General features: G+C 71.6%; 58 protein-coding genes (3 of these 58 running past the window's edge). 26 read left to right on the top strand and 32 right to left on the bottom strand.

The features are described 5' to 3' along the window. Positions 1–482, top strand: partial view of a gamma-glutamyltransferase family protein gene (locus FFG40_RS04440; protein WP_138802378.1) — the 3' portion only. It extends 1,399 nt beyond the left edge of the window; the window shows 482 of its 1,881 coding nt (coding positions 1,400–1,881); the start codon falls outside the window, past its left edge; its stop codon occupies positions 480–482. 180 nt (positions 483–662) lie between these two features. On the opposite strand, the gene FFG40_RS04435 is transcribed toward FFG40_RS04440, so the two are convergent. Next, positions 663–1,706: an NAD(P)-dependent alcohol dehydrogenase gene (locus tag FFG40_RS04435; protein WP_071245854.1), complete on the bottom strand. Its 1,044-nt coding sequence runs from the start codon at positions 1,704–1,706 to the stop codon at positions 663–665. Between the two features lie 22 nt (positions 1,707–1,728). Further along, complete coding sequence (locus FFG40_RS04430) at positions 1,729–2,343, bottom strand: DUF805 domain-containing protein (RefSeq protein WP_138802377.1); 615 nt, start codon at positions 2,341–2,343, stop codon at positions 1,729–1,731. Positions 2,344–2,466: 123 nt separating this feature from the next. On the opposite strand from FFG40_RS04430, the gene FFG40_RS04425 reads away from it, so the two are divergent. The 3 genes from FFG40_RS04425 to FFG40_RS04415 all read left to right on the top strand — a co-directional run bounded on the left by FFG40_RS04425 (position 2,467) and on the right by FFG40_RS04415 (position 4,834). Then, complete coding sequence (locus FFG40_RS04425) at positions 2,467–2,907, top strand: OsmC family peroxiredoxin (protein ID WP_138802376.1); 441 nt, start codon at positions 2,467–2,469, stop codon at positions 2,905–2,907. A 96-nt stretch (positions 2,908–3,003) separates the two neighbouring features. Beyond that, complete coding sequence (locus tag FFG40_RS04420; RefSeq protein WP_138802375.1) at positions 3,004–3,258, top strand: hypothetical protein; 255 nt, start codon at positions 3,004–3,006, stop codon at positions 3,256–3,258. A gap of 58 nt (positions 3,259–3,316) precedes the next feature. Beyond that, positions 3,317–4,834, top strand: a complete 1,518-nt coding sequence (locus tag FFG40_RS04415; RefSeq protein ID WP_138802374.1) for a threonine/serine exporter ThrE family protein — start codon at positions 3,317–3,319, stop codon at positions 4,832–4,834. Positions 4,835–4,913: 79 nt separating this feature from the next. Here the strand turns inward: FFG40_RS04415 and FFG40_RS04410 are convergent, their stop codons facing one another. Beyond that, entirely contained in the window at positions 4,914–5,108 is a 195-nt protein-coding gene (locus FFG40_RS04410) for a DUF2795 domain-containing protein (RefSeq protein WP_027467172.1), read from the bottom strand. Between the two features lie 91 nt (positions 5,109–5,199). Beyond that, positions 5,200–5,883 (bottom strand): TetR/AcrR family transcriptional regulator, encoded by a 684-nt coding sequence (locus tag FFG40_RS04405; RefSeq protein WP_027467173.1) that lies wholly within the window; start codon positions 5,881–5,883, stop codon positions 5,200–5,202. 169 nt (positions 5,884–6,052) lie between these two features. Here FFG40_RS04405 and FFG40_RS04400 point away from each other — a divergent pair, with 169 nt between their 5' ends. Further along, a complete protein-coding gene (locus tag FFG40_RS04400) occupies positions 6,053–6,370 on the top strand; it encodes a hypothetical protein (RefSeq protein ID WP_138802373.1) in 318 nt (105 codons plus the stop codon). A 150-nt stretch (positions 6,371–6,520) separates the two neighbouring features. Here FFG40_RS04400 and FFG40_RS04395 read toward each other — a convergent pair whose 3' ends face one another. After that, positions 6,521–7,447 carry an SDR family oxidoreductase gene (locus FFG40_RS04395; protein WP_027467175.1) on the bottom strand — a complete coding sequence of 309 codons (927 nt, stop codon included), beginning with the start codon at positions 7,445–7,447 and terminating at the stop codon, positions 6,521–6,523. Between the two features lie 199 nt (positions 7,448–7,646). On the opposite strand from FFG40_RS04395, the gene FFG40_RS04390 reads away from it, so the two are divergent. Continuing rightward, a complete protein-coding gene (locus FFG40_RS04390; protein WP_138802372.1) occupies positions 7,647–8,396 on the top strand; it encodes a hypothetical protein in 750 nt (249 codons plus the stop codon). 84 nt (positions 8,397–8,480) lie between these two features. Here the strand turns inward: FFG40_RS04390 and FFG40_RS04385 are convergent, their stop codons facing one another. The 4 genes from FFG40_RS04385 to FFG40_RS04370 all read right to left on the bottom strand — a co-directional run bounded on the left by FFG40_RS04385 (position 8,481) and on the right by FFG40_RS04370 (position 13,727). Next, positions 8,481–9,263, bottom strand: coding sequence for an endonuclease/exonuclease/phosphatase family protein (locus FFG40_RS04385; RefSeq protein ID WP_138802371.1), 783 nt, complete (start codon positions 9,261–9,263; stop codon positions 8,481–8,483). Positions 9,264–9,301: 38 nt separating this feature from the next. Further along, positions 9,302–10,804, bottom strand: a complete 1,503-nt coding sequence (locus tag FFG40_RS04380; protein WP_138802370.1) for an LCP family protein — start codon at positions 10,802–10,804, stop codon at positions 9,302–9,304. A 145-nt stretch (positions 10,805–10,949) separates the two neighbouring features. Beyond that, positions 10,950–11,600: a GntR family transcriptional regulator gene (locus FFG40_RS04375; RefSeq protein WP_138802369.1), complete on the bottom strand. Its 651-nt coding sequence runs from the start codon at positions 11,598–11,600 to the stop codon at positions 10,950–10,952. A gap of 12 nt (positions 11,601–11,612) precedes the next feature. Continuing rightward, entirely contained in the window at positions 11,613–13,727 is a 2,115-nt protein-coding gene (locus tag FFG40_RS04370; RefSeq protein WP_138802368.1) for an efflux RND transporter permease subunit, read from the bottom strand. Positions 13,728–13,804: 77 nt separating this feature from the next. Between FFG40_RS04370 and FFG40_RS04365 the strand changes: the two genes are divergently transcribed. Further along, on the top strand, positions 13,805–14,212 hold the full coding sequence (locus FFG40_RS04365) for a MarR family winged helix-turn-helix transcriptional regulator (RefSeq protein ID WP_138802367.1): 408 nt from the start codon (positions 13,805–13,807) through the stop codon (positions 14,210–14,212). 76 nt (positions 14,213–14,288) lie between these two features. After that, positions 14,289–15,332, top strand: coding sequence for an LCP family protein (locus tag FFG40_RS04360; protein WP_138802366.1), 1,044 nt, complete (start codon positions 14,289–14,291; stop codon positions 15,330–15,332). An 82-nt stretch (positions 15,333–15,414) separates the two neighbouring features. On the opposite strand, the gene FFG40_RS17360 is transcribed toward FFG40_RS04360, so the two are convergent. From FFG40_RS17360 to FFG40_RS04330, 6 genes are all read right to left on the bottom strand, one after another. Continuing rightward, positions 15,415–16,110 (bottom strand): transglycosylase family protein, encoded by a 696-nt coding sequence (locus FFG40_RS17360; protein WP_138802365.1) that lies wholly within the window; start codon positions 16,108–16,110, stop codon positions 15,415–15,417. 302 nt (positions 16,111–16,412) lie between these two features. Continuing rightward, positions 16,413–17,564 (bottom strand): 23S rRNA (uracil(747)-C(5))-methyltransferase RlmC, encoded by a 1,152-nt coding sequence (rlmC, locus tag FFG40_RS04350; protein WP_138802364.1) that lies wholly within the window; start codon positions 17,562–17,564, stop codon positions 16,413–16,415. A 7-nt stretch (positions 17,565–17,571) separates the two neighbouring features. Next, on the bottom strand, positions 17,572–18,438 hold the full coding sequence (locus FFG40_RS04345; protein WP_395876589.1) for an SMP-30/gluconolactonase/LRE family protein: 867 nt from the start codon (positions 18,436–18,438) through the stop codon (positions 17,572–17,574). Between the two features lie 40 nt (positions 18,439–18,478). Beyond that, positions 18,479–19,099, bottom strand: coding sequence for a DedA family protein (locus FFG40_RS04340; RefSeq protein WP_027467187.1), 621 nt, complete (start codon positions 19,097–19,099; stop codon positions 18,479–18,481). A 66-nt stretch (positions 19,100–19,165) separates the two neighbouring features. Then, on the bottom strand, positions 19,166–19,825 hold the full coding sequence (locus tag FFG40_RS04335; protein WP_138802363.1) for a FadR/GntR family transcriptional regulator: 660 nt from the start codon (positions 19,823–19,825) through the stop codon (positions 19,166–19,168). Continuing rightward, the gene (locus tag FFG40_RS04330) at positions 19,822–20,544 is read right to left on the bottom strand and encodes an SDR family oxidoreductase (RefSeq protein ID WP_260678787.1); all 723 of its coding nucleotides are present in this window, start codon (positions 20,542–20,544) and stop codon (positions 19,822–19,824) included. Before FFG40_RS04330 ends, FFG40_RS04335 begins: the two co-directional genes overlap by 4 nt. Positions 20,545–20,589: 45 nt before the next feature. On the opposite strand from FFG40_RS04330, the gene FFG40_RS04325 reads away from it, so the two are divergent. From FFG40_RS04325 to mnhG, 7 genes are all read left to right on the top strand, one after another. After that, positions 20,590–21,342, top strand: coding sequence for an SDR family NAD(P)-dependent oxidoreductase (locus FFG40_RS04325; RefSeq protein ID WP_138802362.1), 753 nt, complete (start codon positions 20,590–20,592; stop codon positions 21,340–21,342). A 101-nt stretch (positions 21,343–21,443) separates the two neighbouring features. Further along, entirely contained in the window at positions 21,444–24,356 is a 2,913-nt protein-coding gene (locus tag FFG40_RS04320) for a Na+/H+ antiporter subunit A (RefSeq protein ID WP_138802361.1), read from the top strand. Further along, entirely contained in the window at positions 24,353–24,763 is a 411-nt protein-coding gene (locus FFG40_RS04315) for a Na(+)/H(+) antiporter subunit C (protein WP_138802360.1), read from the top strand. Before FFG40_RS04320 ends, FFG40_RS04315 begins: the two co-directional genes overlap by 4 nt. Next, complete coding sequence (locus tag FFG40_RS04310) at positions 24,760–26,451, top strand: Na+/H+ antiporter subunit D (protein WP_027467192.1); 1,692 nt, start codon at positions 24,760–24,762, stop codon at positions 26,449–26,451. The genes FFG40_RS04315 and FFG40_RS04310 overlap by 4 nt, the downstream gene beginning before the upstream one ends. After that, positions 26,448–27,029 carry a Na+/H+ antiporter subunit E gene (locus FFG40_RS04305; protein WP_138802359.1) on the top strand — a complete coding sequence of 194 codons (582 nt, stop codon included), beginning with the start codon at positions 26,448–26,450 and terminating at the stop codon, positions 27,027–27,029. Before FFG40_RS04310 ends, FFG40_RS04305 begins: the two co-directional genes overlap by 4 nt. Continuing rightward, positions 27,026–27,364: a sodium:proton antiporter gene (locus FFG40_RS04300; RefSeq protein WP_138802358.1), complete on the top strand. Its 339-nt coding sequence runs from the start codon at positions 27,026–27,028 to the stop codon at positions 27,362–27,364. Before FFG40_RS04305 ends, FFG40_RS04300 begins: the two co-directional genes overlap by 4 nt. After that, positions 27,361–27,717 (top strand): monovalent cation/H(+) antiporter subunit G, encoded by a 357-nt coding sequence (gene mnhG, locus FFG40_RS04295; protein WP_138802357.1) that lies wholly within the window; start codon positions 27,361–27,363, stop codon positions 27,715–27,717. Before FFG40_RS04300 ends, mnhG begins: the two co-directional genes overlap by 4 nt. A gap of 77 nt (positions 27,718–27,794) precedes the next feature. On the opposite strand, the gene FFG40_RS04290 is transcribed toward mnhG, so the two are convergent. Further along, positions 27,795–29,057 (bottom strand): MFS transporter, encoded by a 1,263-nt coding sequence (locus FFG40_RS04290; protein ID WP_138802356.1) that lies wholly within the window; start codon positions 29,055–29,057, stop codon positions 27,795–27,797. A gap of 559 nt (positions 29,058–29,616) precedes the next feature. Beyond that, on the bottom strand, positions 29,617–30,660 hold the full coding sequence (gene mgrA / locus FFG40_RS04285) for an L-glyceraldehyde 3-phosphate reductase (RefSeq protein ID WP_138802355.1): 1,044 nt from the start codon (positions 30,658–30,660) through the stop codon (positions 29,617–29,619). 90 nt (positions 30,661–30,750) lie between these two features. On the opposite strand from mgrA, the gene FFG40_RS04280 reads away from it, so the two are divergent. Genes FFG40_RS04280 through soxR form a run of 3 tightly spaced genes read left to right on the top strand, consistent with a single transcriptional unit; the run spans position 30,751 to position 32,778 of the window. Beyond that, complete coding sequence (locus tag FFG40_RS04280; protein ID WP_196783353.1) at positions 30,751–31,206, top strand: iron chaperone; 456 nt, start codon at positions 30,751–30,753, stop codon at positions 31,204–31,206. Between the two features lie 2 nt (positions 31,207–31,208). Next, complete coding sequence (locus FFG40_RS04275) at positions 31,209–32,252, top strand: YdcF family protein (protein WP_035809656.1); 1,044 nt, start codon at positions 31,209–31,211, stop codon at positions 32,250–32,252. A 10-nt stretch (positions 32,253–32,262) separates the two neighbouring features. Next, positions 32,263–32,778 (top strand): redox-sensitive transcriptional activator SoxR, encoded by a 516-nt coding sequence (soxR, locus tag FFG40_RS04270; protein ID WP_138802354.1) that lies wholly within the window; start codon positions 32,263–32,265, stop codon positions 32,776–32,778. Here the strand turns inward: soxR and FFG40_RS04265 are convergent. Further along, a complete protein-coding gene (locus tag FFG40_RS04265; RefSeq protein WP_216852147.1) occupies positions 32,775–33,215 on the bottom strand; it encodes a MarR family winged helix-turn-helix transcriptional regulator in 441 nt (146 codons plus the stop codon). The genes soxR and FFG40_RS04265 overlap by 4 nt on opposite strands. 46 nt (positions 33,216–33,261) lie before the next feature. Here FFG40_RS04265 and FFG40_RS04260 point away from each other — a divergent pair, with 46 nt between their 5' ends. Continuing rightward, positions 33,262–34,506 carry a multidrug effflux MFS transporter gene (locus tag FFG40_RS04260; protein ID WP_111032645.1) on the top strand — a complete coding sequence of 415 codons (1,245 nt, stop codon included), beginning with the start codon at positions 33,262–33,264 and terminating at the stop codon, positions 34,504–34,506. Positions 34,507–34,612: 106 nt separating this feature from the next. Here FFG40_RS04260 and FFG40_RS04255 read toward each other — a convergent pair whose 3' ends face one another. After that, entirely contained in the window at positions 34,613–35,320 is a 708-nt protein-coding gene (locus FFG40_RS04255; protein WP_071404807.1) for a phosphatase PAP2 family protein, read from the bottom strand. A 98-nt stretch (positions 35,321–35,418) separates the two neighbouring features. On the opposite strand from FFG40_RS04255, the gene poxB reads away from it, so the two are divergent. Then, a complete protein-coding gene (poxB, locus tag FFG40_RS04250) occupies positions 35,419–37,143 on the top strand; it encodes a ubiquinone-dependent pyruvate dehydrogenase (protein WP_027467199.1) in 1,725 nt (574 codons plus the stop codon). Positions 37,144–37,209: 66 nt separating this feature from the next. Here the strand turns inward: poxB and FFG40_RS04245 are convergent, their stop codons facing one another. Next, entirely contained in the window at positions 37,210–37,893 is a 684-nt protein-coding gene (locus FFG40_RS04245; RefSeq protein ID WP_138802352.1) for an SDR family NAD(P)-dependent oxidoreductase, read from the bottom strand. A gap of 101 nt (positions 37,894–37,994) precedes the next feature. Here FFG40_RS04245 and FFG40_RS04240 point away from each other — a divergent pair, with 101 nt between their 5' ends. From FFG40_RS04240 to FFG40_RS04230, 3 genes are all read left to right on the top strand, one after another. Then, positions 37,995–38,837, top strand: coding sequence for a helix-turn-helix transcriptional regulator (locus FFG40_RS04240; RefSeq protein WP_138802351.1), 843 nt, complete (start codon positions 37,995–37,997; stop codon positions 38,835–38,837). Positions 38,838–39,140: 303 nt separating this feature from the next. Continuing rightward, positions 39,141–39,938 carry an L-threonylcarbamoyladenylate synthase gene (locus FFG40_RS04235; RefSeq protein WP_221935154.1) on the top strand — a complete coding sequence of 266 codons (798 nt, stop codon included), beginning with the start codon at positions 39,141–39,143 and terminating at the stop codon, positions 39,936–39,938. A gap of 20 nt (positions 39,939–39,958) precedes the next feature. After that, positions 39,959–40,459, top strand: a complete 501-nt coding sequence (locus tag FFG40_RS04230; protein ID WP_260678786.1) for a hypothetical protein — start codon at positions 39,959–39,961, stop codon at positions 40,457–40,459. 60 nt (positions 40,460–40,519) lie between these two features. On the opposite strand, the gene FFG40_RS04225 is transcribed toward FFG40_RS04230, so the two are convergent. The 5 genes from FFG40_RS04225 to FFG40_RS04205 all read right to left on the bottom strand — a co-directional run bounded on the left by FFG40_RS04225 (position 40,520) and on the right by FFG40_RS04205 (position 44,134). Continuing rightward, complete coding sequence (locus FFG40_RS04225; protein WP_138802350.1) at positions 40,520–40,939, bottom strand: Rid family hydrolase; 420 nt, start codon at positions 40,937–40,939, stop codon at positions 40,520–40,522. Between the two features lie 43 nt (positions 40,940–40,982). Next, positions 40,983–41,651 carry a hypothetical protein gene (locus tag FFG40_RS04220; protein ID WP_138802349.1) on the bottom strand — a complete coding sequence of 223 codons (669 nt, stop codon included), beginning with the start codon at positions 41,649–41,651 and terminating at the stop codon, positions 40,983–40,985. Positions 41,652–42,049: 398 nt separating this feature from the next. After that, a complete protein-coding gene (locus FFG40_RS04215; RefSeq protein WP_185974084.1) occupies positions 42,050–42,349 on the bottom strand; it encodes a Dabb family protein in 300 nt (99 codons plus the stop codon). Positions 42,350–42,369: 20 nt separating this feature from the next. Continuing rightward, entirely contained in the window at positions 42,370–43,257 is an 888-nt protein-coding gene (locus FFG40_RS04210) for an SDR family oxidoreductase (RefSeq protein WP_027467207.1), read from the bottom strand. A gap of 145 nt (positions 43,258–43,402) precedes the next feature. Then, entirely contained in the window at positions 43,403–44,134 is a 732-nt protein-coding gene (locus FFG40_RS04205; RefSeq protein ID WP_111028671.1) for a trypsin-like serine protease, read from the bottom strand. Between the two features lie 198 nt (positions 44,135–44,332). Here FFG40_RS04205 and FFG40_RS04200 point away from each other — a divergent pair, with 198 nt between their 5' ends. After that, positions 44,333–45,046, top strand: coding sequence for a GAF and ANTAR domain-containing protein (locus FFG40_RS04200; protein WP_138802347.1), 714 nt, complete (start codon positions 44,333–44,335; stop codon positions 45,044–45,046). On the opposite strand, the gene FFG40_RS04195 is transcribed toward FFG40_RS04200, so the two are convergent. Continuing rightward, the gene (locus FFG40_RS04195; protein ID WP_138802346.1) at positions 45,043–45,978 is read right to left on the bottom strand and encodes a diacylglycerol kinase family protein; all 936 of its coding nucleotides are present in this window, start codon (positions 45,976–45,978) and stop codon (positions 45,043–45,045) included. The two genes, FFG40_RS04200 and FFG40_RS04195, sit on opposite strands and share 4 nt — an antisense overlap. A gap of 57 nt (positions 45,979–46,035) precedes the next feature. Then, positions 46,036–47,187 (bottom strand): acyl-CoA desaturase, encoded by a 1,152-nt coding sequence (locus FFG40_RS04190; protein WP_138802345.1) that lies wholly within the window; start codon positions 47,185–47,187, stop codon positions 46,036–46,038. Positions 47,188–47,351: 164 nt separating this feature from the next. On the opposite strand from FFG40_RS04190, the gene FFG40_RS04185 reads away from it, so the two are divergent. Then, on the top strand, positions 47,352–48,089 hold the full coding sequence (locus tag FFG40_RS04185; RefSeq protein WP_138802344.1) for a GAF and ANTAR domain-containing protein: 738 nt from the start codon (positions 47,352–47,354) through the stop codon (positions 48,087–48,089). A gap of 193 nt (positions 48,090–48,282) precedes the next feature. Here the strand turns inward: FFG40_RS04185 and FFG40_RS04180 are convergent, their stop codons facing one another. The 3 genes from FFG40_RS04180 to FFG40_RS04170 form a co-directional block, all read right to left on the bottom strand. After that, the gene (locus tag FFG40_RS04180) at positions 48,283–49,491 is read right to left on the bottom strand and encodes an ice-binding family protein (protein ID WP_185974082.1); all 1,209 of its coding nucleotides are present in this window, start codon (positions 49,489–49,491) and stop codon (positions 48,283–48,285) included. Positions 49,492–49,867: 376 nt separating this feature from the next. Further along, positions 49,868–52,003 carry an Ig-like domain repeat protein gene (locus tag FFG40_RS04175; protein WP_185974081.1) on the bottom strand — a complete coding sequence of 712 codons (2,136 nt, stop codon included), beginning with the start codon at positions 52,001–52,003 and terminating at the stop codon, positions 49,868–49,870. 138 nt (positions 52,004–52,141) lie between these two features. Next, positions 52,142–53,428, bottom strand: coding sequence for a HupE/UreJ family protein (locus FFG40_RS04170; RefSeq protein ID WP_185974080.1), 1,287 nt, complete (start codon positions 53,426–53,428; stop codon positions 52,142–52,144). A gap of 122 nt (positions 53,429–53,550) precedes the next feature. Between FFG40_RS04170 and FFG40_RS04165 the strand changes: the two genes are divergently transcribed. Continuing rightward, positions 53,551–54,267, top strand: a complete 717-nt coding sequence (locus FFG40_RS04165; protein WP_138802342.1) for a hypothetical protein — start codon at positions 53,551–53,553, stop codon at positions 54,265–54,267. Positions 54,268–54,283: 16 nt separating this feature from the next. On the opposite strand, the gene FFG40_RS04160 is transcribed toward FFG40_RS04165, so the two are convergent. Further along, a protein-coding gene (locus FFG40_RS04160; RefSeq protein ID WP_138802341.1) for an ROK family protein crosses the window boundary here: on the bottom strand, positions 54,284–55,204 show its 3' portion. 3 nt of this gene lie beyond the right edge of the window; the window shows 921 of its 924 coding nt (coding positions 4–924); the start codon falls outside the window, past its right edge; the stop codon is at positions 54,284–54,286. Continuing rightward, position 55,204, bottom strand: a 1-nt sliver of a protein-coding gene (locus tag FFG40_RS04155; RefSeq protein WP_138802340.1) for an ABC transporter ATP-binding protein. Its footprint extends 1,685 nt past the window's final position; only 1 of the gene's 1,686 nt is visible here; its start codon lies beyond the right edge, outside the window; the stop codon is cut by the window's right edge — 1 of its three bases falls inside, at position 55,204. Before FFG40_RS04155 ends, FFG40_RS04160 begins: the two co-directional genes overlap by 4 nt.

Here is a 55,204-nt window from a genome sequence, read left to right as displayed (position 1 = left end):
GGTTCTGCCTCGGCACCCGCTTGCAGATGACCTGGCTCGAACCGGGCACGGCCTCGACCCTGCGGCCCGGCCAGCGCCCCCGCACCACGCTGACACCGACCCTGGTGCTCCGCGACGGACAGCCGGTCGCCGCGCTCGGTTCCCCCGGCGGTGACCAGCAGGACCAGTGGCAGCTGCTGTTCCTGCTGCGGTGGATCGTCGGCGGGTACTCCCCGCAGCAGGCCATCGACGCCCCGGCGCTGCACACCACGTCGTTCCCGGGGTCGTTCTGGCCGCGCACGTGGGAGCCCGCGGGCCTGGTCGTCGAGGATCGCCTGGGTGACGAGGTCATCGCGGCACTCGAGGCCCGCGGGCACGTCGTGACCCGCGGCGGTGACTGGAGCCTGGGGCGGCTGTCGTGCGTCACCCGCGACCCGGACACCGGGATCCTCGGTGCCGCCGCGAACCCGCGGGGTGCGCAGGGCTACGCCGCGGGACGCTGACCGACGCCCGTTCCTTCCCAGAACACCCGCACTTGAAAGTGGAATCGGGCGTACCTGGTCAGAACTCCCGACCAGGTACGCCCGATTCCGCCAGGTACACCGATTCCTCCGGGTACGCCCGATTCGACCAGGTACGCCCGATTCGACCAGGTACGCCCGATTCCACCAGGTACGCCCGCCTCAGAGCGTCGGGACGACCACCGCGCGGCCCGAGAGTTCCCCGGCCTCGAGCTTCCGGTACGCCTCGAGCGCGTCGGACAGCGCGTACCGCTCGACGTCGGGGACGATCTGGCCGGCGCGGTACATCGCGACGACCTCGTGCAGGTCCTCGATCGTGCCCCAGTAGGTGTTCGTGATCGTCGACTCGTACGGCGTCGCGAAGAAGTTCCACTCGGTGGTACCGCCGGCGATCCCGACGACGGTGAACCGCCCGCCGACCGCCATCGACGCCTGCGCGACCTTGATCGTGGGGGTGGCACCGACGAAGTCGAAGGCCGCGTCGACGCCGCGTCCGCCGGTGATCTCGCGGATGCGCTCGGCCTGGTCCGGGCCGCCGGGGACGGTGATCGCGCCCCGGGCGGCGGCGCGGTCCATCGCGTCCTGCTTCATGTCGGTCGCGATGACCGTGGCGCCGGTGAGCGCCGTCAGGATCTGCACGGCGATCTGCCCGAGGCCACCGAGCCCGACGACGAGCGCGAAGCGACCGCCACCGGCCAGGTTCGGCAGGGAGTTCTTGATCGCGTGGTACGGCGTGAGCGCGGCGTCACTGAGCGGTGCGGCGGCGATCGGGTCGGCGTCACCGAGCGGCACGAGGTTCCGCGCCGGGACGCTGACGTACTCCGCCATGCCGCCGTCACGCCCAAGACCGATCCCCATGTACGGGTTCGTCGCCGCGTTCTCGCAGTAGGTGTCCTGCCCCTTCGAGCAGTACGAGCAGTGCCCGCAGCCGACCGGCCCGTAGACCAGGTAGGCGTCGCCCTCGGCGAAGCCGGTGACCCCGTCGCCGACGGCCTCGACCCAGCCGGAGTTCTCGTGGCCGAGCACGAACGCGGGCGCCTGGGCTCCCGGCTGTCCCTGCTGGAACTCCCGGTACACGGCGACGTCCGAGTGGCAGGCACCGGCGCCGGCCACCTTGAGCAGGACCTCACCGGGCCCGGGTGCGGGCTTCGGGACCTCGGTCAGGGACGGGAAGGTCTGGTACTGCTCGAACACGACGGCGCGCATGGGGTTCTCCTTTGATCGCCCTTCACGCTACACCTGTCGTAGAGGACGACATGTGTCGTCCAGTCGCCTCGAGACCACGCCGTCCGGCGAACAGTCCGCGGTCGAACCGTGCTCCACCTGGACGCGACGACCGCGCCACCATGACGCCGAGCACGACCGCACCGAGCGGCCCGGTGAACACGAGGAGCAGGATCCACAGGCCACTGTGGTCCCGGTCGTGCAGTCGCCGCACGAGCAGCGACCACCGGGGCACGATGGTTACGATCGTCGGGACGAGGATCGCCAGGTCCCACGCGTCCGGCCAGACGTCCCGCCCACCGCTGCCCCAGCCGAACCACGCCCCCTGCCCGCGGTCGACCAGGTGGAACGAGACCCGCGGTGACGGGAGTGCTCCGAACGGGTCGACGTACAGTTCCCACCGCCCTCCGGTCCCGTGCGTGCCGACGACCCAGAGTGCGGCCCCGGCCAGCGCGAGCTCGAGCGCGATCACCCACCAGAACTCCGAACGACTCGCCCGCCCGTGGAACCGCCACCCCTGGGTCCAGAACCGGAGCCAGGCGACCACCGGGTTCGTCACGTCGGCCGGACCCTGCTCGAGCACGGCCCCGCGGAAACCCGTCACGCTGCTGTCCCCCATGTGCCAGATCGTAGGGCAGACCTGCGTCTTCGCCGTGAGCCCGTTGCGAGAACGATCGTTCTCCGATTGACTCAGGAGCGGTGGTCCCGTTCGGGGCCGCTCCCCCACACGAAAGGAGCGGGCATGCCCACTCGCACCGCACGCACCGCCTGGAACGGCGGCCTCGAGGACGGTTCCGGCCAGGTCGAACTCTCGAGCTCGAAGGTCGGCACGTACGACGTCTCGTTCCCGAAGCGCACCGCCGAGGACGCCTCGGGCACCACGAGCCCCGAGGAGCTCATCGCCGCCGCACACTCGGCCTGCTACGCCATGCAGTTCTCCGCGGTCCTCGGCGAGGCCGGCGGCACGGTCGAGGCCCTCGACGTCAAGGCCGACGTCTCGCTCGGCCCGGACCCGGCCGGCGGCTTCCGACTCACCGGCATCGTCCTGACCGTCAGCGGTGAGGTCTCCGGCATCGACGAGGCGGCCTTCCTCAAGGCCGCCGAGGACGCCAAGGCGACCTGCCCCGTGAGCAAGGCGCTGACCGGCGTCGAGATCACGCTGCACGCGACCTTCGAGCAGTAGGCGCGGAACGCAGGAACCGTCACCACCTGACGGACGGGAGGCCCGTGGCGACACCGCCACGGGCCTCCCGTCCGTCGTCCACCTACGCTGATTGCCGTGCCCCGATTCCTCGCCACCCCGACCCTCGTCGCCCTCTGGCTCGGCCTGCTGGCCGTCGTCGTCGGGATCGTGTTCGTCCTGACGGCTCCGCCGTCGTCCTTCGGGTGGTTCGCGTACGCCCCGCTGTCCGACTACGCGTTCGTCGCCAACGGCCGACCGTGGCAGCTGACGGCCGGACCGGTCCTCGTGCTGGTGGGCGCGGTCGTCGCGGCCTTCGCCCTCGGTCGTCTGAGCACGCGCCGCCGGGGCTGATCCGAACGCGTCCAGCGGACGTCCGGACTCGGCCGCCGTCGACTGGCACCATGGCGTGATGGCCGAGCAGCACCCCCCGGGCCCGCACAAGCCGGGCCGCCCGCCCCGGCCACGCCGCCGCAGTCTCGCGCAGCACGACCTGCGCGACGCACGGGCCCGCCTGCGCGGGACGATCTACGAGCACGTCGAGCCCGACGCCAAGGGGCGTGACCAGTACACGGCGACCCAGATCGTCGACTTCTGCCTCGACCTGGCCGAGGTCATGCTCGCCTCCGGTGCCGACACCCGCAGCGTCGAGACGGCCGTCGTCGCGGTCTCGACGAAGTGGAACCTCGCACCGCTCGACCTCGACTTCTCCGGCAGCTCGGTGACGATCCAGTACGCCCCGGCCGACGTCCCGCCGCTCGTCAAGGTCCGGACCGTGCGCTCGGACGGCTCCGACCTCGACAAGCTCGCGCGGGCGAACCAGATCGTCGACGACCTGATCCACGACGACCGTGACATGACCTCGGCGGTGAACGCCCTGGTCGCCGTGCTGCGACTCCCGCCACGGTGGCCGATGTGGCTGTCCGACGTCGGCCTGTCGATCCTCGGCATCTCGATCGCCGTGCAGGCAGGCGGCGGGTGGCGTGCCGGACTCGGGGCGTTCGTGCTGATGCTCGGGATCATCGTCTCCGGACGCTGGCTGACCGACCGGGGGTACCCGCAGTTCTTCGTGTCCGGGGCGCAGGGCGCGGTGGCGTCGGCGATCGGCACGCTGGCCATCTGGGCCGGCGTGCTCAACGCGAACGGCGCCGCGACGATGGTGGCGGCGCTCGTGGTGCTCCTGCTGCCGCACCCGTCCCTGGTGACCTGGGCGCAGGACGCCATCTCGGGGTTCCGGGCGATGGCCGTGGCCCGGGCGTTCTACATCGGGCTGGTCATCGCGGCGATCGTGGTCGGGGTGCCGGCCGGGATCGCGATGACGCACTGGCTGCAGATCGAGGTCGACCCGTCCGGCATCGTGACGCAGACCCTGCCGCTCTGGGCGTCGCTGTCGCTGACCGTGGTGTCGGCGGGCGCGAACTGCTTCGTGCAGCAGGCGAGCGCCCGGGTGATCCCCGTCGCGGTGGTGTTCTCGGTCGCCGCCGGTGCCGCGCTGTGGGCACTGCGCCAGGCCGGGCTGCCGCTGCTCGGGGCGACGTTCCTGGCGGCGGTGCTGCTCGGGGTGCTCTCGACCTACGCGGCCGTCCGGATGCGCACGGCCGTGGCGGCGATCGCGGTACCGGCGTTCTGCGGGGCGCTGCTGCCCGGTGTCGCCGTGTCGAACGCCCTGCTGAACTTCATGTCCGGGTCGTCGAGCGCCGCGCTCGACTTCGTGGCGGCGGTGTCCGTGGCACTCGGGATCGGCGCGGGCCTGGTGCTCGGCGGGCTCTTCGCGACACCCGGTGCCCGTCGAGCGCTCCGCCGGACGCGTCGGGTCGTCGTGCACTCGGTCCACAACGACACCACGGCACTCCGCGTCATCCGTGACAGCGGCTACGACCCCGGCGACGGGTCGGTGCCGCGCGGGTCGCGCTCCGGCGGCACGTCGTGAGCTGCGCTTCGTGAGCAGCAGCGGTCGGGTGCAGTGCACGCACCCGACAGCTGCTGCTCACCGAGTGGGCGTGCCGCGCTCAGCCGGCGTCGGACACCGCGCTCGACACTGCGGTCGGGGCGTCGTACTCGCCGTCCGGGATCGCGCGGAGCGCCTCGAGGACGTCGTCCGGGGCGCCCTCCTGCTCGGCCGTCGAGACCACGTCGTCCTTGGACGCCGGGTAGTCGATGCCGCTCAGGTACTTCTGGACCTGGATGGGGTTCGGTGCTGCCATGTCGGTTCCTTCCGTCAGGTTGCACCTCCCGGAGTACCCGCGGGGCGCTGCACGACGGCGCGGGGAACGCGCTCCGCGGACGAACCGCCGGTCAGATCTCCCAGCTGCCCGAGTCGTCGTCGTCCCACATCGCCAGACGGCGGGCGGCCTGCGGCTCGTACCGCTCCATCCAGCCGCGCTCGAGCCGGGCGACCGCGCGGTCGAACGCCGCCACCAGGTCGAGCTCGGCGCGCAGCAGGGCCTGCAGCTGCAGCCCCTCGTACAGGGCGATGAGCTGCTCGGCGCCGCGGCGGGGGTCCATCGTGTGCGGGGCACGGCCGATGGCGACGTCGTGTTCCAGGCCGCGCTTGATCTGGGCGAAGAAGAGCTGGTACCGCGACCGCAGGTAGGTCGCCATCGGGTGCGCCGGGTTGCCCGCGACGGACAGCAGGGCGACGAGCAGGCGCATCAGGGCCGGGTCCTCGGCGTTCGAGGCGACGATGGCGCGGAGCAGGTCCACGGTCGAGCCGTCACCGACCTCGTGCGTGACCTCGTCCATCCGGGCGCCGTTCCATCGGTCGAGCGCGGCGAGGACCAGGCCGTCCCACGACGGGAAGTGCTGCTCCAGCTCGGCGACGCTGATGCCCATCCGCTCGGCGACCTGCACGGGCCGGGCTTCGTGGAAGGGGACGTCCCGGAGCAGGTCGACGGTGGCACCCACGATCGTGATCCGCAGGTGCAGCGTGGCCGCGGCGGCCGCGGCGGCCTGCGTGTCGGCGCTGGTGTGTTCGAGCATCGTGCCCTCCGTCGTCCCCGGACGTCCTGTCCGCGTCACCCCGGGTCCGGGGCACCTCCATCCAAACGCAGAACGGGGGACACCAGAATCCCCGGTACGGGTGTCGGCACAAGGGGGGACAGACCGCGACGTCGAGCCGGTTCGCGGCCGTCCGTGCGACCATGCGGGCATGACCCCGAACGACCCCACTGCCCAGGGACTCGCGACCATGGCCTCCACCGGCTTCGAGTTCGGCGGCGATCCCGACCAGGTGGCGCACGACGTCCGGGCCATGTGGGAACAGCTCGGACGTCCCGCAGGTGCGTTCGAGGCGGCGGCGCGAGCCATCGCCGTGCTGCCCCAGCGCCCCGAGGTGCCGATCGCCGACCAGGCCCGCCGTCGCGCGTTCGAGCGGGCGATCGGCATCAACCCCGTCGAGGTCGAGCTGGCCGCCGCGATGTCGGCACGCGAGCTCCTCGAGCGGATGGCTCGCTCCGTCAGCTGCTGACGCCACGACCCGGATCCGGAGCGGACCCGCCGACGTGACCAGGAGCAGTCGACGCGACCAGGAGCCGTCGACCCGACCACACGGACGACGGGAGGCGCGGTACCCGCCGGCACCGCGCCTCCCGTCAGGTCCCCGTCAGGAACAGGCGCCCTACGGCGTCGGCATCCCGCCGTCGACGTGGAGCGTCTCGCCCACGACGTACGACGACTCCCCGCTCGCCAGGAACACGTAGGCCGGCGCGAGCTCGGCCGGCTGCCCCCAGCGACCCAGGTAGGTCTGCTCGCCCGCGCTCGGCAGCGCCTCCGGCGGCTGGCCGCCGGCCGGCTGCAGCGGCGTCCAGATCGGGCCGGGGGCGACCGCGTTGACGCGGATCCCCTTCGGCGCCAGCTGCGCCGCCAGACCCTTCGCCAGGTTGTTCACGGTCGCCTTCGTGGCCGCGTAGTGCACCAGGTGCGGCGACGGGGCGTACGCCTGGATCGACGTCGTGTTGATGATCGTGGAGCCGGGCTGCAGGTGCGGCACGGCGGCCTTCGTGATCCGGAACGTCGCGTAGGCGTTCGTCTTGAAGGTCTCGTCGAACTCCTCGTCGGAGATCTTGGTGATGTCGTCGACGTTCTGCTGCTTGCCGGCGTTGTTCACCAGGATGTCGAGGCCACCGAGCTGCTCGACCGCGTCGGCCACGAGCTGCTCGCAGACCTCGAGCGAGGTGATGTCGCCCGGCAGCGCGACGGCCTTGCGTCCGGCGGCCTCGATGAGCCCGACGATGCGGTCGGCGTCCTCCTGCTCCTCGGGCAGGTACGAGATCGCGACGTCCGCGCCCTCGCGGGCGTAGGCGATGGCCACGGCGGCACCGATGCCGGAGTCGCCACCGGTGACGAGCGCCTTGCGTCCGGTCAGACGACCCGAGCCGCGGTAGGTGTCCTCACCGTGGTCTGCGGGGACGTTCTGCGCCATCTCCGCGTCGGTGCCGGCACCCTCGAGGTACTGCTCGTCGGGCTTCTTGTCGGCGTACATCTTCGTGGGGTCCTGCATCACGTACTGGTCAGGCCCGGTCTGGTCGTTCTGCTGGTCCGTCATGTCGCCGACGGTACGCAGGGGGTCGCTGCGGGCCGTCCAGGAGGCTGTCCCCCGTTGCGCAGAGCGGCCTGCGCCCGCCGGCCGCACCGCTCCAGGGCCGGCAGGTGCGTGATCCTCGTTTGTCACGGTCCGGTGACGGGCAGGCTCCGATTCGGTAACACCTGTCGTTCTGTCCCGGTCGAGGCCCTACCGTCGAACGGTGACTCCTCGGACCCTGCTGGCGCTCGGCGCCGCCGTGCTGGCCTTCTCGGCCGGTGCGCTCACGTTCGACGGCACCACCGGGCTCGGGGCGGACTTCGCCGTGGCCGCCGAGACCTCGCACGACGCCGCTCCGGTGCACGTGACGAAGGCGGAACTCCGCCGGGTGGACTCGATCGAGCTCGACGCCGAGGCCCTGGTGCTCCGGAACGGCGACGACACCGTGGTGAAGTCCTCGATGCGCGACTCCGGACTCACCGTGAGTGTGCTGAACCGCCTGCTCGGCACCCCCTCGCGCACACAGACGGCCGAGGGCGACGGCGGGGCGTGCTTCCCCGCCAGCACCACCTACACCTGGGGCGGCGCCCTCCGCGTCGCAGCCCTGGCGACCGACGCGGCGGCCGGCAACGCGGTCGAGATCCGGGTGCTGCGCGACTCGGTCCGCAGCGTGCTCGGCAAGCGGATCGAGCTGACCGGCCCGGGCGGTGTCCGGGTGGGCGACGACATCGCGGACGAGATCGCCGACGCCCCCCGCTCGGAGCGGGTCTCCTTCGGCTCGGACGACTCGCGCGCCTGGCAGCTCCTGCTCCGCGAGGGCTGGGCCGACCGGCACGACGACGAGAACGACGACGACGAGTCGAGCAAGCACTTCGACGACGTCGGCACCAACGGGGTCTCCGCCCTGACGAACGAGACGACCGTCACGGTGCTCGGTTCACCGATGCCCGTCCACGCGCAGCGGAGCTGCTGACAGCGAGCAGAGCGCGGAGCTGCTGACAGCGAGCAGAGCGCGGAGCTGCTGACAGCGAGCAGAGCGCGGAGCTGCTGAGGCGACTCAGGTCCGCAGCGTCGCGATCACCGGGAAGTGGTCGCTGGCGAACCAGGTCTCGGGGCCGTCGTGGTCGATCACGACGCGGTCCACGGCGCAGACGTCTCGGGTCAGCACCCAGTCGATCCGCTCGCCCGAGTCGACCGGCGGCTGCCAGTCGTTGAACGTGGCGGTGCGGTCGGCGGGGTCCCCCGCGGCGAGCCAGGCGTCGGCGAACCCGGCCTCGGCGAACACCCGCGAGGCCGTCCCGCTGCCCGCGGGTTCGTTGCAGTCGCCCGCGAACACGACCGGGCCGGTGGCGCTCGCGAGTCGTTCGGCGATGAGGGCGGCGCTCCGACCGCGCACCTCGTCGCCGTGCGGGCCGGGCTCGTGGTCCAGGTGCGTGGTGAGCAGGGTGAACGCGGGCCCTTCGGCGTCGAGGAACCGGGCGTGGTTCGCGATCCGCGGGTACAGGCTGCCCCAGGTGTTCGAGACGGGTTCGTCCGGGGTGTCCGACAGCCAGAACGACCCCTCGTCGGACGGACGGAACCGGTCGCGGCGGTAGAAGACGGCCGCGTGTTCCCCGGCGTCGCCGCCCTCGCGCCCCTGCCCGACGTCGGCGTGGTCGGGCAGCCCGGCACGCAGGTCGTCCATCTGGTGTGCGAAGGCCTCCTGCACGCACAGCAGGTCGGGGTCGTGTCGGCGGATGAGGTCGAGCACGACCGGCAGGCGGGCCGGCCAGTCGTGCGCGGGGTCCGGGTTCTTGATGTTGTAGGTCATCAGGACGATCGGGCGTGCGGCGCTGGTCACACCGAGAACCTACCGACCGGTTGCCCGGCGGGTTCCCATCAGTAGATGCAGGTGCTGTCGTTGCCGTAGTTGTGCACGTCGGTCGACTTGGGCGACGGTTCCTTCGCGGGCTGCTTCGTCGGCTTCGAGTCCGTGCTCGAACCGCCGGTCGACGGCGTCGATGCCCCGGCGCTCGGCTCGGTCGCGATCGGCTTCACGGTCGCGCCGTCGGTGCCGAGCACCAGCGTGACACCGGTGACCGCAGTGGTCCGGACGGCGACGGCACCGGGCACTGCGGACGCGACGGCCTTCGCCTGCGACTCCTGGCCGGCGGGGTACTGCACCTGGGTGGTCTTCGTGGTCGCGGAGGAGCCAGGCGGGGCGACCTGGAACCCACGGGCGGTCAGGACCTGCCCCGCAGCCGCCGCGGCGCCCTGGACCTCGCTGCCGTTCAGGACGGTGACCGAGGTGTTCGCGGGCTGGGCTCGGCCGGCCTTCGTGTACGCCTCGGGTTCGCCGACCAGGCCCTGCACGAAGGCGGGCAGACCGACGGTGTCGACCTCGACGATCGACAGGGCGGAGCCGTTCGCGTAGATGGTCGGCGTGCCGAGCGTCGGGATCGTGGCGGACTGGATGTTGCCGGGCCGGAGGTTGCGCATCTGCGACGCCAAGGACACCAGGTCGGTGTCGGTCTGGATCGAGTCACCGATGGCGCCGAGGATGTTGTTCATCTTCACCGGGTTGAGCAGCGTGCCCGCCGACAGGACCTTCCGGGCCTCCTGCGACAGGAAGTACTGCTGCCGCACGTTGCGGTCGAGGTCGCCGTTCGGCAGGCCGTGGCGCTGTCGCACGAAGGACAGTGCCTCCTTCGCGTTGAGCGAGGACTTGCCCGCCGGCAGGTTCACGCCGGAGTACGGGTCGTTGGTGGCCTGCTTCAGGCAGACCTGGACCGGTCCGAGTTCCTTGACCACCTGGTAGAAGCCGAGCAGCGAGACGCGGACGTAGTGGTCGATCTGCAGGCCGCTCAGGTTCTCGATGGTCTTGATGAGCATCTTCGCACCGCCGGTGTCCCCACCGCCGTTGAGCGTGCCGTAGTAGAAGGCGCTGTTGAGCTTGCCCTTGCCGACGTCCGGGATGTCGACGTACGAGTCGCGGGGGAACGAGATCATCGTCGCCTGGGTGCCGTCTGCGTTGATGTGCAGCACGATCATCGTGTCGGTGTTCGTCGCACCGCCGTCGTCCTCGGTGCTGAGTTCGGCGAGCTGCTCCGGGGTCGCGTTGTCCGGGCGGTGGTCGTCGCCGACGAGCAGGATGTTCTGCGCCTTGCCGTCGACGTCGTCCTTCTGGCTCTTCGTGCCGGCGATCGCGTCGATGTGCGTGACGCCGCTCTGCAGGCGGTTGAACGCGAAGGCCGCGTAGCCGCCGCTCAGCAGGAGGGCCATGGTGAGCACTCCCGCGACCGCCGGGAACACGACGCCCGCGCGTCGCTTCTGGCGCCCGTGGCGCGGCGTCGCGGCACCGCGGCGTGCGGGCTCGGTCGTCTGCTCGGGTTCGTTGCTCACCGGGAAACCATAACCGCCGCGCGGGGAACGGACATGGGATGCGCCTGGAAGGTCGCCCCGTACTCGCCGTCACCCCGGGCGGACGGGAGGCCCGTGGCGGCGTCGCCACGGGCCTCCCGTCCGTCTCCTGGTCGCGCTCGTCGCGCTAGTCGCGCGACGGGAGGAGGTGGATCGCCTCCATGGCGAGCTCGGCAGCGATGGGGTCCTTCGCGACGACGGCGTCCTTGAGCTTCGTCAGCTCGGGCAGGATCACGTCGGCCGGCAGGAGCTCGGCGAGCTCCGGCACGCGGAGCTTGAACGAGAGCCCGTCGGTCGTCGAGTTGCAGAGCTGCACGAGCGACGGGTTGCCGCACGCGTCGGCCCACATGGCGTAGATGCCGGCGCCCTCACGCGCGACCTTGTCCTGCTCGTCGGCGCTCACCCGTGCGTGCACGTCGTCGAGCATCTTCACGATCTTCTTGCGCTGCGCGTCCGTGAACCGGGGCACCGCGAGCCGCACGACGCCGCCGTAGATCACGCCGAGGGTGCGGTACGCGTCGAGGAGTTCTTCCTTCGTCGGCGCCGCGACCCGGGTGTAGCGGTTCGGCGCCATCTCGATGAGTCCGGCCCGGGCGAGTTCGGCGAGGGCCTCGCGGATGGGCGTCCGGGAGACACCGAGCCAGGCGATCAGGTCGTCGTCGTTGAGGCGTTCCCCGGGCTCGAGCGTGCCGTCCATGATGGCGTCTCGGATCTTGTCCTGCACCGTGTCACGGAGGAGCTTGCGCTCGGCAGCGGGCTGCGTCGAGGGAACTGGCATGGGTCCAGCGTGTCACATGTCAGGGCGCGTGCGCGAGAGGCGCGACGGCCACCAGGCCCGGTGCCCGAGGTCGTAGGCCAGCGCCGGCACGAGCAGTGAGCGGACCACGATCGTGTCGAGCAGGACGCCGAACGCGACGACGAACGCGATCTGCACGAGGAACAGGATCGGGATCACGCCGAGGGCGGCGAACGTGGCGGCGAGCACGACGCCCGCCGACGTGATCACCCCGCCGGTCACCCCGAGTCCGCGCAGGACACCCTCACGTGGACCGTGCCGCAGCGCCTCCTCACGCACCCGTGTCATGAGGAAGATGTTGTAGTCGACGCCGAGTGCCACCAGGAACACGAACGAGTACAGCGGCACGCTCGGGTCCGCGCCCGGGAAGTGGAACACGTGGTCGAAGACGAGCGCTCCGACACCGAGGGCCGCCGCGAAGGACACGATCACGCTGCCGATCAGGACGAGCGGCGCAACGATGCTGCGGAGCAGGAGCATCAGGATCAGCAGGATGACCACGAGCACCACGGGGATGATGAGCGTGCGGTCGCGGATCCCGGTGTCGTTCGTGTCGACCGCCGTCGCGGTGACGCCACCGACGATCGCTCCAGGGTCGACGCGTTCGACGGCGGTGCGGAGGTCGCGGACGGTCTGCTCGGCGGCGTCCGAGTCGGCGGCGTCGGACAGCGTCGCCTCGAGCAGGACGTCACCGCGGGAGACGGTCGGCGTGCTGCTGCTGGCGGCGTCCCCGGTCACCGGGACGGTACCGACGGGGCTGTCCTTCGCTGCGGCGACCACACCGTCGACCCCGTCCACCGCGGTGATCGCGTCGACGAGCTGGCCGAGGTCGCGCTCCGCGCCGATGACCTGCGCGGGACTGCCGGAACCGCCCGGGAAGTGGTCGGCCAGCACGTCCTGACCGTCACGGGCCTCGGACGACCCGATGATCAGGTCGCTCTGCGGCACCCCGTCCGCCTTGAGTCCGAACAGGCCGGCACCCATCGCGAGCAGGCCGACCGTGCAGACGATCCACACCACCCGGGACCGACGGGCGACGAGCCGACCGACGCGCGCCCAGATGCCGCGGGCGCCCGGACCGGTGAGCTCGGGGTGGGCGCTGCCGAACGCGGGACGCAGCGGCCAGAACGCCGCGCGGCGGAACGCGAGCAGCAGCGCGGGCAGGAGTGTCAGGGCGGCGAGCAGGCTGAACGCGATGCCGATGGCCGCGACCGGGCCGAGCGCCTTGTTCGAGTTGAGGTCCGAGAGCAGCAGGCAGAGCACCCCGACGATCACCGTGCCGCCCGAGGCCAGGATCGGCTCGAGGCTCCCCCGCAGAGCGGCCTTCGTCGCGTCCCAACCGGTGCGGTGGTCGCGCAGCGCCTCGCGGAAGCGCGAGGTGTACAGGAGCGCGTAGTCCGTCGCCGCACCGATCACGAGGATCGACAGGATCCCCTGCACCTGCCCGTTGACCGTCACGATGTCGGCCTTGGCGAGCCACCAGACCACGAGGATCGAGGCGCACAGGGCGAAGGTGGCGGTCCCGAGCACGAGGACGGGCAGCAGGGGTGATCGGTAGACGATGATCAGGATCACGAACACCGCGGCGAGCGCCACCCCGAGCAGCAGTCCGTCGATGCCGGCGAAGGCTTCGGTCAGGTCCGCGGTGAACCCGGCGGGACCGGTGACGTAGCCGCTCACACCGGACGGGAGCGCGTCGTCGACGTCGGCGCGGATGGCCTCGACCGCGTCCCCGGCCTCGGCGTCCTGCGTGAGTGTGGCGACGATCTCGACCGCGTCGCCATCCTCGCTCGGGATCACCGGGCTGACGGCGTCGACGTCGTCGCGGTCGGACAGCGTCGTGGCGAGTGCCTTCGCGTCGGCGAGGTCGGTCGACGTCAGGCCGCCGTCGCGCTCGAGGACGATGATCGCGGGCGCCCCCGACTCGTCGCGGAACTCGGAGGATCGCTCCTGCACCTTCGTGGCGTCGGCCGAGGCGGGCAGGAACGAGGTCTGGTCGTTGGTGGAGACCTCGGAGATCTTGCCGAAGAAGGGACCGCCGACGGAGGCGATGCCGAGCCAGACCACGATGACGAGCGCGGGGAGGACGATGCGGAGGAAGCGGGACACGTCGGTGAGCGTACACCGATCGTCAGCATGCTGATTACTTGACGGGCGAGCGCACCCGCCGACCATAGAATCACGACATGCAGGACACGACCGAGCAGTGGCCCCTCGGGCGCCTGCTGTCCGCGGCCGCGCGGTCCGTCGAACGGGACTGGGACGAACGCCTCCGCGCCATCGGGCTCTCGCACGCCGCGGTCGTCGCGATCGACATCCTCATCCGGACCGGACCGACCGGCGCCGACACCATCGCCCGCACGGCCCGGGTCCAGCCGCAGACGATGTCGCGCACCCTCGAGCGGATGGAGCGGGACGGCCTCGTCGAACGCACCCCGCACGCCGCCGACCGTCGGCGCCGCGTGGTCAGCGTGACGCCCGCCGGCCGGTCCGCGTGGGAGACCGCGCGGCACATCGAGCGCGAGGTCCTGCCGGAGGACCCGGCGCTCCGGACGGCACTGGGCGAACTGCTCGCCAAGCCGCAGTCCGGGTGAAACACTGTTCATGAAATACCACATGCGATAAGATCCTGTGGTCGGTGCGTGCCGACCTGACCACAGGAGCCCCCGCATGTCCGAACGCCGAGCCGCCCGGGCGGCCGCAGCACACACTCTCCGCGCACCCCGTCGCAGTACCCGGCGACGGCGACCGTTCCTGGTCGCCCTGGTCGCGACGCTCGGCTCGCTCGTCGGTGTCGCCCTGGTCCTCGCCGTCGTGGCGAGCGTGTTCGTCGGCGGACTCGCCCGGAGTTTCGACGCCGGTCGCGACACCATCGCCGACCCGTTCCCGAGCGGTGCGCGGCCGAGCACGTCCAGCGGTGAGAACATCCTGCTCATCGGATCCGACGCTCGCGCGCAGGGCGGCCCCGAGGGCGCGCGGCCCGAGCTCGGCGGGCGCTCCGACACCCTGATGCTGGCGCACGTCCCCGCCGATCGACAGCACGTGTACCTCATGTCGATCATGCGCGACTCGTGGGTCGAGGTCCCCGGACACGGGCGCGCGAAGATCAACGCGGCCTACTCCTGGGGTGGTGTCGCCCTCACCACGGAGACCGTCGAACAGCTCCTGGACATCCGGATCGACCACGTGGCGGAGATCGACTTCGCCGGGTTCGAGGACATGACCGATGCCCTCGGCGGCGTCACGGTCGACTCCCCCCGGGCGTTCTCGGCACGCGGCCACGACTTCACGGCCGGGGCGAACCGGCTCGACGGGGCCGCAGCACTGGCCTTCGTCCGGGAGCGCTACTCCTTCGTCGACGCCGACCACACCCGCGTCCGCAACCAGCAGGCGTTCATGCGCGGCGTCGTGAACGGGCTGCTGTCCCGTGGCACCGTCACCAACCCCGGGCGCATCCAGGACTTCGTGGCCGCGACGAGTGCGCACCTGTCGGTCGACGCCGGGTTCTCGTTCGCACGGATGGCGGAACTCGGGTGGTCGCTCCGAGCGGTCCGAGCGGACGACCTCGTGACCTTCACCGTGCCGACCGCGGGCTCCGGGACGTCACCGGACGGGCAGTCGATCGTGAACCTGAACGAGCTCGCCGTCGGGTCCCTGTCCCAGGCGCTCCGGTCCGACGACGTCGCTGGCTGGCTCGCCGACAACCCGCAGTAGTCCGGCACCGCGAGGCCGCACGCACGACGACGCCCCACGACTCGAGGTCGTGGGGCGTCGTCGTGTTCGGTCTGCGGAGAGATCAGGCGGGGAGCTGGAGCTCCTGGCCGGCGTAGATCAGGTTCGCGTCGTCGATGGTCGACGTGTTCGCGGCCCAGAGCTGCTTCCAGCCACCGTCGATCCCGAGCTTCGTCGCGATCGTGTCGAGCGTGTCACCCGAGGCGATCGTGTACGTCTTGCCGCTCGTCTTGACCGGGGCCGGCTTGCTCGGCGTGGTCGCTGCCGGGGCGGGCGTCGCCTCGGTCGTGCTCGGCTGCGGGGCGGCCTGCTCGGCAGGAGCCGGTGCCGGTGCGGCGGGCTGCGGGGCAGCCTGCTGTGCGGGGGCCGGAGCCGGTGCGGGGGCCGGAGCAGCCGCGGCGGGGGCCGCACCGCTGGTGCCGCTCAGCCCGAGCTGGGCGGAGCAGGCGGGCCATGCGCCCCAGCCCTGCGAGGCGAGGACACGCTCGGCGACGGCGATCTGGGCCTCGCGGCTGGCGGAGGCGGGGTTGCCCGCGCCACCGTTGGCCTGCCAGGTACCGAGGTTGAACTGCAGGCCACCGTAGTAGCCGTTGCCGGTGTTGATGGCCCAGTTGCCACCGGACTCGCACTGCGCGAGCTGGTCCCAGGTCGAACCGGACGCTGCGTTCGCGGGGGCTGCCGCGAGGCCGACACCGGTCGCGGCGATGCCGGCGAACGCCAGGCCACCGACGATGGTGCGGGTACGGGAAAGCTTCTTCATGTGATTGCTCCACCGGGGTCACGAGCCGCATCTGCTGCGGAATCCACTGCCCACCCCGACCGATCGCGGTCAGTTGTGGGGGTGCGCCACCGGGGGCAGTGGTCATCGGGCCGGCGGCACCTCGGTCGGCAACCATAGGAAACTCTTGACCGTTATCAAACCGAGACAAACGGTTCTACCCGTGCATGCTATGTACCCCTACCTCGAACCTGAACGGTCAGATCCCCATGGCCATGGTCATCGAGCCGTACCCGGGTACGTGTCCTTGGCAATTCCCTGGCAATGCCGATCCGCGCTCGGGATCAGCCCCGTACGAGCAGGGTCACGGCCTCGAGGTGCCCGGTCTGCGGGAACATGTCGAGCACCCGGGCCCGACGCAGCCGGAACGACGGCATGCGTGCCAGGTCCCTCGCCAGGGTCACCGGGTTGCAGCTCGAGTACACGACGTGCTGCACGTCCGACTCCTCGAGCCAGGTCGACAGCCGTTCGCCGATCCCGCGACGCGGCGGGTTCACGACGACGAGCTCGGGCACCGCGTCCGGACGGGCCCGGAGTGCGTGCTCGGTCGCGTCGTCGGCGGCGAACCGGAGGCCCTCGAGGCCGGCCTCACGAGCGGACTGCTCGGCGGAGCGGATCGCTTCGGCACTCGTCTCGATGCCGGTCACCACGCGGCCGGGGCGGGCTGCGTGCAGCGCGAACCCGCCGACGCCGCAGTACAGGTCCCACATCGACGCCGGGTCGAGCTCGTCGATCCAGGCGGTCGCCTGCGCGTACAGCTCGGTCGCGACACCGGTGTTCGTCTGGAAGAAGCTCTGCGGCCGCAGGTGCATCGTGATCCCGCCGAGCCGCATCGGCAGCGTCTCCTGGTCGGTCAGCACGATCTCGCGGTCGCCTTCGGTGACGGCCTTGTGCTCGGGCAGCAGGTTGACGGTCACCACGACCGCGTTCGGCAGCGCGGCGCGCAGGGCGTCGAGGTGCTGCCGGAGCCGTGGCAGCTGCCCCTCGGAGCGCAGCACGAAGCGGATCATCAGCTCGCCGTCGGGCGACTCGGTGACCAGCACGTACTTCAGCTCGCCCCGGCGCGCGGCGACGTCGTACGGGATCAGCCCCGCGGTCGAGACGAACTCGGCCAGCACGGGCAACGCGTGCCGGATGCCGGGCGTGCAGATCCCGCAGTGCCGCAGGTCCACCCCGCGCTGCCGGTGGTCGAGGATCCCGACGGTGGGGTGCTGGACGGATCCGCCCACGACCATCTTCGCCTTGTTCCGGTACCCGGACTCCGGGCTGGTGATCGCGGGCGACCAGGAGACTGCTCCGGGGCCCCCGGCAGCCTCGACCGCGTCGTGCAGGAGTTCGCGCGTGCGGAGTTCCTTGTCGAGGACCTGGTCGGCGTAGGGCTGGCCCATGAGCGTGCACGACCGGCACACCCCGCGGTCGAAGTAGTCGCACTGCATGGCCGAGTCAGGATACGGCAGCGTCCCGCGTCGTCGTGGCGATCCGGTACACCGACGTGGTCGCGGTCAGGAACAGCGTCGTGCCGTCGTCGCCGCCGAAGCACAGGTTCGACGTGACCTCCGGCACGGCGACCGCTCCGATCCGGGCCCCCTCGGGGTCGAACACGACGACGCCGTGGTGGGAGGACGACCAGACGTTGCCGTGCACGTCGACCCGGATGCCGTCCGGCGCACCCTCTCCGGGCTCGAGCCGCGCGAACACCCGGCCGTTCTTCAGCAGGTCGCCACGGCGGTCGTAGGCGCGGATGACCGGCTCGTCGCCCGACGAGCTCGCGATGTACAGCACCCGCTCGTCCGGGTCGAAGGCCAGGCCGTTCGGCTCGTCCAGGTCGGTCGCCACGGGCCGCAGGTCCTCGCCCGCCGGTCCGCACCGGAACACCCAGTGGTCGCCGTACTCGCGCACGCCCGGGTGCCCCTCACGCGGCTGGGTGATGCCGTAGGCCGGGTCGGTGAACCAGACGCCGCCGTCCCGCGCGACCACGACGTCGTTCGGGGAGTTGAACCGGCCCCCGTCCCACGCGTCCACGATCGGCGTGACGACGCCGTCGCGGTCACGCTCGACCCGACGCAGGCCGTGCGAGCACTGCACGACGCTGCCGTCCCGACCGAGCGTGCGGCCGTTGGTGAACTCGACACCGTCCGCGTACACCGAGGTCTCCCCCGAGTCCGCGTGCCACTGCAGGATCCGGTCGCCGGGGATGTCGGACCACCGCAGCGTGCGGGTCGACGGGATCCAGCAGGGCCCCTCGGCCCAGGTGCTGCCGGTGGCGATGCGCTCGAGCGCGTCGCGGTCCGGCACGAGGTCGTCGAACAGCACGGGTTCTCCTTCGAACGGGGTGCCCACCCTACTTTCGTCAGGCCGCGGCCGCCGCCTCGGTGCGTCGTCGCACGGCCTTCTCGATCGCGGAGATCGCCAGGCCGAGCAGGATCGACGCCACGACCGCGAGGGTCGTGACGAGGAAGGGCTGCTCGCGGCTCCAGCGCCCGGTGGCCGAGGCGATGCCGACGCAGTACGCCGCCCACACGACGTCGGCGAGCACGCAGCTGAGCAGGAACCGCCGGAGGTCGAGCCCGCTGTCCGCGCCGACCAGGTTCGTCGTCAACCGGCCCATCGGGATGAAGCGTCCGAGCACCGCGATGCGTCCGGGAGCAGCACGGTAGCGGCCGTCGATGGCGTCCCGGGCCGCACGGACCTTCGGCCGCGAGAACCACGACCTCGAGCCGAGGTCGACCGAACGCGCCAGGTGGTAGAGCCCGAGGTCGCCGAGGACCATGCCGATCGACGCCGCGACGACGAGGAACAGGACCGGCAGGAGACCGCCGTCACCGCCCACCAGGAGCGTGCCGATCGCGACGACGAGTGCCTGGCTGGGCAGGAAGACCGCGACGCTGCCCACGGCGAGCACGAGGCCGACCACGAAGAACGCCCACGGGGTGCCGACGAGCTGGACGACCAGGTCCTGTGCTGCGTCCACGACTCACCCTCCACGGGCGCCGGAGTGGCACACCGGGGTCCATCCTCGCAGGTCCGGGGGCTCCACTCACGTGCGGTCGACGATCGCCCGCATCGTCGAGGCCGCCTCGTCCGGGCGACCGTCGAGGACGGCATCGGCGAGTGCGAGGTGGAGGCCGACGTCGTGCCGGTCCGGGCGGACGCTCCCGCGTTCGCGCAGCACCTGGCCGACGACCTGGTGCAGTCGTCGGTACAGCGCGTTGCCGGACAGGTCGAGCACGAGCGCGTGGAACCGCACGTCCGCGGCCACGAAGTCGGGGCGGTCGTCGCGGGTCGCGGCGGCGGCGAGTTCGTCCGCGGTGGTGCGGAGGGCCTCCCGTCGGTCGGCGAACTCGTCGAGCGCCACCCGCCGGGCTGCTGCGGCAGCGGCGGCGGGCTCGACCGCCGCACGCAGCTCACGGAGCTCGACCGCCACGCGGTCGGCGTCCGGGCCCCGCAGACGCCACCGCACCACGCGCGGGTCGAGGACGTCCCACTCCCGCACGCCGAGCACGGTCACGCCGACCCGCTGCCGCGCGGTGAGCAGGCCGAGGGCGACGAGGACCCGGACGGCCTCGCGGACGATGCTGCGACTGGCACCGGTCCAGGCCACCAGGTCGTCGATGCTCCGGCGGCTGCCCACGGCGACGGCACCGGAGACGACGGCGGCACCGATCTGGTCGAGGACCCGTTCGAAGGTGCTCGTCACCGCTGCGAGACCGGCGACACCACGAGCTCGTCGATGCGCACGTGCGCGGGCACCCCGAGCACGAAGGCGACCGTCCGCCCGACGTCCTCCGGCTGGAGCATGCGCTGCCGGGCGGCCGCGTCGGGGACCTCCGGCCGCTGGTCGAGGAAGTCCGTCGCCACGTCTCCCGGGCACAGGTGCGTGGCACGCACGCCGTGCTCAGCCTCCTGCTGGTTCAGCGTGCGGACGACCGACGCGAGCGCGGACTTGCTCGCCGAGTACGCGACACCCGCCCCTGGCTGGAAGGACCACCCGGCGTACGAGGACACCACCACGACCACGCCGCCGGCCGTGCGGAGTGCCGGCAGCGCGGCGTCCACCAGCGTGACGACGGCGGTGAGGTTCGTGTCCACGATCGCGCGGAAGTCGGTGAGCGAGTGGTCGTCCCACCGGCGTCGCGGGGCGTTGAGCCCGGCCGCCAGCACGAGCCCGTCGAGCCGGCCGTGCCGCTCGAGCACGGCATCCCGCGCGGCGGTGACGGCGTCGGGATCGTTCGCGTCGAGGGGCAGGACGTCCGCGGTTCCCCCTGTGCCGCGGACGGTGCGCGCGACCTGCTCGAGCCGGTCGGCACGACGTCCGCTGAGCACCACGGTCCAGCCGTCCCGCGCCGCCGCCTCGGCGCTCGCGGCTCCCATGCCGCTGCCCCCACCCGTGACCCAGAGCACACGCTGATCCGTCATGCTCGAATAGTATGCCTATTGAAGCCACCGACGACGGGAGCAACGATGCACCTCGACCTGACCGACCGCGTGGTCGTCGTGACCGGCGCAGCGCGCGGGATCGGCCGCACCCTCGCCGACCGCTTCGTCAGCGAAGGGTGCCGCGTCGTCGCGCTCGACCTGGCCTTCGAGCAGGACTTCCCGCTCGACCACGTCGTGTGCAACGTCGCCGACCCGCAGTCGGTGCACGACGCCGTGGACGAGGTCGTCGGGCGGCACGGCACGATCGACGTGCTGGTCAACAACGCCGGCATCAACGTCACGGGCACGGTCGCCGAACTGGAGTGGGACGCCTGGCGACGCTGCATGGACGTCAACCTCGGCGGCACGTTCCTGATGAGCCAGGCCGTCGCTCCGGTGATGCAGGCGGCCGGGCGCGGTCGGATCATCAACGCCGCCTCGTTCGCCGCGATCGTGCCCAGTGTCGGGAGCGCGGCCTACGCGGCCTCGAAGGCCGCCGTCGTCTCGTTCACCCGGGTGCTCGCATCGGAGCTCGGGCCGTGGGGCATCACCGTCAACGCCTACGCGCCAGGCATGGTCCCGACGGCGATGAACGGCTTCGCGACCATGCCGGCCGAGGCCCAGGACCGCCTGCTCGACACGCTGTCGCTCCGCCGGTGGGAGACGCCGGACGACGTCGCCGACCTGCTCGTCTTCGTGGCGAGCGATGCCTCCGGGTACATCACCGGCACCCTGCTCGACGTCTCCGGCGGCAAGCTCGCGACGCAGATCCCGGCACGCGCGCACGGCCGGACCTGAGCAGACTGCTGTCCGACCGCACAGGTTCTCCACATGGCCTCCTCCGTAGGCTGTGAGGGCCCAGTGAGCCGGACTGCAGCCCGACCCCGAGGAGGTGCCCGATGGTCCTCGTCCTCGTCGCGTTCGCGATCGTCGCCCTGATCGTCCCCGCCCTGACCCCCGTCCTCGGCCGCCGCGTGTTCTACGTCGCGGCCCTCGCCCCCGCCGCGGCGGCGGTGCTGACGATCGCCCAGACCGACGCCGCCCTGCACGGCAGCGTCGTCGAACGGCACCGGTGGGTCCCCCAGCTCGACCTCGACGTCACGCTGCGGATGGACGCCCTGTCGTGGGTGCTCGCGCTCGTGGTGTCGATCGTCGGGGCCCTCGTGCTCGTCTACTGCGCCTCGTACTTCGGGCGCGACGAACCGGGGATCGGCCGGTTCGCGGGCGTGCTGACCGCGTTCGCCGGGTCGATGTTCGGGCTCGTCCTCGCCGACGACGTCATCGTGCTCTTCGTCCTGTGGGAGGCCACCACGGTCTTCTCCTACCTGCTCATCGGACACGACGCCGACAAGCGTGCGAGCCGTGCGGCCGCGATGCAGGCCCTCGTCGTCACCACCGCCGGCGGTCTGGCGATGCTCGCCGGTCTGGTCATGCTGTCGGTCGCGGCGGGCACGACCTCGCTCTCCGGCATCATCGCCGCCCCGCCGACCGGGCCGATCGTCACCGTCTCGGTGGTCCTCGTCCTGCTCGGCGCGCTGACGAAGTCGGCGATCGTGCCGTTCCACTTCTGGCTCCCCGCCGCGATGGCCGCACCCACCCCGGTCAGCGCGTACCTGCACGCCGCAGCGATGGTGAAGGCCGGCATCTACCTCGTGGCCCGGCTCGCCCCGGCGTTCGCACTGCTCGACGGCTGGCGCGAGACGATCACCGTGCTCGGTGTCCTCGGGATGCTCATCGGTGGCTACCGGGCGCTGCGGCAGACCGACCTCAAGCTCCTGCTCGCCTACGGCACCGTCGCGCAGCTCGGGTTCCTGGTGCTCGCCGCCGGGTGGGGCGCGCCCGCCGTGGCGCTCGGCGGGGTCGCCCTGCTCGTGGCGCACGCCGCGTTCAAGTCCACGCTCTTCCTGGTGGTCGGTGCGATCGACCACACCACCGGCACCCGCGACCTCGGGCGCCTGAGCGGCCTCGGCCGGAAGGCACCGTGGCTGGCCGTCGTGGCCGCACTCGCGCTCGTGTCGATGGCCGGCATCCCGCCGACGATCGGCTTCGTCGCGAAGGAAGCCGTGCTGACCGGCTTCACCGAGTCGCTGCACGGTCCCGACGCCGGCTGGGCCTGGTTCGCCCTCGTCGGAGTGACACTCGGCTCGGTGCTCACCGTGGCCTACTCGCTCCGCTTCTTCTGGGGAGCGTTCGCCCGCAAGCCCGACGTCGCCCAGACGGAACCGCACGCCCTGCACGGCCTGGGTGTGGTGCCGTCGATCCTGGCACTGACCGGTGTGGCCCTCGGCCTGCTGACCCCGGTCGTCGCGCACGGCATCGAGCCCGCGGCGACGGTGGCCTCGCTCCCCGGCGAGGAAGTCCCCCACCTCGCACTCTGGCACGGCCTCGAACCGGCGCTCGGCATCTCGGCCGTCACCCTGGTCGGCGGTCTCGCGCTGTTCGCCCTCCGACGTCCGGTCGAGGCACTCCAGCACCAGCTCACCGGGTTCCCGAGCGCCGCGGGCACGTACCGGCACGGCATGCGACTGCTCGACCGCGGAGCGACCGGACTCACCGCGAGCCTGCAGCGCGGCTCGCTCCCCTACTACCTGACGGTGATCCTGTCGGTGTTCGTCGCCGGGGCGCTCGCCAACCTCGTGCTCGGCGGGCCGTGGGAGTTCCACGTCCGGTTCGCCGACTCGTGGGGCCAGATCCCGGTGATGATCGTGATGTCGATCGCCGGCATCGCGGTGCTCACGGCGAAGACCCGGTTCGCCGCCGCGGTGCTGGTCGGCGTCACGGGCTACGGCCTCTCGGTGCTGTTCGTCCTGCACGGCGCCGTCGACCTCGCCCTGACGCAGCTCGTGGTCGAGACGGTCACCCTGATCGCGTTCGTCCTGGTCCTCCGACGGCTGCCCCCGCGCATCGCCACGACCAACCCGTCGCGGTTCCGGGTCGTGCGGGCACTCTTCGCCGGTCTGGCGGGGCTGACACTGGCGATCGTCGTCGTGGTGGCCGCCTCCGCCCGCACGGCACGCCCCCTCTGGCCCGACCTGCCCGCGCTGACGAGCTCGTTCGGGCACGGTCTGAACGTCGTGAACGTCGCCCTCGTCGACCTGCGCGGCTGGGACACCCTCGGTGAGCTCACCGTCGTGGTCGCCGCGGCCACCGGCGTCGCGAGCCTGATCTTCGTGAACTCGCGCGAGGACACGTTGCCCCGGCTGCGGGACCTGCCGGAGACCCTGACCGCGAACGGCGAGCGCACCGACGGTGAGCCCCGCGCCTGGCTGCCGACGAGCGCCGCGATCCCGACCGGCCGCTCCGCCCTGCTCGACGTGGTCGTCCGACTGCTGTTCCACGGCCTGATCGTGCTGTCGCTCTACCTGCTGTTCGCCGGCCACAACTCGGCCGGCGGCGGGTTCGCCGGCGGTCTGGTCGCCGGCATCGCCCTCGCGGCCCGCTACCTGGCCGGCGGTCCCGCCGAACTCGGCGCCGCGGCCCCGGTGCGCGCCGGTCGCCTGCTCGGTCTGGGGGTCGCGACGGCCGCCGTCACGGCGATCGTGCCGCTGTTCTTCGGTCGCGACGCCCTGTACTCCGAGTTCTTCGAGGCCACCGTCCCGATCCTCGGACACGTCGAGTTCGTCACCGCCACGTTCTTCGACATCGGCGTGTACCTGGTCGTCGTCGGCCTGGTGCTCGACGTCCTCCGCAGCCTCGGCGCCGAGGTCGACCGGCAGCGCCTCGAGGACGCCTCGACCCCGACCCGCGACACCACCGAGGGGCCCGTCAGCGACGCCCTCGATGCCCCCACCCCGGAAGGGAGCGCCACATGACCGTCACCCTCGTCCTCGTGATCGCCATGGCGGTGCTGTTCTCGTGCGGCGTCTACCTGCTGCTCGAACGCTCCCTGACCCGGATGCTCCTCGGCTTCCTGCTGCTCGGCAACTCGCTCAACCTGCTGCTGCTGGTGATGTCCGGCGCCGCGGGCGACCCGCCGATCGGCGAGAGCGCCGAGGGCATCACCGACCCGCTCCCCCAGGCGTTCGCGCTGACCGCGATCGTGATCACCTTCGCCGTGAGCGCGTTCCTGCTGGCCCTGATCCACCGGTCGTGGCAGCTGTCCCGCGCCGACGAGGTCGAGGTCGACGAGGCCGACGCCGCCATCGGCCGTGACCGCGACGAGCCGGCCGACGAGGACCCGGAGACCACCACCGACGCAGAACAGGAGGCGACCCGATGACCTGGCTCGTCCCGCTCCTCGTCCTCGTCCCGCTGCTCGGTGCCGCGGTCGCGCTCGGACTCCTCCGGCACCAGAAACTCCAGCGTGCGATCACCGTCGTGGTGCTCGTCGTGGCCCTGGCCGTCGCCGCCACGCTCATGGTCCTGGTCGACCGGCACGGCACGATCGTGGTGCAGGTCGGCGGCTGGGACGCCCCGTACGGCATCTCGCTCGTCGTCGACCGGCTGAGCGCCCTGCTGCTCACCGTCAGTGCGAGCGTCCTGCTGCTCGTCCTGCTGTTCTCGATCGGCCAGGGTCTGGCCGCCGACGACGAGGACGCCCCGGTCACGATCTTCTACCCGACGTACCTGGTGCTCGCCGCCGGCGTGCTCGACTCGTTCATCGCGGGCGACCTGTTCAACCTGTACGTCGCGTTCGAGATGCTGCTGGTGGCGAGCTACGTGCTCATCACGCTGGGCGGCAGCGAACAGCGCGTCCGCGCCGGCACGACGTACATCGTCACGAGCCTGATCGCGTCGGCGATCTTCCTCGCCGCCATCGGTCTGGTCTACGGCGCCACCGGCACGGTGAACATCGCCCAGATCAGCGAGCGCGTCGCCGACCTGCCGGAGCACGTCCAGCTGCTCCTGCACACGATGCTGCTGATCGGGTTCGGCATCAAGGCGGCCGTGTTCCCGCTGGCGTTCTGGCTGCCGGACTCGTACCCGACGGCCCCGGCGCCGGTCACCGCGGTCTTCGCGGGCCTGCTGACCAAGGTCGGCATCTACGCGATCATCCGGCTCGAGACGGTGATCTTCCCGCGACCACAGCTCAACGAGGTGCTGCTCGTCGTCGCCGCACTGACGATGGTGGTCGGGGTGCTCGGCGCGGTGTCGCAGACCGACGTGAAACGGCTGCTGTCCTTCACGCTGATCAGCCACATCGGCTTCATGGTGATGGGCGTCGGCCTCGGCACCGTCGCGGGCACGGCGGCCGCGGTGTTCTACACGGTGCACCACATCGTCGTGCAGACCACGCTGTTCCTGGTGTCCGGCCTGATGGAACGCGTCGGCGGGACGACCTCGACCCGGTCGCTCGGCGGACTGCTGAAGGCCGCACCGCTGCTGGCCGCCCTGTACCTGATCCCCGCGTTCAACCTGGGCGGGATCCCGCCGTTCTCCGGCTTCATCGGCAAGCTCGGTCTGTTCCGCGCCGCCGCCGAGGACGGTTCCCCGATGGCGTACGTCACCATCGGCGCCGGCGTGGTCACCTCGCTGCTCACCCTGTACGCGCTCATGCGGGTCTGGGACGCCGCATTCTGGCGGCCGAAGCCGGCGGCCGAGGCCGCCGCCCCGCACGCGACGAGCGCGGAACCGCACGCCCACCTGCGGTCGCCGGAACCGGCTCCCCTCACCGTCTCCGAGGAGACGGGCGAGGCCTACCACCCGGGAGGCTCGGTGACGGTCACCGACGCACCGCACGCAGCCACCGCCTCCAGTCCGACCACCGGCGCGACCGAGGCGGTCGGCGAGGCTCCCGAGAAGGTGCGCCTGCCGCGCATGCTCGTCGGTGTGACGACGATCGCGGTGCTCGGGTCCGTCGCGCTGACCGTCGTCGCCGGCCCGCTCTACGGCTACGCGACCCGCGCAGCGGAGTCGCTGGAGTCGCCCGACCGCTACGTGCAGGCCGTGCTCGGAGGTGAGCGATGACCGACGTCCGCCGCATCTCCAACGCCAGGCGGATCGCGCTGGCGTGGCGCTACGACGTGCCCCTCGTCGCGGGGCTCACCGTGCTCTGGGCGCTGCTCTGGGGGTCGTGGACCCCACTGACGCTGCTGTGCGGCATCGTCGTGGCGCTCCTCGTCACCCAGGCGCTGCCGCTCCCGCCGGTCCCGCTGTCCGCACGGTTCTCGATCGTGCACGTGCTGCGGTTCCTGGTGGTGTGGTCCGGGCTCGTCGTCGTGGCGTCCTTCCGGGTCGCATGGGTCGCGTTCCGTCCCCGCGGTGTGCGGCGCAGCTCGATCACGCTCGTGCAGCTGCACTCCACGTCCGAGATGACCTTCACGCTGGCCACCCTCGCGATCTCGCTCGTGCCCGGCTCGTACGTCGCCGACGTGGACCTGCGGCGTCGTCGCCTGCTGCTCCACGTGCTCGACACCGAGCGCCTCGAGCAGGTCGACGACGAACGCCGCGTCGCACTCCGGATCGAGGCCATGGTCATCCGCGCACTGGGATCCAAGCAGGACGTCTCCGAACTGTCCGAGCCGCTGCCGGAGGTGAACCGGTGAGCCCCGCCGTCGTCGTGATGGGCATCGCCGTCGCGCTCGTGCTCGCGCTCCTCGGGGCGACGTTCGCCCTCGCGGTGTTCCGGATCGTGCGCGGGCCGACCATCCTCGACCGCATGATCGGCTCCGACATGGTGCTGACCACGGTGCTCGTGGTGATCGCGGCCGCGATGGTCATCCGCCAGGACCTGACCGGCCTCCCCGTGCTCGTGGTGATCTCGGCGACGAGCGTCTTCGCCACGGTCGCCGTGGCCCGGGCCGTCACGCCCTCGGCGGACCCGTCCGACGAGGGGCTGACCGTCACCACCCCCGAGCGCGCCGAGGAGGACCAGTCGTGATCGAGATCATCGAGTCGTTCGTCGACGACGCCGGCATCCGGGCCTGGATCGCCATCGGGCTGCTGCTCGTCGGGTCGCTGCTGTCGCTCGGTGCCGGGGTCGGCATCGTCCGGTTCCCGGACCCGCTCGTCCGTCTGCACGCGATGGCGAAGCCGCAGGTGCTCGGGCTCGCACTCGCGCTGGCCGCCGTCGTCGTCGCGGTGTGGACGTGGACGGCGTTCTGGGTCGTCCTGCCCGTCATGGTGTTCCAGCTGTTCCTGGTGCCGGTGTCGACGCACATGATCGCCCGCGCCGGCCTGCGCGCCGACGACTACCGGCACGAGGACCTGCTCGTCGACGACACGGAGTCCTGACGCACCGATCTGCCGGAGCGGAGGCCCGTGGCGGCGTCGCCACGGGCCTCCGCTCCGTCAGGCGCTCACGTTCGCGGTCAGGCGGTCGCGACCCGACGCGGGAGCAGCAGGTTGAGGACCGCAGCGACCACGACGATCGCGGCGGAGGCCGCCGGGAGCAGCATCGCTGCGGCGGTGCCGTGGTGCTCGGCGACGTCACCGGTGATGGCGCAGGCGATCGACTGGCCGACGATGACGGCGGACCCGAGGATCGTCATGGTGGTGGCGGAGCGGCCGACGGGTGACCGGTCCGAGCCGAGGCTGTACTGGGCGACCAGGGTGGGTCCGATCCCGATGCCCATGACCGCGAGGACGACGCCCGCGGCGACGACGGAGTCGGCGCTGGCGAACGCGATCGCACCGGCGAGGAGCACGACGCCGAAGACGAGCCAGCGCCAGCCGAGGCCGAAGGCCCGGGGGAACGCCGCCGACCCGAGTGCCAACCCGGCGGACCCGATGCCCATCAGGCCGTAGAGCAGGCCGGCCTGCGAGGCCTCGCCGTGGGTCTCCATGAACGCCGTCAGCGAGGTGAGCGTCGAGCCGAAGAACAGCCCGATGCCGAGGATGCCGACGACCACGACGACGAGCCGCGGGCGCAGGAGCTGCCGCGCGGGTGCCTGCGTCGACTCCGTGTGCTGGCCGACCACGAGCTTGCCGGTCGGGTGCAGCGCGAACGCCGTCACGAACACGAACGTCAGGACCGAGGCGCCGGCGACGGCCACCCACGGGGCGATCGCGCTGGCGAGGATGCCGACCAGGAACGGGCCGATGATGAACACGGTCTCGTCGGCGGCGGACTCGTAGGCCATGGTGCCGCTGAGGGTCTTCTCGCGTCGCGCCGGGGCCATCCGCTGCCGGATGATCGCGACGAGCCGCGTGCGGGACATCGGGGCGACCTGCGGTGCCGAGGCGCCGATGCAGAACGCGACCGCGAGGACGGCGAGGTCGGGCGCGGTGCCGCTGACGACGAACGGGAAGAGCCCGAGCAGCGCCGCGTTCACCAGGCCGACGGGGACGAGCACCGCGCGCTGGCCGAAGCGGTCCGCCGCGGCGCCGACCATCGGGCCGAAGATCGCGGAGCCGATGCCGACGGCGGCGGAGTTGATGCCGCCGAGGGCGACGGAGTCACGGGCGGCGACGACCAGGGTCAGGACGCCGACCACCATCATCGCGAACGGGAGCCGGGCGACGAACGCCACGGGGAAGTACCAGCGTCCGGCGAGGGAGACGAGCGAGCGGTCCGGAGCGGGCGGGGCGTCGCCGGTGGCGGGGGTGTCGCCGGTGGAACGGGTCTGGAGCATTGGGGTGTGCCTTCTCGGCCCGCCCGGTTCGGTGGCGGCGGACCCATCGGGTGCCGCCGTTGTCCGCCGGGGAGCCGGCGGCCGGTAGATACACACTGCGTGTTGTCGAACGCTGTCGATGGTACCAATCGGCCGCCGCGGCCCGGAGGACTTCGCTCCTGGCGCCGTCCCGCCGGCCAGCCGCGGTGCGGTCGCAGACCGTCGCCTGCGGCGCCGCCAGCCGACAGTTCGTGACCGGACGGCACTCGACCCGCGACGTGTCGTGACCGGCCGACGCGGGCCGGCCACGCGACGCGACGTGACCGGACGACGGACGGGAGGCGCGTGGCGGGGTGCCCCGCGCCTCCCGGCCGCCGCGCCGCGCGTCCAGGGCCCCGCACCGGTCACGACACCCCGCCCGCCGTCCGCGGTGCGGTCACAGACCGTCGCCTGCGGCGCCGCCAGCCGACAGTTCGTGACCGGTCGGCACGCGACCCGCGACGTGTCGTGACCGGCCGGCGGGATCCGCCGAGCGACGAGATGCGACCGGCCGAGGGACTGCTGCGGCGTGGCGCTCGGGTCAGGAGACCTCGCCCGCGCGGGCTCCCGCCCACAGGTCAACGTCGGTGATGCCGACGGAGTGCTCGTCGATGACGCGGAGCTCCTCGTCGGTGAACGAGGTGTTCGACAGCGCGGCGACGTTGTCCTCGAGCTGCGACACCCGCGAGGCGCCGATCACGAGCGAGGTCACCCGCTCGTCACGGAGCGCCCAGGCGAGGGCGAGCTGCGCGAGGGACTGTCCGCGTGCGGCCGCGACGTCGTTCAGGGCACTGAGGTGCTCGACGACCTCGGGCGTGATGCTCGACGCGTCGAGGGACTTGCCTGCTGCCGCGCGGGAGTCCTCGGGCACACCGTCCAGGTACTTGCCGGTCAGCAGCCCCTGCGCCAGCGCGGTGAAGCCGATGACGCCGAAGCCGAGCTCGCCGGCGGCGTCGAGCAGCCCCTCGGTCTCGATCCAGCGGTTGAGCATCGAGTACGAGGGCTGGTGGATGAGGAGCGGCGTGCCGAGGTCGCGGAGGATCTCGGCCGCCTGCCGGCTGCGCTCGGCGTCGTACGACGAGATCCCGACGTACAGCGCCTTGCCCTGCTGGACCGCGGTGTGCAGGGCGCCCATCGTCTCCTCGAGCGGGGTCGAGGCGTCGAGACGGTGCGAGTAGAAGACGTCGACGTAGTCCAGGCCCGTGCGCTGCAGCGACTGGTCGAGCGAGGCGAGCACGTACTTGCGTGAGCCACCGCCCTGCCCGTACGGCCCCGGCCACATGTCCCAGCCGGCCTTCGTCGAGACGACCATCTCGTCGCGGTAGGGCCGGAAGTCCTCGCGCATCAGGCGGCCGAAGTTCACCTCGGCGGCACCGTACGGCGGGCCGTAGTTGTTCGCGAGGTCGTGGTGGGTGATCCCGAGGTCGAATGCCCGGCGGCTGATGGCACGCTGGTTCTCGAAGGGCATGTCGTCCCCGAAGTTGTGCCAGTACCCCAGGGAGAGCAGCGGCAGGTCGAGGCCCGAGCGGCCGGTCCGGCGGTACGTCATCGAGTCGTAGCGGTCGTCACTGGCGATGTAGGTCATGGGACGAGCCTGGCACTCCATCGGGGCCGGGCCTCGCACGCTTCGCTTCGCGGACCCATGATGGGTGCACGAGACCACGAGGAGACGACGATGGCACGGACGACGAAGACCGAGACCACCTTCACCGACGAGGAGCGCGCGGCGATGCAGGAGCACGCCGCGGAGGTCAAGCGCGCCCGCGGCACGAAGGGCACCAAGGCCGAGAAGGCAGCGGCCGACGCCGCTGCGGTCGAGGCGAAGATCGCCGAGATGCCCCAGCCGGACCGGGGGCTGGCGGAGCGCATCCACCGCATCGCGCTCGAGGTCGCGCCCGAGCTCGCGCCGAAGCTCTGGTACGGCATGCCCGCCTACGCGCGGGACGGCAAGGCGGTGTTCTTCTTCCAGGACGCCGCGAAGTTCAAGGCCCGCTACGCGACGCTCGGGTTCCAGGACTCGGCCGCGCTCGACGACGGCACGTTCTGGCCGACGTCGTGGGCGATCAGCCCCGAGTTCTCCGAGGCCGACGAGGCACGGGTGGCCGACCTGATCCGTCGCGCGGTCGGTTGACGGTGCTCGGGCTGGGCGCCGCTCCCGTCTTCGCCCTGCTGTTCCTGGTGCTGTACGTCCTGGGGCGGCGACGGGACCCGCGGATGCTCCGCAACGGGGTGTTCCTGACGGCGGCCGTGCTGTTCGGGCTCGCGACGGTCGTGGCCGTGCTGACCAGGGTGGTCCCCGGGTTCAGCCTGCTCGTCGCCGTGGTGCTGCTGCTCGTGCCGCTGGCGGTCGTGGTGCTCGGGGTCGCCCTGGTCGCGAACGGTCTGCAGATGCTCCGGGCCGAGGGGCGCAGCGTCGGCAACCTGCTGTCGCTCGCCGCCGGGGTGGCGGTGTTCGTGCTGCCGGCGGTCGCCATCGCCCTGCTCGTCTCGGGCAGCGGCGAGGGCTTCACACTGTGGGACGGCACGAAGATCGCGATCGCCGTGCTGATGGTGTTCGTCTGCGGGTACTTCGCGCTGTCGCTGGTCGCGTTCGCCCTGTACTCCGTGGTCTACGGGCGGACGCGGCACGGCATCGTCCCCGACACGATCGTGGTCCTCGGCTCCGGGCTCGTGCACGGCGAGGTCCCGCCCCTGCTGCAGAGTCGACTCGACCGGGCGCTCGGCGTCTACCGGGCCGAACGGGCAGCCGGACGCCGACCGCTCCTCGTGCCGTCCGGCGGGCAGGGCGACGACGAACCCCGCCCCGAGGGCACCGCGATGGCGGAGTACCTGGTGGCGCACGGTGCCGACGCGGACGACGTCGTCGCGGAGACCGCGTCGCGGAACACCCGCGAGAACCTCCGGTTCTCGCGGGACGTGCAGACGGCCGCCGGCCGGGACGGTCAGATGGTCGTGGTCACGAACAACTACCACGTGCTGCGGGCGGCGACCCTGGCCCGTCGCCTGGATCTGCCCGCCCAGGTCGTCGGCGCGCGCACGGCGGCGTACTACGTACCGAGTGCGTTCCTGCGGGAGTTCGCCGCGGTGATCGTCGAGCACCGCTGGCTCAACGTGGTCGCCTGCACGCCGTTCGTGCTGTTCACGGGGTTCCTGCTCTGGGAGTCGTTCCAGCAGTAGGATCTCCACCATGGTCGAGATCCAGGCGCCGCGGCCGACCGACCTGCTGCCCATCGGCGAGATCGTCCGCCGCACGGGCGTCGCCGCCTCGGCCCTGCACTTCTACGAGCGCAAGGGCCTGATCCACCCGGAGCGCACCGACGGCGGCACGCGGATGTACCCGCGGCACGTCGAACGGCGTATCGCGATCATCCAGGTGGCCAAACGCCTCGGCATCCCGCTCAGCGAGGTCGCCGAGCAGTTCGAAGCCCTGCCCGCCGACCGCATGCCCTCGTTGCGCGACTGGAACCGGTTGAACGAACGGTGGCGCGCGCGGCTGCGGGCCCGCCAGCTCGAGCTCGAGCGCCTGCAGCAGGAGATGACGCAGTGCATCGGCTGCGGGTGCGTCTCGCTCGGAGCGTGTTCGGTCGTGAACCCGGGCGACACCCTGGGCGACGAGGGGCACGGCGCGCGTCGCCTGCTGCCGATCCAGGACGAGGCGGCCGACGATGCCGCCGCTGCCGCTGCCGAGGACGCTGTCGCCTAGCCCGCGCGGAGCCCGTCGTCGATCCGCTGCAGCAGCTCCAGCGCCTCGACCGCACCCCGTTCGTCGCCACCGAGGGCCGTCCGGAGCTTGCCGGACCAGTGCCGGTAGAGCCGGTCCACGCTCTCCTGGGCCAGGGCGGTCGAGTGCAGCTGCACGGTCCGGGCGTCCGCCGGGTCCTGGCGCCGCTCGACCATGCCCTTCGCCACGAGCGACCGGAGTGCGACGCTGAGGTTGCTGCGCTGCAGGGCGGTCGCCTCGGCGGTGGCACTGGGCGAGGTGCCGGGATTGCGGTTGATCCAGCGCATCACGAGCGCTTCGGTGCCGGTCAGCGGCACGATGTCGAGGGTCTCGGAGCCGTGTGGATCGATGTCACGCGCGATCCGGAGCAGGACGTCCGCGAACTCGGCGAGGACGTGGTCGGACACGGCGGAGTGCATGACCGTACTGTACCGATCTCCGGCAATGAGTTATGCTTTCATAACAATGACCACGGACACCGGAACCATCCGCGCGACGATCGCGACACCCACGACCAAGCAGCAGGGCATCACGACCGCGCTGCTCCTGGTGCTCGGCCTGCTCAGCGCCGTCGCCCCTTTCGCCACCGACCTGTACCTGCCGGCGTTCCCGCAGATGACCACCGAGCTCGGGGCGAGCGCCACCGCCGTCCAGCTCACCCTCACCGCGTTCCTGGTGGGCGTGACCGCGGGCCAGCTCGTGTTCGGCCCGCTGTCCGACCGGTTCGGCCGCGTGCCGCCGCTCATCGCCGGTGCCGCGGTGTGCGTGCTCGCCAGCATCGCCGCGGTGCTCGCGCCGAACATCGGCGTGCTCATCGCGGCCCGCCTGCTGCAGGGCCTCGGCGGCGCGGCCGGCATGGTGATCAGCCGTGCGGTCATCTCCGACCTGGCGACCGGCAAGTCCGCCGCCCGCGCGTTCTCGCTGATGATGATCGTCGGCGGGGTCGCCCCGGTCGTCGCACCGCTGCTCGGCGGCCTGCTCACCGGCCCGATCGGCTGGCGCGGCCTGCTCTCGATCGTGCTCGGCCTGTCGGTCGTCATGCTCATCGCGGTCCTGGCCGTGATCCGCGAGACCCACCTGAAGGAACACCGCGACGCCCTGCGTGCGGAACGCCGTGGCTCCGGCTCGGCCCTGCGTGCCCTGCGCTCCCGCACGTTCCTCGGCTACACCGCGGTGTTCGGCTTCGCGTTCGCCGTGATGATGGCCTACATCTCCGCGTCGCCGTTCCTGTACCAGGACATGATCGGCTTCGGCACGGTCGGCTACGGTCTGGCCTTCGGGCTGAACGCCCTGGCGCTGATGGGCGTCAGCATCCTGTCCGCCAAGCTCACCGCGACCCGTTCGGTGACGGGCGTGCTGTCGCTCGGCATCGTGCTGGTGCTCGCGTCGACCGTGGCGTTCGCGCTGCTCGTCGTCTCCGGGGCGCCGGTCATCTGGCTCGCCGTGCCGCTGTTCACCGCGGTCGGTTCGCTCGGCCTGGTGCTCGGCAACGCCACGGCACTCGCCCTCGGTGCCGTGCCGTCGGCCGCAGGCAGCGCCTCGGCCGTGCTCGGTGCCCTGCAGTTCGGGCTCGCGGCGCTCGTGTCCCCGCTCGTCAGCATCGGCGGCTCGGACACCGCGGCGCCGCTGGCGATCGTGATGCTCGCCGCCGCCGTGGTGGCCGTCGTGGCACTGCTCGCGGCGCGGGGCCGGACCAGCACGCTCCGCTGACGCGGAACGGCGCCGCCCGCTGACGCGGAACGACACTGTCGACGTCGTACGACATCGACAGTGTCGTTCCGCGTCGACCAGGCCGCCCAGCCCAACCCGCCCGGCGTCAGCCCCGCCCCGGCCGCAGGAACGGCACCCGCGGCATGAGCCAGTCGACCCACACCACCCGCACCCCCGGCGCCACGGCGAGCGCCCACAGGATCGAGGCAGCGGCGTCGGTCGGGTAGTGGACCGCGTCGATCGACACCGCGAAGAACACGATCACGATGGCCACGACCCCGAGCGTCAACGCCAGCCGGTGCCACCGGGTCTCGCGGAGCAGCCAGATCAGGGCGATGACGAACGCCGTGATGTAGACCGTGTGCCCACTCGGGTACCCGGGGTCGGGCTGCACGGGGAACGGGTGCGGCAGCACGGCGACGTCGGGCCGGGCGCGGTGCACGATCTCCTTCACGATCGCGGACGGCACCCAGGTGATCGCGATGGTGCCGCCGAACGCCAGGGCCGGTCGCAGGTCTCGCGTGCGCCACCAGATCACGGCGACGACGACGACCGTGATCCCGATCGCCGGTGCCGGACTGATCACGTGGTAGACCGCCGTGCTGAACGCCCCGATGAACCCGGTGTGCAGCGCGTTGAGGGCCTTGGACAATCCGAGGTCCACGGTGCCGAGGGTGAACCCGACGATGGTGATGACGACGACCGCGATGACGGCGATCGCCACCGAGACGAGCGGGTACGGCGAGCGCTCGAGGATCCCGTACGCGGCGGGCTCCCGTCGGCGGGGACGGAGGAGCGGCGCGTCGTCGGTCATCCCGCCATCGTCGCAGCACGACCCCGGCATCCCAGGGCGAGTGAGGCTCACAAAACTCCGAAAGCGTTCAGCGCAGCGGTCGCGAGTAGACAGGGCACATGCCAACCGTTGCCGAGAACATCGTCGCCACCCTCCGCGCCAACGACATCCACCGGGTCTACGGCCTGCCCGGGGACTCCCTGAACGGCTTCACCGACGCCCTGCGCAAGGACGGCACGATGCGGTGGGAGCACGTCCGTCACGAGGAAGCGGCCGCGTTCGCCGCCTCTGCCGAAGCCGCCCTGACCGGTGACCTGACCGTCTGCGCCGGCAGTTGCGGGCCCGGTAACCTGCACCTGATCAACGGCCTGTACGACGCGAACCGTTCGCGGGTGCCGGTGCTGGCGATCGCCGCGCACATCCCCACGGCGGAGATCGGCTCCGGCTACTTCCAGGAGACGCACCCGCAGGAGCTGTTCCGCGAGTGCTCCGTCTACGTCGAGTACGTCGCCGACCCCGTCCAGATGCCCCGCCTGCTCGAGATCGCCATGCGTGAGGCGATCGAGAAGCGCGGCGTCGCGGTGCTCGTGATCCCGGGCGACGTGTTGCTCGCCGAGGCGAAGGACGACCGCGCCACCCGCATCGAGCGGGCCACCCCGCGCATCGTGCCGAGCGAGACCGAGCTGCAGCGCACCGCCGACCTGCTGAACGGTGCCGACCGGATCACGATCCTGGCCGGAGCCGGCGTCGCGGACGCCCACGACGAGGTCGTCGCCCTGGCCGAGCGGCTGCAGGCCCCGATCGTGCACGCGCTGCGCGGCAAGGAGTACATCGAGTACGACAACCCGTACGACGTCGGCATGACGGGGCTGCTCGGCTTCGCGTCCGGGTACCGCGCGATGGAGGACGCCGACGTCGTGCTCATGCTCGGCACGGACTTCCCGTACCAGCAGTTCTTCCCGGCCAAGGCGAAGCACGTGCAGGTCGACATCCGCGGCTCGCAGCTCGGCCGACGGCACCCCGTCGACATCGGGCTGGTCGGCACCGTCAAGGACACCGCGCTCGCGCTCATCCCGCTGCTGACCGGCTCGCACCCGACGAAGCACCTCGAGGACTCCCTCAAGCACTACCGCAAGACCCGCGAGAAGCTCGACGACCTGGCGGTGCCGGCCGGCAGGAAGAAGCCGCTGCACCCGCAGTACGTCGCCCGGGTGCTCGACCGGCTCGCCGCCGAGGACGCCGTCTTCATCCCCGACGTCGGCTCCCCCGTCGTCTGGGCCTCGCGCTACCTCACCATGAACGGCAAGCGCCGGCTGATCGGTTCGTTCGTGCACGGCACGATGGCGAACGCCGTCCCGCAGGCGATCGGTGCGCAGACGGCGTTCCCGGACCGGCAGGTGATCGCCCTGGCCGGTGACGGCGGACTGACGATGCTCCTCGGTGAGCTCATCACGATCGTGCAGAACAAGCTGCCGGTGAAGATCGTCGTGTTCGACAACTCGTCGCTCAACTTCGTGGAGCTCGAGATGAAGGCCGCCGGCTTCGTGAACTACGGCACCGAGCTGCAGAACCCAGACTTCGCCGCCGTCGCCGAGGCGATCGGCATCAAGGGGTTCCACGTCGACGTGTCCGACGACTTCGAGGACGCCATGGCCGCCGCGCTCGCGCACGACGGTCCCGCGCTCGTGTCGGTCCGCGCCAACCGCCAGGAACTCTCCATGCCCCCGGCGGTCACGCTCGAGCAGGCGAAGGGCTTCACGCTCTACGCCATCCGCACGGTGCTGTCGGGTCGCGGCGACGAGCTGCTGGACCTCGCGTCCACCAACGCGCGCCAGCTGCTGTAGACGCGACCGGACGACGGCCTGGAGGCCCGTGGCGGCGCCGCCACGGGCCTCCCGACCGTCACGACGTCACCACCCGAGCGTCTGGCCGTCCTCCAGGAACACGCCGGTGGGGCCCTCCGTGCCCGCGCTCGCGGCGGCCGCGATCGTCGCGGCGCTGACCTCGACGGGGCGACCGTGCGGGTTCGGCATGCCACCGAACTCGGTGGCCGTGTAGCCGGGCTCGATCGCGACGAAGTGCACCTCGGGCACGACGCGTGCGTACTGCACCGTCAGCATCGAGACGGCGGCCTTGGACGCGCCGTAGACCACGGCCGGCACGGTGAACGCGGGCTTCGACGGGTCGTGGGTGGCGGTGAAGGAGCCGAGCGCGCTCGACAGGTTCACCACGATCGGGTTCGCGGAGCGACGCAGGAGCGGCAGCGCGGCCTCGGTCGCGCGGATGGTGCCGACGGCGTTCGTGTCGAAGACGGCGAGCGCCTCGGGCCCGCTCTGCCCCCAGACGGCGATGCCGGCGTTGTTGACCAGCACGTCGAGTCCGCCGTTCGCGTCGACGTGGGCGAAGGCCGCGGCGACCGAGTCGTCGTCGCGGACGTCGAGCTGGACGGAGCGGGCGCCGATCTCGGCGGCGACCGCGGCGCCCTGGTCGGCGTCCCGGGCGCCGATCCAGACGGTGTGGCCCGCCTCGACGAGCTGGCGGGCGGTTTCCTTGCCGAGGCCGCGGGTGGCCCCGGTGATGAGTGTCGTTGTCATGGGTCCAGCGTCACGCTCGGCGACGACCGCAGGGAGTCGACCGGTTGTCGTAGGACCGGCAGGGCCAGGACCCGGTCGCCCGTCGCGCGCAGACTGGGGACATGGCGGACACGGACTTCGGGTACACCCTGCGGCGGCTGCGCGACCACGTCTCCCCCGAGGCGGCGGGCATGGTCGTCGGGCCGCGTCGGCGCGCGACCGGTCTGCGGCGTGAGGAGCTGGCCGGGCTCGCGGGGATCTCGGCCGACTACCTGACCCGGCTCGAGCAGGGGCGGGCGACCTCGCCGTCCGCCCAGGTCGTCGAGGCACTCGCGCGATCGCTGCGGGTCGCCGATGCCGACCGCGAGCTGCTCTACCGGCTCGCCGGGCACGCGGTCCCCGGTGCCGACGTGGTGCCGTCGCGGATCCCGCCGAGCGTGCAGCGGCTGCTCGACCGACTGGCGGACACCCCCGTCGCGGTGCTCGACGCGGCCGGGAACCTGCTCGTCGCCAACGCCCCGTACGACGCACTGATGGGGCCGATCGGGGCGCTGCGCGGGAACGACCGGAACACCGCGTGGCGGCACCTGGTCGGATCCGGCAGCCGCGCCGTGCACACGCCCGAGGAGCAGGCGGCGTTCGAGGCCAACCTGGTGGCCGGGCTCCGGATGACCGCGGCCCGCTACCCGCTCGACCGCCGGCTGCAGCAGCTCGTGCGGGACCTGCGCGCGGCGAGCCCGCGGTTCGTCGGGCTGTGGGACTCCGGCGCGACCGCGCTCGGCGAGACCGCCCGCCGGAAGGTGATCGACCACCCGGACGTCGGACTGATCACGCTCGACTGCGACACCCTGGTCGTCGGGCCGGAGGACCTGCGGATCCTGGCGTACACGGCCGAGCCCGGGTCGGTGGACGCGGAGCGGCTGGCCCTGGCGATCGTGGTGGGGACGCAGTCGTTGGTGGAGTGAGCGCCCGTCGGCGGCCGTCGGCCGGCGTCCGGCGTCCGGCGTCCGGCGTCCGGCGTCCGGCGTCCGGCGTCCGGCGGCGTCGCACAACCAAAGTGACCTCGAACCACGCGACCACGCGGCGCGGATGCACTTTGGTTGTGCGCGGCGCAGCGCCGACCGGCCGCGGCCCTTCGCTGCGAGCCCGCCTGAACCCTTCGGAGAAGGCCCACAGGTCGGGTCCATCGCCCTTGTCCGGCTCGGACGCCGTCCATAGGCTCCCGCTGTCAGACGATCGTCTGGCTCACGAGCGGGACGAGGACGGGCATGAACGACGACACGCAGGTCAGCATGAACCGGGTGCACTGGACCGGCGGTGTGCCGCGCAGTGCGGTGGACGCGCTGCTGCACGACGGCGGGCTGGCGGTGGTCCCCACCAAGGTCGGCTACATCCTGATGACCTCGGACCGCGCGGGTCTGGAGCGCAAGTTCGACGCGAAGGAACGCAACCGCAACAAGCCGGGCGTCGTGCTCGTGAGCTCGCTCGAGATGCTCCGAGGCATCGCACAGCTCACCCCCGAGATCGACGCCCTGTACCAGCGGTGCTGGGACGAGGACGTCCTGCTCGGGTGCATCCTGCCCTGGAGCGACGAGGGTCGAGCGGCGTTGCCGACGGACGGCTCCGACGAACTCATGATGGACACCCGCGGGACGTCCTGCTTCGTCATCAAGTTCGGCGTCCCCGGTGAGCTCGCCGCCCGCGAGCTCTGGACCGAGCACGGCAGGTTCGCCTTCGCGAGCTCGGCCAACCCGTCGGGCACCGGCAACCGCGGCGTGGTGGACGGGATCGGCGAGCGCATCGCCGAGCGCGCCGACGTGATCGTCGAGGCGGACGACTACGTCGCGTCCATCCAGCCGGAGCAGAGTGCCGAGACCCGGTACGAGCAGGGCGTCATGGTGTCGATGGTCGACAGCACGGGGACCCTGATCCCGCTGCAGGACGGACGTCGATCGGTCGTCCCCGCTCCGACGCTGATCCGCAAGGGGCTCGACGTCGACCGGATCATGGGACTGCTCGCCGACACGTTCACGAGCTGGGACTACCGGCAGGGTGAGTACTACTGAGCCCGCACGAGAGGACTTCCGTGGGCAGGAACCGCCTGTCGCGTGAGGACGCCTCGAGCCGCATCACCGCGTTCGTGTACGGCAACATCGTGATCCTCGGCACGATCGCACCGATGGTCCCGGACACCGCCGAGAGCGGTCGGGGGCTCTGGTACGTCCTCGCCACGGCGTTCTCGACCTTCCTCGCACACACCTTCGCCGAATCGGTCGGCCGACGTGCGCGGAGCGACCACCGCCTCACCGAGGAGACCGTCCGCGCCGAGCTGCGGGATTCGCTGCCCGTCCTCACCTCCGGTTTCCTGCCGGCTGCTGTCCTCGCCTACGCGTGGCTGACCGGCACATCCGGGCTCGCGGCCGAGATCATCGCGATCGCGTACCTCGTGGTCCGGCTCGCCCTCCTCGGGCCCGTCGTGGCCAGGCTCCGCGGGGAGAACCCGTCCCCGCGGACGTTCGTGGCCGGCCTCGTCCTCGCGCTCGTCGGTGTCGGCATCGCGCTGGTCAAAGCGGGTCCGGGCTTCTGAGGCGAGCATGCGCGGGAGCGCGGGAGCGCGGGAGCGCGGGAACCTCGACGCCTCGCGCCGTCACGTGGCCTGGCCGTCGGCGACGGCCGCGACGGCTTCGATCTCGACCAGCTGGTCGTCGTAGCCGAGCACCGTGACCCCGAGCAGGGTGCTCGGCACGTCGTGCGCGCCGAAGGCATCGCGCACCACCTGCCATGCGGCGACGAGGTCGGCCTGCCGCGAGGACGCCACGAGCACCCGGGTGCTCACGACGTCCTCGATCGACGCACCGGCGGCTCGGAGTGCCTCCCGCATCGTCTCGATGCACCGCGCCGCCTGCCCCGCGTAGTCCCCGACCGCCGCCGTGGACCCGTCCGGTTCGAGCGGGCAGGCCCCGGCGAGGAACACGAGCCGGGTCCCGGCCGGCACGGTGGACGCGTACGCGTACTGCGCCGCGTCGCTCAGGACGTCGGACCGGATGAGACGGACAGCGCTGGCCATGCCCGTCATCCTGCCAGCAGCGGCGTTCTGACCTGCGAACGCTTCAGGCGCAGTACTCGTACGGCAGCTTCGCGACCGACCCCACCCAGATCGCAGCGACCGTGGCGCCGTCAGTCCCGAGCTGGAACGTCATGTAGCGTCCGTCGGCTTGCACGCTCCACATCGAGTACGGCCCCTGCTCCTCACCGTAGGTCCCGGTGTACTGCAGGTCCGGGTACGCGGACCGCACTTCGGTCAGGGGTGCTCCGATGCCGATGCCGGCGTCGGTCTCAGGCGAGTTCGTCGTCACCGGGTCCGCCCCCACCCCACCGATGGTCACCCCGGCGACCTTGCCGTCGCGGGGGATGACGATGAGGCCGGGGGCGTCGGCTCGCTCCCAGAACGTCGTCTCCGGGCTGGCCGGACACGCATCCGTACTCCGGGTGTAGGCGGCTGCCAGATCGTCGATCTCGCCCTGCACTGCGCCACCGAGGGCGATCGGTCCGACCTCGTCGGTCGAGATGGTCCAGGTCGCGGGATCCGACGGGCTGAACGCTGTGTCCGTCGCGGGAGCGGTCGGGGTCGGAGTACCGGTGTCGGCCGGTGCCTCCGGCGTCGCGGTCGCCGTCACGGTCCGGGTCGGCGTCGCGGCCGGTGAACCGGAACAGGCGGTCAACGCCATCGCCGCGACGAGCCCCAGGGCCACGCCGGCGGTCCGGACGATGCCGCTCATGCGGCGCCCGCCACACTTCGCCGCTGCCGATCAGGCGGGAGTTGGGGACCGGGTTGCTGCACCGTCCGCCAACTGCCGATCCGCGGGTCGAGCCGGACGGCGTCACCGCACTCGTCGCAGTGCGCCGCTCCCGCCTCGCCGAGCAGGATCTTCGCACCGTCGTGGACGAACGGGTTCGGGTTGCCGGGCATCGTCTGTTTCCCTCCGTCGGCGGATGTCGAACGGTCCCCGCCCGCAGGCGGGGACCCGACCGGCGCGGGCTCCGATGAGCCACGGCGCCGGCCGGTGACCCCCGCGCCGTTGCGATGGCCGATCCACCGTACGTCGAGCCTCCACGAGGAACGGAACCCCTCGGCCGCCATCGCAACCAGAGCGTTACACAGCTTCCGCCGCAGCGGTCAGCTGGCGTCCTCGACGTCGAACACGACGACACGCGCACTCGCTGCACCGATGAACTCGGCCACCGGTCGGTGCTCCGGGTGCGGCAGGTACCCGGCGAGCGCGGCACGATCGCGGAACCGGACGACGAGCATCCAGTGGAACCCGCCCTCCAACCCCTCGGTGCTCACGCTCGTGCCGGACTGCACCGACTCGACCCCCTCGATCCGTGGCAGGTGCTGACGCGCCAGGGCCGAGGCGTCGGACGACCGGTCCTCCCCGTCCCACTCGACCAGCACGGTGTGCGTCACTCCGGACACGTGGTCGCCTTCCTCGAACATCAGAACGCCGGCGTCCCACCGGCGATCGTGATCGTCGACCCGGACTGGTAGCTCGACTCCGGGCTGACCAGGTGCACGTAGGCGGCACCGAGCTCGGCGGGCTGGCCCGGGCGACCGAACGGCGAGCTCTCCCCGAAGTGCGACACCGTCTCGGCGTCGTCGGAGCCCGGCTGCAGCGGCGTCCACACCGGCCCCGGCGCGACGGAGTTCACACGGATGCCCTTCGGCGCGAGCTGCTGCGCGACGGCCTCGGTGAAGAGCTTGATCGCGCCCTTCGACACGGCGTAGTCGATCTTGTCCGGCGAGGGCGTCGACGCCTGGATCGAACCGGTCGTCACGATCGTCGACCCGGGCTCGAGGTGCGGCACCGCAGCCTTGGTCAGCCAGAACAGCGAGTAGATGTTGGTCTTGAAGGTGGAGTCGAACATCGACGTGTCGAGCGTGAGGATGTCCTCGTTGCTCTCCATGCGCCCCGCGACCATGACCAGGGTGTCGAGGCCGCCGAACTCGTCGACCCCCTTCTGCACCAGGTCCGTGCAGTACTGCTCGTCGGAGATGTCCCCGGGGAACAGCACGGCACGACGGCCTTCGGACTCGAGCAGGTCGCGGACCTGTTCCGCGTCCTCCTGCTCGTCCGGCAGGTACGAGAGCACCAGGTCCGCACCTTCGCGCGACAGGGCGATGGCGGCGGCACGGCCGATGCCGGAGTCGGCACCGGTGACGATGCCGCGGTACCCCTTCAGCCGTCCGAGCCCCGTGTAGCTCTCCTCGCCGTGGTCGGGCTTCGGGTCCATCTTCCACGCGGCACCCGGCAGTGACTGCTCCTGCTTCGGGTACGGCGGTGCCGGGTAGAGGGTGTTCGGATCGCGCTTCTCGTACTGGCTCATGGCCCTACTGTCGTCGCAGCGCCCGCACGGGCGCTCAGCTGGTGGGTGACGGACGCCGAGCAGGCGACCCCGGTTCTGGAGATGGGTGGGGACGGACGGGAGGCGCGGTGCCGGCTGACACCGCGCCTCCCGTCCGTCAGGTGGTTCAGACGCCGGCTGTCGTCCGGATCCAGGACGAGGCCTGCGACAGCAGGGCGTAGTTCGAGCCGGCCTTGGTGTTCGCACCCGGGTCGGCGCTGTCGCCGGTGGAGCAGACGGCGACGACCTTGCCGTTCACGAGCAGCGGGCCGCCCGAGTCACCGTGGTTCGAGGCGCCGGTCACGCCGGTGAGGTGCTGGGCACGACCGTTGAAGGCGTCGGTGCTCGCGCCGGTGAGCGAGACGGTGGCCTGGTAGAGGCCGTCGGACTGGGTCGCGTTGGCACGCAAGCCGTAGCCCTGGATGGTGCCGGTGCCGCTCGACTTGGCCGTCGCGGTGAGGTCGAGGGGTGCGTAGGTGGACAGCGAGTAGGCGGTCCGCAGGTGCACGAGCGCGATGTCACCCGCCGGCGAGGCGCTGACCCGGTCGACGGCGACGGCCGTGCCGCGGTTGACGGTGGAGTTCGAGTGGTAGACGTTCATCGCGCCGATGCCGTCGATGCAGTGCCGGGCGGTGAGGATCCACGAGGCGTTGAGCTGCTCGCCGGTGCAGTTGCTGACGTAACCCGAGGGGATGCTCCCGCCGGAGGCTTCGAGCTGCACCGCCCACGAGGTGGTGGGGGCCTTCTCGCCGCCGACGACCTTCGTGCTGACGGGCAGCGCGGACGCGGGCGACGCGGCGAACACGCCGGCGGTGATGACGGCGACCGCGGCGAACGCGGCTGCGATGGACTTCTTCATGACGACTCCTCTGTCGGTGAAGCACCTGCCAGTTGCTCTGTGCAACTGATGCGTCATCCTGACCCCCTGTCCGGGGGTCGCACCAGTCCGCACTTCGACGGACGTGGCTGACGGGAGGGTCGTCACGGGCGTCAGACGGTCATCCGGTACGCGAACTGGCTGAGCCGTGCGCCATCGGTCTGGTCGTAGCGTCGAAGCATGACGACCAGTGGCGCGATCAACCTGCCGGATCGGTTGGTGCCTGCTCTGGACACCGACCTCGAGGTGCTCGACGCCCTGGACCGTGTGATCGCGGCGTGCGTGGAGGGGACCTCCGCGACGGAGGCGGGCGTCGTGCTCGCGGACCGGTCCGGTGCACTGCAGGTCATCGCCTCGACGAGCGAGCGCAGCAGCGAGGCCGAGGAAGCGCAGCTCGGCACGAACGAGGGCTCGTGTCTCGACTGCTACCGGACCGGCAAGACGATCGACGTGCCCGACGTGTCCACGCACGAGTCGGAGTGGCCGGCGTTCGCGGCGACGATGCGCGAACGCGGGCTGCACGGCACGTTCGCCGAGCCGATCCGTCTGCGGGACCGGACCATCGGCTCCCTGTGCGTCTTCGCCGAACACACCCGCGGGCACAGCGACCAGGACGTCGTGCTGCTCCAGCTGCTCGCCGGCGCGGCTTCGGCTGCCCTGGTCCGACAGCGCGACCGCGGGGTGTCGACCACGATCGAGGAACAGGTCGAGGACGCGCTCGAGGCCCGGGTGCTCCTCGAACAGGCCAAGGGCGCACTCGCCTACCGCCGTGGCATCCGGATTGACGAGGCGTTCCAGATCCTGCGACGTGCTGCTGCCGGCGCGGGTCGCGGGATCCGGGCCATGGCCGAGGACGTCGTGCACCGGGGTGCCGACCTCGGCAGCACCGGCTAGACCGGTTCCGTCCGGAGCACCAGGCCGTGGTGGTGCGTGGTGAGCGACACCGCGACCACCTCGCCGAACGCGTCGCCGTCGAGCTGCACACGCTCCGGGGTGTCGACGGTCAGCCGCAGCGTCCGTGCCCGGGTGTACCGGAGCGCACGCGAGGTCGGCAGCACCCGGGCCAGGAGCCGCCCGAACCGGGTGCGCGCGAAGAACCGGTTGAGCGTCAGGGCGTACCCGACCTTGGTCCAGCCGAACCACCCGGCCGGCCGGAACGCCACGGCGTCGAGGATCCCGTCGTCCGGGCGGGCCGCGGGGAGCAGCAGGATGCCCGCGGTCAGGGTGCCGCAGTTCCCGACGATGATCGTGTGTGCGCTCATGCTGCGGAGCGGGCCGTCGTCGATCCCGTAGTGCACCGGGATCTGCCGGTTGCCGATCACGGACCGGGCGATGGGGTCCGAGTAGGCGACCCACCCCAACCGCTTCTTCACCCACGCGTTCGTGTCCGCCGCCATGCTCGCATCGAGCCCGATGCCGGTCATCACCAGGAACGCGTGCGACGTCGTGGTACCCGCCGGGTCGGTCAGGTCGGCCAGCCCGACGTCGATCGGGCGGTCCGTCCCGCTGAACCCCGCACGGACGGAGCGCACCAGGTCACCGAGGGGCAGCCCGAGGTTCCGCGCGAACAGGTTGCCGGTGCCGCTGGGGACGAGCGCCACCGGCGTCCCGGTGCCGCGGAGTTCCTCGGCGACGACCCGGAGCGTGCCGTCCCCGCCGGCGACGAGGACGACGCTCGGGTGGGCGTCGCGCGCGGCCCGTGCAGCCGCCCGTCCGTCGTCGTCGGCACTCGTGACGAACCAGAGCGACTCGGCCCATCCGTGGGCGCGCTCCTCGGCGGCGAGCACCCCTCGGAGGCGCGTCTGGTCGGTCTTGGTCGGGTTCACGACCACCGCTGCTCGCAGCTGGTGGGGTTCGTTCGGGAGGTTCGGCACGGGACGGGGTCAGTGGATCCGGAGTTCGGTGATCATCGGGCAGACGAAGGGGTCGCGGGCGGCGAGGCCGACGCGGTTGAGGTACCGGACGACGATGCCGTACGAGCGCAGCAGCGTGGTCTCGGTGTAGGGCACGTCGAGGGTGTCGCAGTGGTCGCGGACGAGCAGGCGGGCCTGCTTCAGCGCCGGCCGCGGCATCGACGGGAACAGGTGGTGCTCGACCTGGTAGTTCAGCCCACCCATCAGGAACGACACCCACCAGCCGCCACGGATGTTGCGCGAGGTGCGCACCTGACGGGAGAAGAAGTCGACCTTCGCGTCGTGGGCGATGGTCGGCATGCCCTTGTGGTTCGGGGCGAACGAGGCGCCCATCATCACGCCGAACACGGCCAGCTGCACGCCGAGGAACGCACACGCCATCCCGAACGGCAGGAACCAGAACACAACCGTCAGGTAGATCGCGAACCGCGCCACGAGCAGGATGCCCTCGAGGACCCGCCCCCGGGTGTCGCTGCGGCCGCCGGTGCCCCGGAGCACCGACATGACGGCGGCTCGGTGCAGGTTGATCCCCTCGAGCGTCAGCAACGGGAAGAACAACCAGCCCTGGTACTGCACGAACACCCGCAGCGGCCCGTTCGTCACGGCGGCGGCGTCCTCGGGCAGGAACCGGATCGCGTCCGGGGCGATGTCCGGGTCCTTGCCGACCGTGTTCGGGTTGCCGTGGTGGCGCGTGTGCTTGTTCATCCACCACGAGTAGCTCAGGCCCACCAGGAACGTGCCGAGCCAGCGGCCCGCGCGGTCGTTCCACTTCTGGGACTCGAACACCTGCCGGTGCGCGGCCTCGTGCGACAGGAACGCGAACTGCGTGAACAGCACGCCCAGCGCACCGGCCACGATCAGCTGGAACCACGAGTCACCGAGGAACGCGAACACGACCCAGCACGCGGCCGTCGCCACGACGAGCGCGGAGAACAGCGCCCAGTAGAACCCCCGACGGCGCTCGAGCAGCCCGGCTTCCTTCACTCGCGCCAGCAGCGCGGAGTAGGACGAGGTGCCGCCGGTCCGCGGTCCGGCCGGGGAGCCGGTCTTCCGGTAGCCGCCGGTGAGGGGTTTCGAGCTGGTCTCCCGCTGCGGGCTGGTACCGGCGTGCTGCGTCGTCATGGATTCCCTGGTCGTCATCGGAATGGCGGAACGTTCCGGCGGCCGGGGTCTGGGGCAGCTGCTCCAACGCTAGAGCCGCCGCGCTCCCGGGTGCAAGCCACAGGTCCGCGTGTCTGCTGCTCGGTTACGGTTGTCCCGCCTGCTCGACGGAAGGACCGCTCCACATGACCGAGGTACGCGAAGCCCGACTGGTCGAGACGTTCGTCACCCTCACCGACAGCCTGGTGGCGGACTACGACGTGGTCGACGTCCTGCAGACGCTGGTCGACCGGGCGGTCGAGTTGTTCGACGCCGCCGCGGGCGCGATCCACCTGCTCGACCAGCAGGACGAGCTCCGCGTCGTCGCGTCCACGAGCGAGCGCAGCAGCTTCATCGGTCTGCTCCAGCTCAACGCCGGTGAGGGGCCGTGCATCACCGCCGTGACCACCGGCCGGCTGGTGACCTCGGAGAACGCCGACGACCTGCGGCAGCGCTGGCCCCGGTTCGCCGAGGCATCGAGGGCTCGCGGCTACGCAGGCGTCCACGCCATCCCGCTCCGGCTGCGGGACACCACCGTCGGGTCGCTGAACCTGTTCCGCGAGACGGAGGGAGCGCTGAACGGCGCCGATGCCCGAGCCGCGCAGGCCCTCGCCGACGTCGCGACCATCAGCCTGTTGCAGCAAAGGACCCTCGAGCACGCGACGCTCACCGCGGAGCAGCTCCAGCGCGCGCTCGACAGCCGGGTCGCCATCGAACAGGCCAAGGGGTACCTCGCACGTGCGGCCGGGGTCGACGTCGAGGAGGCCTTCGGCATGATCCGTCGCTACGCCCGCACACACCAGCGCTCGCTGAGCCAGGTCGCCGCAGCCGTGGCGCGCGACGACGTCCCGCTCGCCGACCTCATCGGAGCCGGAGCGTCCTGAGGGTTCCCTCGGGACGCCCCGGCAACGACCAGGTCGTCCTCGACGAGCCGGGAGGCCCGTGGCACGTCGTCGAAGACACAATCGGTCGGCATGCCCCCATGCAATCGGGCACGTGGACCGACCGCAAGGCCGGTGATGGCACGCAGACGGCCCCGCGACCAGGGTCGCGGGGCCGTGAGGACGTGCGGGTGGATCAGATGCGGCCGACGGTGCGACGGCGACGACGGAGCAGGACCATGAGCGTTGCACCCGCGGCGAGCAGCGCGGCGGCGATGCTCAGCGGGACGGTCGGGTCCGAGCCGGTGAACGCGAGCTCACCGGTGGGCTGGCCGGTTCCGCCGCCACCACCGCCGGCGCCTGCGGGGCCGCTCGGGGTGCCGGTGGGCGCCACTGCGGGTGCCGTCGGGGTGGGCGTCGCGGTGGGCACCGGGGCCGGGGCGCGGACGGTGATCGTGACGACGCTGGTGTCGTCCGGGCTGGTGCCGTTCGACGCGGTGATCGTCACGGTCGACGTGCCCGGGGTGGTCGGGGTGCCGGAGATGACGCCGGTGGTGCTGTCGATCGTCAGGCCGTCGGGCAGGCCCGTGGCGGTGAAGGTCGGGTTCGGGGTGCCGGTCGCGGTCACGGTGGACGAGTAGGGCACGTCCACGGTGCCGTCGGACGGGGTGCCCGAGGTGATGGTCGGCGACTCGGACGGTGTGCCCGGCGCGGGGCAGCCGTTCGATGCCGTGATCGTGTTGCTGTCGAGGGTCACCGCGCCGGTGCGGGCCAGCAGTCGGCCCTGCACGGTCGCGCCGGTGGTGGCGGTCACGGACTGCTGCGCCAGGACGGTGCCCTGGAACTGGGCGCCGGTGCCGACGGTCGCGGAGCTGCCGACCTGCCAGAACACGTTGCACGAGCTGGCACCGCCGGTGATCACGATCTGGCTGGCGGACCCGATGGTCAGGGTCGACGCGGCCTGGAACACCCACACGGAGTTCGCGCTGCCGGCCAGGGTCAGTGCACCGTTGTTCGCCAGGGCGAGGGCGCCGCCGGAGTACACGCCGGGTGAGAGCGAGAGGCCGTTCAGCTCGGTCAGACCGGTCTGGGTCGGGGAGAGCGAGGCGGCGACGTTGTACGCGGTGGTGGTGTCGCGCTGGGCCTGTGCGGCTGCGGCGTCGGTCTGGTGCGTGGTGCCGTTGACGACGCCGTTCGGTGCGCCGCCGAAGCCGGTGATGGACGTGCCCGGCGACAACCCGAGGTCGCCGTTGATCACGGAGGGGCCGGTGTTCGTGACCGCGCTCGCGCCGAGGACGCCGTAGGTCGAGGCGGTGCCGAGGTTCACGGGGCCGTCGATGACCGTGGCGGCCGATGCCCCACCACCGGTGCCGAGGGTGATCAGCGCGACGGCGGCGGCCGACACCACCAGGAGGGAACTTCGTCTGAGATGGCGAGCCTGCATGGTCCGGCCTCTTCCTGCAAGGAGAGGCGGGGTGACGTCGGCGACGAGCGCGCATTCTCGGAGGCTCGAAGTATGCGCCTCTCCACAGCCAGAACCTAGGAATGTCTGCACATTCGCTCAAAGCCTGACAATCGGCCTGGTGGGGTGGACGAACGAGCCCCGTCGGCGCATGCTCACCACAGGTTGACCGGTCGCTCTCACCAGCGGACGGACAGGGAGTTCGGGTCTCCCGTCAGCCGGTGCGGCACCGGTCCCGGGTAGGACCGGGCGCCCACCCCCGGCCACACGGCGAAGGGCCCCGCGAACGAGATCGCGGGGCCCTTGCTCGTGCCTGGTGCTACTTGACGACGACCTTGATCGTCGGGCTGGTGCTCTTGTCGAGCACCGAGGTGCCGGCGAAGACGGCGTGCAGCTTGTGCGTGCCCTTCACGCGCAGCGGCACCTTCGTGGTGGCCGTTCCGTTCTGGACCTTGACGGTGGCGAGGAGCTTCGAGCCCTGGTAGATCCGGGCGGTGCCGTCGACCCGGAAGCCGGTGGCCTTCACCCCGACGGTCGCCTTGCCTCCGCTGTACTTCAGGGACGTGCTCGTCGCCTTCTTCTCGACGGTGACCGTCGTGGCCTTCGCCGTCGAGGAGCCGGTGCCCGAGTAGACCGGGTCCGCGTTGACGAACGAGGCCGTGACGGCGTGCCTGCCGACCGTGAGGGTGCTCGGCAGCGTGATGCTGGCCGTGCCGCTCGTGACCGGGGCGGTGCCGAGGACCTTGCTGCCGTCCTTGAACGTCACCGTGCCCTTCTGCGTGCCGATGCCACCGCCGATGGTCGCGGTGACCTTGACCGGCTTGGCCGTGCGGTAGGTCTGCTTGGTCGCCGACGCGGTGAGCGTGGTGCTCGTCGTCGGCAGCGTGGCGTGCAGGTTGAACTTGTCGACCGTCGATCCGATCGCAGCCGGGTCGGCGGTGGCCGTCGGCTGGAGCGTCACGCCGCAGCTGTCGACCTTGCCGTGCTGCACGGCCGAGTTGAGCGTGGTGCAGTCGCTGGCGCGGATGTTCTCGACGGCGAGCTTGTCGTCGGTGACCGAGACCTTCACGAAGGTGCGGACGTGCTCCTGGTTCTCGACCGAGTTGGCGAAGTGACGCTGTCCGGTCGGGTCGAGCGGGTCCGCGCCGTAGCCCTGGGTGGCGTCCGGGGTGGTGAGGTCGTAGTACTTCGAGCCCGAGGCCGAGTTCGCCGTCATGTAGATGACGCCGCCGGGGCCGGAGAAGACCTCGGGAGCAGCGGGCTGCTCGTTGACGTTGGCCTTCTTGCCGTTCTTGATCGCGTAGCTGCGCGAGTAGGAGTGGTCGTGGCCCTGCAGGACGAGGTCGACACCCATGTCCGAGAACGAACGCGTGAAGTCGAACCGGCGCTGCTGGTTGTCCTTGTCGTTCGCGTGGTCGGCCGGCGAGTAGATCGAGTGGTGGTAGACCAGCGTGGTCCACTTCGCGTCGTCGCCGTAGCGGTTGATGACGTCGCGCACGTAGTTCACGTGGGACGCGTCCGAACCGGCCGCGTAGGCGTTCGAGTTGATGTCGATGAACAGGACGCCCTTGTACATGTACCAGTAGTCGCCACCCGAGTTCGCGGTCGTGTTGCCGCCCGGGTAGAAGTCCGGCACCTTCAGGGAGTTCGGGACCTGGTTGTGCTGCTCGTAGGCCTTGCCGCCCACGTCGTGGTTGCCGATGGTCGAGGCCCACGGGTAGCGCTTCAGCACGTCGCTGCTGTCGGCGAACGCGCTCCACTCGTACTCGTTGTTGGCGTGCTCGACCTGGTCGCCACCGGAGACCAGGAGCTCGGCGTCCGGCTCGGTCGACGTGGCGTACTTGAGCGTGTCCGCCCAGCCGGCGCCGTCGTCGTCGGTGAAGCCCGACGATCCGATCTGCGGGTCGCCGAAGAACAGGAAGTCGAAGTCGCCGGAGAAGCTCTTCGTGGTGAAGGTGTAGGACGCGGACCAGGCCGAACCGTCCGCCGCACCGACGTGGTACGTGTACGAGGTGTTCGGCTCGAGGTCCGAGATCGTCGCGTGGGCGTTGATGTAGCCCGACTCGGCGGCGATGCCGGGGATGCTCTTGGTGTTCGAGTCGGTCGCGCTCGTGTCGGCGGCGGTGTTGGCGGCCTCCGAGGCGTCGATGGTCTTCTTGGCGTCGGTGAAGACCCCGTCCGTCATGGACGCGGTCTTCTGGATCTCGAGCGACTGTGCGACGTTCGTGGGGAAGTACCACGAGGCGATGCGCTGGCTCTCGGTCGCACCGACGCCGAGCAGGATGTGGATCGGGCCACCGGTCGAGATGTTGGTGGTGGGGGTGTTCGTCGCAGCGGTGGCGGCGTTCGTGCCGACCATCGAGGCGCCGGCGATGAGCGCGGCCCCGAGGACGGCTCCGCAGACGCGGAGGGTGGTGGTTCTGCGCCGGGTAGTGGCGCCGGACAGGAGACTCATGTGGGTCCGTTTCTCAGACGTGGGATGGTGCAGCACGGAAGACTCTGCATGCACTGCAAAACGTCTTGGTAAACGCTGAGTGACGGTTCGTCGCTGTTCAGGAACGAGCTCGACCTATCGACCGTCCCACGGTGAGCGTCAGCCCGCCGCCAGCCGTTCGACGAACCAGATCATCCCCATCACGAACACGCCGGCGGTCACGGCACCCGTCACCCAGAGCGACACCCGGTGCGCCTTCCGCCGCAGCAGCGAGAGCGGCGGGAACACGATGACGATGATCGCGAGCTGCACGGCCTCGATGCCGACGTTGAAGATGAGGAGCGAGACGAGCAGCTGCCAGGAGAACGCCTCGTGGATGCCCAGCGCCCCGGCGAACCCGAGCCCGTGGATGAGCCCGAACGCGAAGACGACGGCCAGGCGGGTCCACCCGGCACGGTCGAGCGAGAAGTGTCCGTGCTCGCCGACCACCAGCTCGTCGGCCCGCGACCGACGACGCCAGAGCCGCCACAGGTACCAGCCGGCGACCGCGGCGATCGACAGGGCGATGAGCGGCTCCACGACGATCGCGGGCGGGCTGACCACTCCGAGGGCGGCGAGGATGAACGTGATCGAGTGGGCGATCGTGAACGCGGACGCCGTGTAGACGACCTCGCGCAGTCGACGCGACCCGGCGATGAGCGCCACGAGGAACAGGATGTGGTCGATCCCGGTCAGCAGGTGCTCGGCGCCGAGACGGAAGAACTCCCAGAAGCGCTCCCCCGCCGACTGCTCGGTCGAGAACGTGCGCTGCGAGGCGTCGAGGGTGGCCGAACCCGTCCGGTCGTCGACGTCGTAGGTGACGATCGTCTTGGTGTCGCGCACGAAGGTCTCGTCGTCCGGGAACAGCTCGGACGACACCACGTGCCCGGACTGCGTCTCGGACGGTTCCGGGCAGGTGAAGTCCGCGGTCACGTGGGCGTACGGCACCTCGTCCTGCAGGTCGACCGTGACGGTGTCGTCGAGCGTGCCGGTGCAGGCCTGCCCGCCGGCTCCGGTCACCGTGAAGCGGTCGAACACGTACTTCCCGATCGCGTCGGTGTGCGCCTCGGCAGCCGTCACCATCCCGGGGAAGTCCCCGTCGTCCCAGGCCTTCTGCCCCTGCTCGTGCAGCGCGTCGTCGTGCTCGCTAGTGGCCACCGAGACGAGCATCAGGTCGTACTCGAGCCCGAGCTTCGCCTGCACGACCGTCGGCTTCGTGGACGTGACGTCGGCGTAGACCACCGAGCTGAAGCCGTGCGCCGACGCCGGTGCCTCGCCCGCGAGCACACCGATCACGACCACCCCGAGCAGCACGAGCGCGGCGACGACCCGTGCGACGAGCGCGGACGCGGGAGACGGGTGGGCAGGGCGGGCGCGCAGGAGCGCGGCGGTGGTTCCGGAGGGCACGCGCAGACGATCCGGCCCGCAGACGACCGGCAGGTGAACAGCCGGTGACCAGCAACGGGACGGGTGTTGGACAGGTCCCCCGACCGGCCCGGGGCGGCCGACGGGCGTGCTTGCATGGTGCCGTGACCCGCCTCGCCACCCGGACGACCGTCCTGTTGACCGCCGTCGCCCTCGCGGGTGCCGGCGCCGTCCTGCTGGCCGGCTGCTCCGGGGCGTCGGACGACACCACCGGCGGCACCGGCCCGACGACGACCGCGTCGGCGCACGCCTCGGCCGGGGTCCTGGGCGCCGGGTTCTCCGACCCCGACCAGCCGCCGGCTCCCGAGGCCACCATCCACCCGGAGCCCGGTTCGTGGTCCGGTGTGCACGCCCCCGCCGGCTACGACGTCGTGCTGCTCTCCGACGCCGGTGACGCCGCCGACGCCCCGACCCGGACCCTGCTCGACGCCGTCGAGTCGTGGGCCGCGGACGAGGACGTCACCGTCACCCCCGTCTCGGCGAAGGACGCCGACGACCGCATCGCCGCGGTCCTGCGCGCCGTCGACGCCGAGCCCGACCTGGTCATCACCGTCGGCAACCACATGGTCGACCCGCTCGCGGCCGTCTCGCCGACCGCGCTCCACCAGCAGTTCCTGGTCGTCGGTGCCGAGATCGCCGAGCCGACGTCGAACGTCACGGCGGCGGACTGGACGGGCGGCGGATTCCGCGGCGAAGGCCTCGGCCCGTCGAGCCACTACGACCCCGAGACCTTCACCGCGGACCGCGCGGCCCGTGGTCTGCGCGCCGGGCTCGCCGCCGTGCTCCACGACCTGCGCGGCATCGTCGTCTGGGTGCCCTGACCCGGGCGCTCCCCCGCTACGCGGTCTCCGGCTCCAGCACGCGCGCTCGCACCTGCGCCGCCGCACCGAGCGCGACGGCGTCGGACCCGAGCGTCGACTGCGCGAGCCGGATCGTCGCCCCGCTGACCGGCGGTTCCGCGGCGATCGCGGCCGTGATGGCCGGTTCGAGCAGGTCCCAGGACCGTGCGATCCCCCCGCCGATCAGGACGGTCGTGACGTCGAGGATCCCCGCGGTCAGCAGTGCGGCACGGGCCAGGCCCCACCCAGCGGTGGCGAAGACGGCGGCCGCGTCGGCATCCCCGGCGCGTGCGGCGACGGCGACGTCCCGTGCCGAGAGCATCCGGCCGGAGCGCTCGGCGTAGCGGTCGGCGATGCCGCGTGCGCCCGCGATGGTCTCCAGGTGCCCGGTCTGTCCGCAGGTGCACCGCGCGTCACCGAAGCCGGGGACGTGGCCGATCTCACCCGCGGCACCGCGCGGGCCGGCGAAGAGCCGTCCGTCGAGCACGAGCGCGCCGCCGACGCCGGTGCCGAGGGTCATCCCGAGCACGTCGGACTCCCCCACGACCGCGCCGGTGGCGATCTCGCCGAGCAGGAACGCGTTCACGTCGTTGTCGAGGGTCGCGGGGACGCCGAGGGCGTCCGTCACCGCCCGGGTCACGCCGTACCCGGCCCACCCGGTGAACGAGTTGCCGGTGACCAGGACGGTCCCCGTGGTCCGGTCGACGACGCCGGCCGCGCCCACCCCGACACCCGCCAAGGAGGCCCGGTGCGTCTCGAGCAGACCCGTCACGGCCCCGAGTGCGGCCGTCACGATCGCCGCCCCGCCCGCGTGGGCGGGCGTCGGCAGGTCGAGGCGGTCGATGACCTCGAGGTCGGGCGTGGTCAGGACGACCTTCGTGTTGGTGCCGCCGACGTCGACCCCGGCCAGGACCCGGGT

The sequence above is a fragment of the Curtobacterium sp. KBS0715 genome (assembly GCF_005938005.2).
Lineage (GTDB): Bacteria > Actinomycetota > Actinomycetes > Actinomycetales > Microbacteriaceae > Curtobacterium > Curtobacterium flaccumfaciens.
This window is presented reverse-complemented; position numbering and strand designations above follow the sequence as displayed.

Excerpts from the sequence above, each read along its gene's own strand:
- FFG40_RS04435 (WP_071245854.1), bottom strand. The coding sequence starts at position 1,706 with ATGCGCGCCGTCGTGTTCGAGCAGTACCAGACCTTCCCGTCCCTGACC.
- FFG40_RS04430 (WP_138802377.1), bottom strand. The coding sequence starts at position 2,343 with ATGGGGGACAGCAGCGTGACGGGTTTCCGCGGGGCCGTGCTCGAGCAG.
- FFG40_RS04425 (WP_138802376.1), top strand. The coding sequence starts at position 2,467 with ATGCCCACTCGCACCGCACGCACCGCCTGGAACGGCGGCCTCGAGGAC.
- FFG40_RS04415 (WP_138802374.1), top strand. The coding sequence starts at position 3,317 with ATGGCCGAGCAGCACCCCCCGGGCCCGCACAAGCCGGGCCGCCCGCCC.
- FFG40_RS04410 (WP_027467172.1), bottom strand. The coding sequence starts at position 5,108 with ATGGCAGCACCGAACCCCATCCAGGTCCAGAAGTACCTGAGCGGCATC.
- FFG40_RS04405 (WP_027467173.1), bottom strand. The coding sequence starts at position 5,883 with ATGCTCGAACACACCAGCGCCGACACGCAGGCCGCCGCGGCCGCCGCG.
- FFG40_RS04400 (WP_138802373.1), top strand. The coding sequence starts at position 6,053 with ATGACCCCGAACGACCCCACTGCCCAGGGACTCGCGACCATGGCCTCC.
- FFG40_RS04395 (WP_027467175.1), bottom strand. The coding sequence starts at position 7,447 with ATGACGGACCAGCAGAACGACCAGACCGGGCCTGACCAGTACGTGATG.
- FFG40_RS04375 (WP_138802369.1), bottom strand. The coding sequence starts at position 11,600 with ATGCCAGTTCCCTCGACGCAGCCCGCTGCCGAGCGCAAGCTCCTCCGT.
- FFG40_RS04365 (WP_138802367.1), top strand. The coding sequence starts at position 13,805 with ATGCAGGACACGACCGAGCAGTGGCCCCTCGGGCGCCTGCTGTCCGCG.
- FFG40_RS04360 (WP_138802366.1), top strand. The coding sequence starts at position 14,289 with ATGTCCGAACGCCGAGCCGCCCGGGCGGCCGCAGCACACACTCTCCGC.
- FFG40_RS17360 (WP_138802365.1), bottom strand. The coding sequence starts at position 16,110 with ATGAAGAAGCTTTCCCGTACCCGCACCATCGTCGGTGGCCTGGCGTTC.
- rlmC (WP_138802364.1), bottom strand. The coding sequence starts at position 17,564 with ATGCAGTGCGACTACTTCGACCGCGGGGTGTGCCGGTCGTGCACGCTC.
- FFG40_RS04330 (WP_260678787.1), bottom strand. The coding sequence starts at position 20,544 with ATGACGGATCAGCGTGTGCTCTGGGTCACGGGTGGGGGCAGCGGCATG.
- FFG40_RS04325 (WP_138802362.1), top strand. The coding sequence starts at position 20,590 with ATGCACCTCGACCTGACCGACCGCGTGGTCGTCGTGACCGGCGCAGCG.
- FFG40_RS04320 (WP_138802361.1), top strand. The coding sequence starts at position 21,444 with ATGGTCCTCGTCCTCGTCGCGTTCGCGATCGTCGCCCTGATCGTCCCC.
- FFG40_RS04315 (WP_138802360.1), top strand. The coding sequence starts at position 24,353 with ATGACCGTCACCCTCGTCCTCGTGATCGCCATGGCGGTGCTGTTCTCG.
- FFG40_RS04310 (WP_027467192.1), top strand. The coding sequence starts at position 24,760 with ATGACCTGGCTCGTCCCGCTCCTCGTCCTCGTCCCGCTGCTCGGTGCC.
- FFG40_RS04305 (WP_138802359.1), top strand. The coding sequence starts at position 26,448 with ATGACCGACGTCCGCCGCATCTCCAACGCCAGGCGGATCGCGCTGGCG.
- FFG40_RS04290 (WP_138802356.1), bottom strand. The coding sequence starts at position 29,057 with ATGCTCCAGACCCGTTCCACCGGCGACACCCCCGCCACCGGCGACGCC.
- mgrA (WP_138802355.1), bottom strand. The coding sequence starts at position 30,660 with ATGACCTACATCGCCAGTGACGACCGCTACGACTCGATGACGTACCGC.
- FFG40_RS04280 (WP_196783353.1), top strand. The coding sequence starts at position 30,751 with ATGGCACGGACGACGAAGACCGAGACCACCTTCACCGACGAGGAGCGC.
- soxR (WP_138802354.1), top strand. The coding sequence starts at position 32,263 with ATGGTCGAGATCCAGGCGCCGCGGCCGACCGACCTGCTGCCCATCGGC.
- FFG40_RS04265 (WP_216852147.1), bottom strand. The coding sequence starts at position 33,215 with ATGCACTCCGCCGTGTCCGACCACGTCCTCGCCGAGTTCGCGGACGTC.
- FFG40_RS04260 (WP_111032645.1), top strand. The coding sequence starts at position 33,262 with ATGACCACGGACACCGGAACCATCCGCGCGACGATCGCGACACCCACG.
- FFG40_RS04255 (WP_071404807.1), bottom strand. The coding sequence starts at position 35,320 with ATGACCGACGACGCGCCGCTCCTCCGTCCCCGCCGACGGGAGCCCGCC.
- poxB (WP_027467199.1), top strand. The coding sequence starts at position 35,419 with ATGCCAACCGTTGCCGAGAACATCGTCGCCACCCTCCGCGCCAACGAC.
- FFG40_RS04245 (WP_138802352.1), bottom strand. The coding sequence starts at position 37,893 with ATGACAACGACACTCATCACCGGGGCCACCCGCGGCCTCGGCAAGGAA.
- FFG40_RS04240 (WP_138802351.1), top strand. The coding sequence starts at position 37,995 with ATGGCGGACACGGACTTCGGGTACACCCTGCGGCGGCTGCGCGACCAC.
- FFG40_RS04235 (WP_221935154.1), top strand. The coding sequence starts at position 39,141 with ATGAACGACGACACGCAGGTCAGCATGAACCGGGTGCACTGGACCGGC.
- FFG40_RS04225 (WP_138802350.1), bottom strand. The coding sequence starts at position 40,939 with ATGGCCAGCGCTGTCCGTCTCATCCGGTCCGACGTCCTGAGCGACGCG.
- FFG40_RS04220 (WP_138802349.1), bottom strand. The coding sequence starts at position 41,651 with ATGAGCGGCATCGTCCGGACCGCCGGCGTGGCCCTGGGGCTCGTCGCG.
- FFG40_RS04210 (WP_027467207.1), bottom strand. The coding sequence starts at position 43,257 with ATGAGCCAGTACGAGAAGCGCGATCCGAACACCCTCTACCCGGCACCG.
- FFG40_RS04205 (WP_111028671.1), bottom strand. The coding sequence starts at position 44,134 with ATGAAGAAGTCCATCGCAGCCGCGTTCGCCGCGGTCGCCGTCATCACC.
- FFG40_RS04200 (WP_138802347.1), top strand. The coding sequence starts at position 44,333 with ATGACGACCAGTGGCGCGATCAACCTGCCGGATCGGTTGGTGCCTGCT.
- FFG40_RS04190 (WP_138802345.1), bottom strand. The coding sequence starts at position 47,187 with ATGACGACGCAGCACGCCGGTACCAGCCCGCAGCGGGAGACCAGCTCG.
- FFG40_RS04185 (WP_138802344.1), top strand. The coding sequence starts at position 47,352 with ATGACCGAGGTACGCGAAGCCCGACTGGTCGAGACGTTCGTCACCCTC.
- FFG40_RS04175 (WP_185974081.1), bottom strand. The coding sequence starts at position 52,003 with ATGAGTCTCCTGTCCGGCGCCACTACCCGGCGCAGAACCACCACCCTC.